Source organism: Nocardia caishijiensis NBRC 108228, assembly GCF_001612825.1.
In the GTDB taxonomy this organism is placed as follows: domain Bacteria; phylum Actinomycetota; class Actinomycetes; order Mycobacteriales; family Mycobacteriaceae; genus Nocardia; species Nocardia caishijiensis.
In genome coordinates, this window is sequence record NZ_BDBE01000034.1 from 227,845 (window position 1) to 272,675 (window position 44,831).

Genomic DNA, 44,831 nt, shown 5'->3' on the forward strand with positions numbered 1-44,831 from the left:
CTCGGCCACACCACACCGACGGTGGTGGTCGCCGACGGGAAGCGAACCGCGCGGCTTCGCGAGGCGGGCGGGGAGGTGCCCGTGCTCACCTTCGAGGCGGATCTGCCCGCGCTGATCGCGGAATACCGTGGCGCGAAGATGCCGGAAACCGAAGTGGCGGAGGATGATCCGGCCGTCATCCTGTACACCAGCGGGACGAGCGGACGCGCGAAGGGTGTGGTGCACACCCAGCGAAACCTGGTGGCGATCACCGACTATCACCGGTTCACCGATGCGATGCAGGCCGCGTTCACCGGTCGCGAGCTCGGTCACGGTCCGAGCGAGCGCCGCTATCTGGTCACCGCTCCGCTGTTCCACATCGCCAGCCTGCACAATCTGGTGATCCCGAGGCTGGCCACCGGTGCGGCGGCGGTGTTCCCGCACGGCGCGTTCGACGTGGACCGCGTGCTGAGCCTGGTCCAGCGTGAGCGGGTCACCAACTGGGCGGCGGTACCGACCATGGCGACCCGTCTGCTCGATCACGACGTGTCGGGCTACGACCTGTCGACGCTCGCGGCGCTGTCGCTGAATTCCGCGCCGTCGGCCCCGGCGCTGCTCGAGCGGTTGCGCGAACACCTCGCCGGTGTACCGCTGGCGCTGACGACCAGTTACGGCCTCACCGAGAGCGGTACCGCCGCCACCGTGGCGACGCCGCTGGATCTGCTGGCCGACGCCGGGTCCGTCGGCAGACCGATCATCGGGGTGTCGGTGGAGATCCGCGACCCCGACGGTGTCGTGTCGCCCGACGGTGTCGAGGGCGAGATCTTCATCCGCAGCCAGTATGTGATGCTCGGTTACTGGGACGACGAGGCCGCGACCGCCGAGGCCGTCGACGATCAGCGGTGGTTGCGCTCAGGGGATTTCGGGACGATGACCGACGGCAGGCTCACGGTGTCGGGTCGGCGGACCGACCTGATCCTGCGCGGCGGGGAGAATGTCTACCCGACCGAGGTCGAGAACGTCCTGTGCCAGCACCCCTCGGTCACCGACTGCGCGGTCTTCGGTGTCCCCGATCCCGATCTGGGGCACACCGTGGCCGCCGTGGTGGTCGCCGCGCCGGGCACCGTCGAGGAGGGCGAACTGCGCGACTTCCTCGCGGCCAGGCTCGCCTACTTCAAAGTGCCCGCACGCTGGCGGATCACCGCCGACGCGCTGCCGCGCAATGCGACGGGAAAGGTCACCCGCCGCGATCTCGCGCTCTAGACCGCTGTGCGTGAACCGGGTGATTTCGCGATGACACCTGCCCGGCTGTGAGATGATAAATAAGAATCTATCTCATTGAATCACGCGATCGGACCCGGTCCGATTCGGCCAGCCAGGAGAGCAAGTGTCTGATTCCGCCACGCCAACCGTCGACGCCGCCGAGATCATCGTGCGCAACCCGGCGTCCGGAGAGTCGGTCGGTACCGTCGCCGTCGCCGGCCCGGCCGAGGTCGCCGCGGCGGCGGCCGCACTGCGCGCGGCGCAGCCGAGATGGGACTCGATCACCCCGGCCGGGCGCAAGCAGTGGCTGCTGAAGTTGCAGGACTGGGTGCTCGACAATGCCGCCGTGCTGGCGGATTCGATTCAGGACGAGTCGGGAAAGCCGAGGGTCGAGGCCGAGGTGGAGGTCGCCTTCACCGTCGATCTTCTCGGTTACTACGCGCGCCACGCGGCCGAGTTCCTGGCCGACACCACCGTGAGTCCGCACAGCCCGCTGATGCGGGTCAAGAAATTGACCACCGCGTACATGCCGTACCCGGTGGTCGGCATCATCACGCCGTGGAACTTCCCGCTCGCCATGGTGGCCGCCGATGTCGTTCCGGCGCTCGCGGCGGGCGCGGCGGTCCTGCTCAAGCCGTCGGAGGTGACCCCGCTGACGCCGCTGGTCCTGGCACGCGGCTGGGCCGAGATCGGCGCGCCGCCGGTGTTCACGGTCGTCTCCGGGGCGGGCGAGACCGGTGCCGCGGTGGTCGACAACTCCGACTTCGTCCAGTTCACCGGGTCCGGTGGCACCGGGCGTCGGATCGCCGTCGCGTGCGCGGAACAGACGCGGCCCTACAGCCTCGAGATGGGCGGCAAGGACGCGGCGATCGTATTGGCCGACGCCGACCTCGACCGCGCGGTCAACGGCATCGCCTTCGGCGCGCTGACCAACGCCGGTCAGCTGTGTGTGTCGGTCGAGCGGGTGTATGTCGAGGCGCCGGTGTACGACGCGTTCGTGGACAAGCTGGTCGCCCACGTCGAGACGCTGCGGCTCGGTCGTGACGACCGCGGCGGCAATGTCGACATGGGCCCGCTCGCCAACGAAGCGCAGGTCGCGATCGTCACCCGCCACGTCGAGGAGGCGATCGCCAAGGGTGCGCGCGCACTCACCGGCGGCAAGGCGACAGGGGAGGGCAACTTCTTCGAGCCGACCGTGTTGGTCGATGTCGATCATTCGATGTCGTGCATCACCGAGGAGACCTTCGGTCCCACGATCCCGGTCATCAAGGTCGCCGACGAGAACGAAGCCGTCCGCCTGGCCAACGACTCCGAGTACGGCCTGTCGGCCTCGGTGTGGACGGGTAGCAAGTCCCGTGGGCAGGCCATCGCCCGGCGGCTGGCCGTCGGCGCGGTGAACATCAACGACGCCACCATCAACCTGTTCAATTTCGCTCTCCCGCACGGTGGTTGGGGCCAGTCCGGCACCGGCTACCGATTCGGCGGCGCGGACGGCCTGCGCAAGTACTGCCGCAAACAGGCGATCACCGCGCCCGCCTTGCCGACGCAGAAGAAGGAACTCGTCTGGTACCCGTACAGCCTGAAGAACTTCGGGATCATGCGCTCCGCGATGCGCGCGACCGGTGCGCGCGGGCGGCGCCGGTTCGGTCGGTAACCATCAGTGGGTTCCGTCGGCTTGGCGCGCCACGGCCTGCGCGTCCAGTGGACGGAACCCCGGTGCGATGTGGTCGCGGGCGAACCGGCGCGCGGCCGCCTCGTCGTCGAGGGGGATGACCGTCGGCCTGGTCAGCACCAGCGACAGCGCGGTGCGGGCCACCATCTCGGCGACGGGCAGCGGATCGTAGGCGGGCAGCTTGCCGTCCTGCTGCAGGCGGGTGATGAACTCGGCGATGAAGTCGCGCCCGAGTTCGATCACCGGCGAGCCGCCGGTCGTGAGGTAGGGCAGCACGGTGGCGGCGTCGGTGGCGAGCAGCCGGTCGAGCAGCGGGTTCTGGCGCAGACCGAGCGCGAAGACGACGAACAGTTCGATGATCTGGTCCTCGGCGCTGGCGCCGTCGTCGGCCTGCTTGCGCAGCGAGGCGTCGGCCTGGGTCAGCAGGCGGCGCACCTGCCACAGCCCGACCGCCTGGACGACATCGTCCTTCTTGCCGAACCGGCGGTACAGCGTCGCCAAGGACAGCCCGCCGCGGCGGGCCACCTCGGCCATGCTGGTGCGTTTGATCCCGAAGTCGAGGAACGCGGCGAGGGCGCCGTTCAGGATGTCGGCGTTGTCCCGTTCCACGCCGCCGTGGCCGCGGATCCGGGCCAGCAATCGGATCGGCTCAGCCATCGCCGTACCCCCTCGTCCTGAACGTGAGACCGAAAATCGGGTGTGGATCCGTCACCGGTCCACCGCCTCACCGTACTCAGACGAGCGGCCGTCCGAGTCGGTGGCGCCGCCGCATGTCCCAGAGCACCGTGGTGTACGGGAAGAGTCGAGCGCGCGCGGGCAGCCGACCGTAGACCACGCCGATGCAGCGGAACAGCAGCCGGTGCCGCCGTTCCTGCGCGTCGGTCCACGGCAGATAGAGCTGGGCGCGCATGGGTGCGGGCAGCAGGCCGATCACCGCGAAGCGGTGGAAGTTCGCCAGCCAGCGCGGACGCGGCACGTTGCGCAAGCCGATCAGCTTGCGCAGGTATTCGGCGACCACGTCGTCGATCCGCATGGTCGCCAATCCGGCGTCGAAGTAACGTTCGAACTCGTCCAGGTCGGCGGGCCACATGTCCGGCCGCATCTGCAGACCGGTGCCGAACCTGGCGCCGTACTGGACGAAGACCTCCTTGGTGTCGCGGTCCAGCGGCCCGTACAGGCGTTCGTGGATGTCGAGGACGCCCCAGCACAGGCAGACCGCGACCCACTTCTGCAGTTCGGGATCGAAGGCGTTGTACTTCACCGAGGCGCCCGGAGTCGAGCGCACGCGACGATGTACCCCGCCGACGGCCTCCCGATAGATGTCGCGGTCGGCCTCGGTGCCGAGCATCGCCACCGCGATGTAGGTGAGCGTGGTGCGCAGTCGCTTCCACGGGTGCACGTCGGCGCGGCCCGACTCGACGGTGCTCTCGACCACGCCGTAGCCGACGGGTCGGTTCGCGAGCTGCACGATCACATTCGCGCCCGCCCCGGCGAAGGCGCCGATACCGTCGAGGAATCGCTCGATCTGAAAGTCGTCGACCGTGCCGTATCGGCACCGAGGAACATCGCCGTGGTCACGCACTGTGGGCGGTGTGGGCACAGTTGAGGCGTTGCACATGGTCCCGCGTCTCCTTGGTCGGTAGCTGCTGAGGCGATGATACATTGAGAAGGTATTCATCAAATCAACTCAGGCAGTATTCGTCTACCTTCCGATCCGTCGTCGACGCGGGGCCGAGACGCTGTGACAGACTCGCCGGTGGTTGCGCGCGGACGCACCGCACAGCACCACCGAGCGAGAGGACCCGACATGTCGGAGGCGAAGCGGATCAGCTGGGGCAAGCCGCGCACACCCACCGACGCCGACCGCGCTGCCCTGCGCGCGGACCTGCTCACCCGTGCCCGCGCGGTCCGCGCCGACGGCTGGGCCAACCGCGCCGAATGGACGGCGGGCCAGGTGTCGGCCGTCGCCTACCTCCTCGGCGACAGCGATGTCCTCACCGAACTCGAGGAGTCCGAGGGGACGGTCCTGAGCCGCTACGCCGCCGAACTCTTCGGCTTCCACGGCGGCCGCAAGGACATCGAAACCGGCCTGGCCGGTACGCAGGCCTGGTTCGACACCGTCCGCGCAGCCCTCGACGCCTGATACCCGTGGGCCACGTGCCCGACGCCGCGTCGGTTCAGCGGGCGCCTTCTATCCGCTCGCGCAAGGTGGTCAGGCCGGGTCCGGTGAGATCCGCGCAGTAGGCGACGCGGCTCGCCATCGCCATGGTCAACGCGATCGTCGTGCCGCGAACCAGTGCTCCGGTGCCGTGGGTGAAGGGACCGTCGGTGGCTTCCAGGCGCAGTCCCTCGATCAGGGTGCGGCTGGGGACGGTGAAGTCGCGTTCGGCGAAGAACGTGGCGACGGCGGTGGTCGCCTCGAGCGACGGCGTCGTGGTCAGTCCGAGGGGGCGCCGGATGTCCTGGCCGTGGACCACGACTTCACCGAGCCACGCGGCGGTGTCCCCGGAGGGCGCGGTGGTGCTGTCGAGGATCGCCGTGAACTTGTCGAGTGTCTCGGCGGGCGTCGCTCCCCGGTGTTCGGCCTTGCGCCGCTCGTTGTGCTTGTCGAAGTCGAACCGCGCCCCGACGACGCTGACCAGCCAGCGCAATCGGCCGGTACTCGCACCCGCGGTGAGGTGGGTGACCACGTCTTCGACGGTCCAGGCACCGCACAGCGACGGCTGCTGCCACTGCTCGTCGTCGAGGCGGGCGAGATCGGCCGCGAGTGCGGCGCGTTCGGCATGCGTCATCGCCCAGAGCGTGGCGCGGGAATCGGGCACGAGAACCTCCGAGGCACCCTCGATCGCCGGGCGCCGTGGTGCCGGGCGACGTCCCGATCTGTAGACGACGCCGCCCCGGCGAATTGATCGGTGTCAGGAGGTTCGCAGCACGCAGCGGGTCGTGGAGTAGATGGTCGGCACGCATTCGTTGCAGTGCGTGCACAGCGACGGTGTCGCCCGGTCGACCTGCCAGCGACGGATCAGGTCGGGTTCGCGCAGCAGCGCACGGCCCATGGCGACGAAATCGAAGCCCTCGGCGCGGGCCTGCTCGGCGCCGGTCAGGTCGGTGATGCCGCCGAGCAGGATCAGCGGCATCGTCAGCTCCGCCCGGAAGCGTCGGGCCTTGTCCAGCAGATAGCCGGGTCGATACGGGTATTCGCGCAGGAACTTGCCGCCGACGAGCTGGAAACCCCAGCGCACCGGAATCGGCAAGGCGCGGGCGAAGTTCCGGCGCGGGGCGTCACCGCGGAAGATGGCCATCGGGTTGAGCAGGGAGCTGCCCGCGGTGAGTTCGATGGCGTCGACGGCGCCGTCGTCCTGGAGCCAGCGGGCCACCCGCAGCGACTCCTCGATCGAGAACCCGCCGCGCACACCGTCTTCCATGGTGAGCTTGGCGGTGACGGCCATGTCGGCGCCCGCCGCGTCGCGCACGGCGCGCACCAGCTCTCGGGCCACTCGCGCCCGGTTCACCAGCGTTCCGCCGTATTCGTCGCGGCGCCGGTTCAGCAGTGGACTCAGGAAGGCGCTGGCCAGGTAGTTGTGGCCAAGATGTACCTCGACGGCGTCGAACCCGGAGTCCCGTGCCAGCCGTGCCGCCCGCGCGTGTGCCGCGACGACCTCGGCGATGCCGAGTGCGTCGGGCACCTTGGTGAACCGCATGCCGAGCGGGTTGAACATCCGGCTCGGCGCCAGCGCGGGCGCCCCGTTCGACCGGGCGTTCGCCACCGGTCCCGCGTGCCCGAGCTGCGCACTCACCGCCGCGCCCTCGGCATGCACGGCGTCGGTGAGCCGTCGCAGCCCCGGCACCGCCTCTTGGCGCATCCAGATCTGCTGACGATCGGTGCGCCCACCCGGGGCGACCGCGCAGTAGGCGACCGTCGTCATCGCGACCCCACCGGCGGCGACCTCCCGATGGAACTCCACCAGCTCGTCGGTGACCAGCGCGTCGGGGGTGCGTCCCTCGAAGGTGGCCGCCTTGAGCACGCGGTTGCGCAGGGTGAGGGGACCGAGTCGGGCAGGCGCGAGAACATCGCTCATCCCCGAAGTGAAACACGTTTCAGTTCGGGGCGGCAACGGAACCGTCCGCTCAGTGGGCCGAAATCGACCTACCAGCGGTCAGGGGTGACCGGAGCGTCCCAGGCCTTGGCGAAGCGGGTCTTGTCCTTGGTGTCCACTTCCTTGCGCCGGTACACGATGTACGGGCGGGTGAGGTAACCGATGGGTGCGCTGAACATGTGCACCAGCCGGGTGTACGGCCAGGCCGCGACCAGCGCGAGCACCACGAGCCCGTGCAGCTGGAAGGTCCACGGCACGCCGACCATCAGCTCGGGTTCGGGGTTGATGGTGAACAGGCCGCGGAACCACGGCGACACGGTGTCGCGGTAGTTGTAGGTGCCCCACAGCAGGTTCGAGCCCCAGGTGTTGAGCAGCCCGGTGACCAGCGCCAACGTGAGCAAGGTGTACATCATGATGTCGTTGCGGCTGGTCGCTTTGCGCACGGCGGGCACGACGATCCGGCGATAGCACAGGATGGCCACGCCGGCCACCACCATCAGTCCCGCGACCGAACCGGCCCCGACCGCGACCAGGTGATAGGTGTGCTCGGAGATGCCGAGCGCCGCCGTCCACGACTGCGGAATCAACAGACCCATCACATGCCCGCCGAACACCCCGAGCATGCCGAAGTGGAACAGCGGACTACCCAGCTGCAACAGCTTGGACTCGTAGATCTGCGAGGACCGCGTGGTCCACCCGAACTGGTCGAACCGGTAGCGCCAGACATGGCCGAGCACAAAGGAAGTCGCGGCGATGTAGGGCAGGATCAGCCACAGGCCTTCGGGGAGCGGAATGGTGGCGTTCATCGGCGTCCTTCTGTGGCGTCGAAGAGGGCGGGGTCCATGGCGAAGGGTTCCAGGCCGACCTCTTCCTCGGGCGGGCCCTGGGCGGCGAGTTCGGCGATGCGGCGGCGGTCGGCGGTGGTCACCGGCGGCAGGGTCGCCAGGACCGCCGCGAGGACACCGGCGTACGTGGAGTTGTTGTCGCCCAGCGACAACCGAAGCAGTTCCAGCACCGGAACGTGCTCACCGAGCAGGCGTTCACCGCCGACCGGGTCGACGGTGGCGGCGAACTCGAGCAGCACCGGCAGGTGGTCGGGCAGTTCCTCGTCGCCGAGTTCGGCACCGGCCTGGCGGTAGGCGTGCTTGAAACGCAGCAGCGCCATGCCCCGTTTGCGGGTGTCGCCGTAGGCGTAGAACGTCAGGTGCAGGCTGGCCCGGCGGCGCATGTCGAAGGTCTCGACATAGCTCTTTGCCACCTCGATGTCCGGGGTGTCGCGCAGGTAGGCGAGCACCGGCTCGAAGTGTGCGCGCACCTCGTCGGGCAATTGTGCTGCGGCAGAGGAGATCTGGTCGAGAAGAGCGAGGGTCTGTTCGCCCGGATAGTCCAGCAGCAATGCCGCCAGGCGCCAGACCATGCGTCGCTCGTGCTCGGCCAGCGCGAGGACGGGCTCGGGTCGACGACGGATCGAGAGCAGGCTCATCGCCGGTCCTCCCGTGCTTCCTCGGTCATGCGCCGGTACGCCGCGAGCAGACCCGCGACCCCGTAATCGGTGGTCTCGGTGCCGTAGGCCACCGCCGGTGTCGCCGACCGATGTCCCGTGGCGCGAGCGTGCCTGATGTGCCCGGCCGTCCCGGTCGTGCTCATGAGGTCACCCCGCTGACAGCCGGGTCGGTGGCTTCGGCGCCGTTGCCTCCGCCACCGGTTCCGGCGCCGTTGCCGGTGTGGCCGTTGCCGTTGCCGTTGCCGGGCAGCAGGCCCGCGGTGGAGCGACCGTCCCAGTTGAGCAGGTTGATCCGCCCCGACTTCTCCTCCGGTGCGGCCTGATTCGTGTCGGCGAGGGAGAACTTCTCCACCACCTGGTCGAACGCCGTCATGCCGGGCCCGCCGTCGGTATCGAGGCTGCACCCGGTGGCCAGCGAATCCAGTTCGTGCGCACGGGACGTCGCGCCGGTGGGGATCACATAGCGGTGCTCGTACTTGGCGATGGCCAGCAGCCGGTACATCGCCTCGATCTCCTCGGGCTCGAGCCCGATCGATGGCGCGATGCCGGGCGCGGGCTCCTCACCGAGATTCACCGACCGCATGAACGCACGCATCCCCGCGAGCCGTTGCAGCGCGGCCCGCACCGGCCCGATCTCCCCGGCGGTGAACAGCTCGGCCAGGTAGCCGATCGGAATGCGCAGTGCGTCGATGGCGCCGAACAGGTTGCCCGCGTCCTCACCGTCGTGCCCGGTCTCGGTGAGCACGTCCACCACCGGCGACAGCGGCGGCACGTACCAGACCATCGGCATGGTGCGGTATTCCGGGTGCAGCGGCAGCGCGAGCTGGTAGTCGACGATCAGCTTGTACACCGGCGAATCCTGCGCGGCGGCAATCCATTCCGGCGAGATGCCCGCCTTCTCCGCCTCGGCGATCACGCGCGGGTCGTGCGGGTTGAGGAACACCCCGAGCTGAGAGGTGTACAGATCCTGCGGGTCGGTGACCTGCGCCGCCTCGAGCACCGCGTCGGCGTCGTAGAGCATCACGCCGATGTAGCGCAACCGGCCCACGCAGGTTTCCGAGCACACGGTCGGGATGCCGACCTCCACGCGCGGGTAGCAGAAGGTGCACTTCTCCGCCTTGCCCGTCTTGTGGTTGAAGTAGATCTTCTTGTACGGGCAGCCGGTGATGCACTGGCGCCAACCGCGGCATTTGTCCTGGTCGACGAGCACGATGCCGTCTTCCTCGCGCTTGTAGATCGCGCCCGACGGGCACGACGCGGCACACGAGGGATTGAGGCAGTGCTCGCAGATGCGCGGCAGGTAGAACATGAAGGTCTCTTCGAACTCCAGTTTCACCTTGTCCTCGAGCTTGCCGAGCAAGGGGTCCTTGCCGACCTGCTCGGGGCCCGAACCCAGGTCGTCGTCCCAGTTCGCGCCCCAGGTGACCTTGGTGTCCTCACCGGTGATCAGCGACTTCGGCCGCGCGACCGGAGTGGTGTCCGTCGGCGGCGACGACAGCAGGTTGTCGTAGTCGTAGCTCCACGGCTCGTAGTAGTCGTCGACCGTCGGCAGATCCGGGTTGGCGAAGATGTTCATCAACCGCTTGAACCGCGACCCCGACTTCAGGGTGAGCTTGCCGCGCTTGTTGAGCGTCCAGCCACCCTTCCACTTCTCCTGGTCCTCGTACTGGCGCGGATAGCCCTGTCCCGGACGGGTTTCCACATTGTTGAACCAGACGTACTCGGTGCCACCGCGATTGGTCCACGCCTGCTTGCAGGTGACCGAGCAGGTGTGGCAGCCGATGCACTTGTCCAGGTTCATGACCATGGCGAGCTGAGCCATTACGCGCATGACTATTCCGCCTCTCCGCGACTTTTGCGCACGGCTCGGGAGCCGTCGAGCGTCCTGCATGCGGGCGTGCGGTCGGATACCAATCCGGTTCTGGACGTGCCCGATGAGTTACCCGGACGGTTCGAAATCAGTTGTCGCCTGGGAGAACGAACAGAGTGGTCCATGTCAGTACTCGACTTCCTGGCTGCGGCGGCGGATGGTGGTGACCTCGTCGCGCTGGTTTCCGGTGGGGCCGTGGTAATTCAGCGCGAACGACTGCTGGGCGTAGCCGCCGATCAGGTGCGAGGGCTTGATCAGCACCCGGGTGAGCGCGTTGTGGATACCGCCGCGCTTGCCCTTGGCCTGCGGTGTCGTGTCCTCGGCGCCTTCGATACGCGGCACGTCGACCGCGCGGTCCTGGGCGTGGTACATGAACACCGTGCCCTCGGGCATGCGGTGCGAGACGATCGCGCGGGCAACGACCACACCGTTGCGGTTGATCGCCTCGATCCAATCGTTGTCGGCCACACCGATCTTCTTCGCGTCCACATCCGACATCCAGATCGTCTGACCACCACGCGAGAGCGTGAGCATGTGCAGGTTGTCCTGGTAGGCCGAGTGGATGGACCACTTCGAGTGTGGGGTCAGGTAGCGAACGGTGAGTCCGTTGCCGCTGACGTTGCCGATGCTCGGTTCCGCGAACAGCGCCGACATGTCCAGTGGCGGACGGAAGATCGGCAGTTGCTCACCGAGCTCGATCATCCAGTCGTGGTCGAGGTAGAAGTGCTGACGCCCGGTGAGGGTGTGCCACGGCTTGTTCCGCTCGACATTGATGGTGAACGGCGAGTACCGGCGGCCACCGCTCTCGCTGCCCGACCATTCCGGCGAGGTGATCACGGGCACCGGTCGCGCCTGGGTGTCGGCGAAGGTGATCTGCTTGCCCTCGGCCTCGGCGGCGAGGTCGGCCAGTTTCGTGCCGGTGCGCCGCTCGAGCTGGTGGAAACCCTCGACGGCGAGACGCCCGTTCGTGGTGCCCGACAGCGCGAGAATGGTCTCGGCGACGAAGGTGTCCTTCGCCAGCGACGGCCGCCCGGCCGCGATCCCGGACACCACGGTGCCGTTCTTGCCCGCGAGGTAGGCCACCTCTTTGTCCGGGTAGGTGGTGATGCCCTTGGTGGTCACCCCGAGCGTGTCGACCAGCGGACCGAGCGCCGCGAGCTTCTCGGCGATCTTGGTGTAGTCGCGTTCGATCTCGATGATCTTGGGCATGGTCTTGCCCGGAATCGGTTCGCACTCACCAGCTTTCCAGTCCAGCACTTTGCCGCCCGCCTGCGCGAGCGCATCCGGCGAGTCGTGCTGCAGCGGCACCGCGACGATGTCTTTCCTTGTGCCGAGGTGCTTTTCGGCCAGCCAGGAGAAGCCGCGCGCGATGCGGTGGAACGCCTCGAAGTCGGTCTTGGCCTCCCACGGCGGGGAGATGGCGGGGGAGAAGGCGTGCACGAAGGGGTGCATGTCGGTGGAGGACAGGTCGTGCTTCTCGTACCAGGTGGCGGCGGGCAGCACGATGTCGGCGAACAGGGTGGTGCTGGTCATGCGGAAGTCGAGGGCCAGCAGCAGATCCAGCTTGCCCTCGGCGCCTTCCTCACGCCATTCCAGCTCCTGGGGGCGCACGCCGGTGGCGTCGGTGGTCTGCAGGTTGGAGCCGCAGCCGAGCAGGTGCTTCTGGAAGTACTCGTTGCCCTTGCCCGAGGAGCCGAGCAGATTCGCGCGCCACACGGTGAGCACGCGCGGGAAGTTCTCGGGGGCGTCGGGGTCTTCGCAGGCGAAGCGCAGGTCGCCGGACTTGAGCCCGTCGACCACGTGCTCACCGGGGGTTTTACCCGCCGCCGCGGCTTCGTCGGCCAGGTCCAGTGGGTTGCGGTTGAACGTCGGGTAGCTCGGCATCCAGCCGAGACGACTCGCCAGCGCGATGTTGTCGGCGGCGGTGCGACCGGCGAACTTGCCCTTGCCCAGCGGGGAGGCGAACGAGTCCGAGGTGAACGGGTCGTAGCGCCACTGGTCGTTGGTCAGATACCAGAACACGGTGCCCTGCATCTGCCGCGGCGGGCGCTGCCAGTCGCTGGCCGAAGCCAGTGTGGCCCAACCGGTTACGGGTCGGCATTTCTCCTGGCCGACGTAGTGGGCCCAGCCGCCGCCGTTCTTGCCCTGGCAGCCGGTGAGCAGCGTGAGCGTGAAGAACGCGCGATAGATCTGGTCGGAGTGGAACCAGTGGTTGGTGCCCGCGCCCATCAGGATCATCGAACGACCACCGGAACGTTCGGCATTGTCGGCGAATTCGCGGCCGATGCGGGCGGCCTGCACGGCGGGCACACCGGTGATGGTTTCCTGCCAGGCCGGGGTGTAAGGCGACTCGGCGTCATCGTAACCCTTGGCCCACTCGCCGGGCAGGCCGTCGCGACCGAGGCCGTATTGGGCGAGCAGCAGGTCGAAAACGGTGGTGACCCGTTTGCCCGCAACGGTTTTCGTCGGCACACCTCGGATGATGGGTGCGGCGGTGTCGGTGTCGAAGCGGGGCAACGCGATGGTGGTCGGCGCCTCGTCGGAGTGACCGAGCAGGGTGAGCAGCGGGTCGACCCCTTCGAGATCGAGATTCCACTTGCCCGCGTCGGCCTCGTTGAACCGGTGTCCGAGGGAACCGTTGGGCACCACCGGGTTTCCGGCCTGATCCAGCAGCACCGGCTTGTGTTCGGCGTTCTCGTCGGTGCGGCCGAGGTCGGCCGCCGTCAGGAACTTGCCGGGCAGAGCGCCGCCCTGATCCGCCGCCTCGTCGAGACAGATCAGGTACGGCAGGTCGGTGTAGGACTTGATGTAGTCCAGGAACATCGGAGTCTGCTTCTCGAGGAAGAACTCCTTGAGCACCACGTGCCCCATCGCCATCGCCAGCGCCGCGTCGGTGCCGGGTCGCGCGGCCACCCATTCGTCGGCGAACTTGGTGTTGTCGGCGTAGTCGGGGGAGACCACCACGACCTTCTGGCCGCGATACCGCGCCTCGGTCATGTAGTGGGCGTCGGGGGTGCGGGTCACCGGGACGTTGGAACCCCACATGATGAGGTAACCCGCGTCGAACCAGTCGGCCGACTCCGGCACGTCGGTCTGGTCGCCGAACACCTGCGGTGAGGCCACCGGCAGGTCGGCGTACCAGTCGTAGAACGAGAGCATGTAACCGCCGAGCAGCGACACGAAACGCGCGCCCGTGGCATGGCTGACCATCGACATCGCCGGAATCGGCGAGAACCCGGCGACACGATCGGGACCGTACTGCTTGATCGTGTAAACGTGTGCGGCAGCGGCGATTTCGGCTGCCTCCCACCATTCGGCGCGCACGAACCCACCCTTGCCTCGGGCGTTCTTGTACGCCTTGGCCTTGGCCGGGTCCTCGACGATCGACTCCCAGGCCAGAACCGGGTCCTTCACCTCGGCCTTGGCCTTGCGGTACAGGTCGAGCAACGTGCCGCGCACATACGGGTAACGCACCCGCGCCGGGGAGTAGGTGTACCAGGAGAACGAGGCGCCACGGGGACAGCCACGCGGTTCGTACTCGGGCTTGTCCGAGCCGACCGACGGATAGTCGGTCTGCTGGGACTCCCAGGTGATCACGCCGTCCTTGACATAGATCTTCCACGAGCACGACCCGGTGCAGTTCACACCGTGGGTGGAACGCACCACCTTGTCGTGCGACCACCGGTCCCGGTAGAAGGCATCGGCATCGCGACCGCCGACCTTGAACACCGACCGTTGATCGGCGGAAACCTCACCGCGCTGAAAGTATTTTCCGAGCGTCAGCAGACTGTCACCGAGATCGGCGGGCGACGAACCATGAGTGCGCGAATTAACCACGACGCCCCCTTCGAGCTTGTGAAATCGGGCTGTTGGGCCAACTGTAAGGAGACGTTCCCGCCGGACAAAACGAACTTCTCACACCCCGGATCGACCCGCTGTGCGATGTGAGGTGGGCGAAATGTGGTGGTCACCCCCGCAACCGGCCGCCCACCTGTCGCACCTGACACCACCTGGGGGAATACCGATCGTGCGCGCCTTTCCCGGCGCTCGCGGGGCGGTTGGACGCCCAGGCGGTGATGCTTCGGAAACGACGGGTTCTCGGACGGTTTACATTTGTTTACACGCCCGCAGTGACCTGCGTCGCTCTGATCCGGGCACGACGAGGTCCCACCAGGATCTCGGTGCGTTGTCGGCGATGGAGTCGACCCGGTGGTGGCTGCTGATGGCCGGGTCGAAATGACCGGCGATCAGCGCGCGTGCGAGATCGCGACGGTCACCGCAGATCGACGTTCTTCAGCAGATTCCCATGTCGCCGAGGGTCTCGGCGGTGAGGATTCGGCAGGTCCACTCGTCGAGCCGCGTCGGGTCGGCCGACTCGATCGCTGTGCGCACGGTAGTCGGCACGTCACCGAACCGCTGCGTGAGCTGCAGGAGCAGAACCCGAGCCTGCCCTTCGACGCGGCCTTCGGCTCGGAGCATGTTCGCGGTTGTCATGAATGCCTCCTCCGCGTCAGGGCCGAGACGGCGGAACAGTGGGTGCAGGTCGGAGTCGGCGGTGTCGCCGACGTCTCGAATATACCGGAGGAAGGCGACCAGATCATCGGTGTCGATCTGGGCGAACGCTGAAAGCAAGGGCTCGAGGTCACGGTCGAGGTGTCGATTCTTCGGTGCGCGTTTGAGGAGTACACGCAGGATGAGAACAGCGGGGTGGGCAGCGTTGCGGTACAGATCGGGCAGCGGGGTCGCGGTGATGTCGTCGAGGATGAAGCACAGGCGTGGGACGAAGTCGGCGCAATGATCGGTGAGCCCTGTTGGGAGGTCCACCAGTTCGGCGACCTGGGTGGGGGCGGTCCAGGGTTTGCCGTCAGGACTGGCGCGCAAACCGCTTTCCGGCGTCAGCGTCGGTCATCGACGCCGACGCCGTGTCGCCGTAGTCCGTCGGCGATGTGTGCGGGGAACAGGGCGCTGGGCAGCATGATCGGCAGGCGGCCGTAGTAGAGGGCGCTCACCTCGGGCCGGACGGTGATCGAACCGATGGCGGTGTAGGGGACGCGCATGATCCAGGCAGGCGTGGTGAGAACGACTGCGTCGGAGCCGAATACGGCCGACAGTGCGGCGCCGGGGAACGCGCTGCGACGGTAGTGGTGAAGATATTTCCTCGGGGTGTGGGTGATGGTCCACACCCCGAGGATCACGCCGATGACCGGCGGCAGGACCGCACCCGGTGCGCCGAAGCGGTACCCACCGATGACGGCGAGTTCGAGGAACATCACCGCGAGCACCACCGCCACGGCGATACCGGCCGGGCGGAGCCAGGGCTGGCGGTGTGCGGCCTCGGCCAGCAGTTCGGCGGTGCCTGGCCCGGCGACAGTGGCGACGTGTGGCCGCGCGACGACCGGCAACGGGGGCAGTGGCGGCGGATCGTGCGGTGTCGGCTCACGCGTCGGGTCGCGCAGGTCGTCCAGCCGGGCGACGAGGTCGTCGGGCCACAGCCGCCGGGGCATGACGATCCGCATACCGTCGAACCGCAACACCGCGACCCGTCGCGACGCCGTCAACGCGGTGACCCGGTCGTAGGCGATCCGGGACAGGGCGTGGGGTTCGCACAGGTCGAGTCCGTCGGCACCGAGCCGCACGGCCGAGGTCGAGATCGGGTCCTCGTGGCGGGTGACGCTCGACAGCAATTTGCGCATGGACCGGTAGGTGCTGCCGTAGTAGATGACCACGAGCAGCCCGGTGGTCGACACGATCACCGCCGGGGCAGCGCCGAGCACCGACAGGAACAGGATGTAGAGCGGTGCCGTGAGAACCGTCCAGGCCAGGGCGGGCTTCACGCTCAGCCATCGAGCATGATGGGCGTTGAGCTCAGCGACGCTGCTCGGTGTCGAGGTGAAGGTGTTGTCCGGATTTTCGAGTCGCGGCAGATAGGAGGCCGGTTCGGCGAATGGAGCCGAGTCGGACGCGGAGATGGGGGCGGAATCGAGGGTTGGCCCCTGGTCGGTCATGCGAGCAGATTAATCAGCCGAGCTGCTGCTGTCGTGCGTGAGCAGGCGAGGTCTACGGGTCGGGCAGTTCCTCGGGGTCGACCTCCGCGAACGTGCCAACCCATGTGTGCGGTGGCCGTGGGGGATTCGGCTCGCCGGGGCGGTGCACGCCGATGACGTGCCAGCCAGCGGTGACGGCGGCGTCGAGTTCGTCCGGATGGTCGGACAGAAACAGGGTTTCGCTCGCGGCGACGCCGATGCGGGTCGTGATGGTCTGGTACGAGGCGGCCGCACGTTTCGGCCCCGCGCTCACCAGGTCGAAATGGTCGGTGATGAGGGGTGAGAGGTCACCGGAGTCGGCGTAGGCGAACCAATCTCGTTGGTTGCGTTCGGAACCCGAGGAATAGATGTAGAGGGTGTGACCGGCGGCGTGCCAGGCACGGAGTGCGGGGACGACGTCGTCGAAGAAGCGGCCGTGCAGGTCGCCCGCGCGGAACCCCTCGGCGCAGATCGCGCCCTGGGCGGCCTTGAGCGGTTCGGCCTTGACGTCGGAATGCAGCCAGCCGGTGAGGATTTCGGCGATCCGGTCGGTGCTCGCCTCGGGTTCGCCTGTGAGTTCACGGGTCTGGGAGATGACCGATTCGGCTGCCCCGGTGGCATTCTCGGCCAACCAGGTGGGCAGATGTTTCTCGGTGTAGCCGTAGAGGTCGGTGCGCACCGAATCGGTGGGACTGGTGGTGCCCTCGATGTCGAGGACGATGGCGCGGATCACGCGAGCAACTCGTCCAGGGTGGGGAAACCGGCGCTGATCTTGTCACCGGTGAAATCGCCGACCCAGCCGTCGGCCTCCTCGAAGAAGCGGATGGCGATGAAGTCGGGGCGAGCGCCCATGTCGAACCAGTGCAGGGTGCCCGCGGGGACCGAAAGCAGGTCGCCCGCCTCGCACACCGTGGCCAGCACCGCATCGTCGATGTGCAGGTAGAAGCAGCCGCGACCGGCGGCGAAGAAGCGCACCTCGTCCTCGGCGTGCCGGTGCTCGTCGAGGAACTTGGTACGCGCGCCCGCCGCCGTGGCGGGCCAGTCGGGGTTCGCGTCGTCGGGGTGGATGCGGGCGATGTCGATGTGCTGGTAGCGGCCCGAGGTGTTCAGCTCGGCGATCCGCGGCGCGTAATGGGCGAGCAGGGTGTCGGAGTCGGCGGTCGTGGCGTCGGCGAGCACCTCCCAGCGGGAGAAGGCGATGCCGTGCCTGGACAGCTCGGCGCCGATCTCGGCCGTGTCGGTGGTGCGCACCCGGACGTCGGCGGCGTTGTCGGCCGCCATCACTTGCAGCAGGGTCATCTCGGTCCGATCTCGAAGGGAGTGGCGTCGGTACGTCCGGTGCGGGCGATCAACTCGCACAGTGCTTCCAGACATTCGGCGCGATCACGCGCCTGAGCAAGAGTGTCACCCCAGGCGGTGATGCCGTGCCCGGTGATGAACAGAATCGGTGCGGCACCGGGATTTTCGCGCAGGTAGTACTCGATGTCGGCGCCGATGCGCGTGACGTCGGGCCAGTTCGCGAACACCGGGACGTCCACCGTCGACGGGTCGTCGAGCCCGAAGCCCTTGATGAGTTCGTAGCCGCTGATCCGCACCGTGTCGCCCGGCTGGGCGGTGGTCGCCAGGGCGGTGGCGAACGGCGAGTGCACGTGCACGACGGCACCGGCGGCGCGCGTGCGGTACACGGCGGTGTGAATGCTGGTCTCGGCGGACGGTTTTCGATTCTGACCCGGGTACGCGGTCGTATCGACGATGCGGACGCGCACCGCATCGTGCTCGGTCAGTTCGCCTTTCGACAACCCACTGGCGGTGATCAGCGCATCGTCTCCCGATCGCACCGAGATGTTGCCCGCCGTACCGGGCATCCAGCCGCGCTCGTAGAGCTGACGAGCGACACTGGCAAGAGCGATGCCTGCCGTGCCGTTCACGGCGCCTGCGGCCGTAGGGGTCGCAGGGCTGGCAGCGCGAGGATCCGCGGCGCGGCCGTTCTCGTCGAAATCGTCGGTGTTGCGGTAGACCACACCGTTCTCGGTGACCACCGCGGTGACCAGATCGGCAGGCGTCACATCGAAGGCCGGGTTGAACACGGCGGTCCCGGCTGGTGCGGCCTCGACTCCACCGAACCCGGTGACCTCCGCGGCGGCCCGCTGTTCGACGACGATCTGCGCGCCGGTCGCCATCGCGGTATCGCGGGTGGACTCCGGCGCGACGACGATGAACGGAATGCCGTGATGGCGCGCGGCCAGCGCGAGACCGAAGGTGCCGATCTTGTTGGCGACGTCGCCGTTGGCGGTGATCCGGTCGGCACCGACGAGCACGGCGTCGACCTGCCCCGTCGCCATCGCCCACGCGGCGGCCGAGTCGATGGTGAGCCGGTGCGGGATGCCCGCCTCGGCCAGCTCCCAGGCGGTGAGCCGCGCGCCCTGGAGCAGCGGCCGGGTCTCGTCCACGATCACATCGGTGACCACACCGCGCTCGTGCAGTACCCGCAGCGCGCCGATCGCGGTCCCCACCGCGCTGGTGGCCAGGCGTCCGGTGTTGCAGTGCGTGAGCAGGCGCAACGACCGTGCGCCGCACAGCTGCTGCACGAGGTCGGCGGCGTGGGTGGCGGCGGCACGGTTCACCCGCGCGTCCTCGGCGAGCAGGTCGAGCGTCTCGGCCAGCACCGCGTCGGCGCCCTCCGCGATCCTCGTCCGAACCCGACTCACGGCCCACGCGAGGTTCACCGCAGTCGGTCGAGCTGCCGCGATCCGATCCGCATCGGCCTGCACCGCCGCCACATCGACGACCTCGCGAGTGGAACCGAGCAGCCGATTGTCTTCCCCCGCCCTAACGGCGAGTTCGTCGTGCCGGTCGAGCGTCACTGCGTCGGTGGACGCCGTGTTCGTCGATCCGCTCTCGTCGGGGGCATCGACCGCCGCGGCTCTGATGCTGGGCCGGGCGTTCGCCGATCCGGTCTTGCCAGGCGCATCGACCGCTCCGGCTTCGACACTGGGCGGCGTGTTCGTCGGTTCGTTCTTGCCAGGCGTATCGCCTGCTCCGATCGTGGACGCCGTGTTCGTCGGCCCGGTCTCGTCGGACGCACCGACCGCTCCAGTTCCGACGCCGGACGCCGTGTTCGTCGATCCGCTCTCGTCGGGCGCGGACGTGTCCGGCTGTGCGACGGCAGGTGCGAAGGGGCGGGTGTGCGCGCGGGTGGCGATGACCACACCGAACGCACCGGCGATACCGATGGCGGGCGCGCCGCGAATGGCGAGCGTGGTGATCGCGTCGATCACCTGATCGACGGTCGTCAATCGCAGCTCACGCACCTCGTGCGGCAGCCCGCGCTGGTCGATGGTGACGAGCGCACCGTCGTCCCAGGTCAGGGAACTGTCGTCCATCGGGGTGTCCTCACTGCGAGACTGTCTATCCGCCGGTAGACGATATCCGACCAGGTCGAGGCTGTCGGGACCCGATCCTGACCTGGACAGACACGCAACCGGCCGGCCGCTCGGTGGGTGTGGCCTGGCACTACTCGGCAACGAACTCGGCCTCGCGTTCCACCGCGTCGATCGTGGCCTGGGGGACCTGGATCGGCCCGGGTGTGTAGGTGATCGCGCGGAGGGCGCCGGTGTAGCGGAATGGGCCGCGGCGTTCGCGCAGGTCCCAGGAGACGGGACCGCGGGCGTCGACGCCGACGGAGATGCCGGTCCACGGGGCCATGCCGACGAGCTGGACCTGGTCGGTGAGTTCCGCCAACGGCGTGCCGTCGGCCTCGACGACGAAGTCCCAGCGCAGGTGCGGGCGCACGGTGGCACGGACGGTGATCTCACGGGTGCCTTCGGGCAGCGGTGTGCCTATCGAGGTGTAGCGGCCGTAACTGTTCACCCCGAGCACCACCTCACCGTCGTCGATGTAGAGCAGGTACCCGCCGAGCGGGTCACCGTGGGCGACGAGCACGCCCTCGTCGCCGACCCGGTATCCGGATCGCGCCGCCCGGCCGTCGGGAGCACCTGCCTCGGCGTTCCCGGTGAGGTCGGCGGTGATGGTGAAGTCGCGGTAGGCGATGAGTCGCTGGGAGCGGTAACGCTCGAGGGTCGGCGTGCCGGGCAGCAACCGGACGGGTTCGGCGAAGCGCGCCTCCGCCGGACGCCTGCGGAACAGGTCGGCACGGGTCAGCAGGGGGAAAACGGTATTGGCCCAGGCGGATTCGTCCCAGGCGGCGGCGAGTTCGGCGGCCTTGTCGGGGTGCTGAGCCGAGATGTCGTGCAGTTCGGTCGGGTCGGCGCGCACGTCGAAGAGCTGCCAGTCGGGTGCGTCGAGGTCGGTGCCCACTTCGTGGAGCGAGAGCAGTTTCCAGCCGTCGCGGTAGTAGCCGCGGTGACCGGTCATCTCCGAGTACTGCTCGGTGTGTCGGCTCGGTGCGGCGGGGTCTCGCAACACCTCGGCGGCGGACACACCGTCGAAGTCCTTGGCCGGTAGTCCGTTGCGCACCGAGGGTCGCCGCACCCCGGCGAACTCGAGCAGGGTGGGCGCCAGGTCGGTGACATAGGCGTACTCGTGCCTGATCCCGCCGTCGGTGTCGTTGCGCGGCAACCCTTTCGGCCACGACACGATCAGCGGCACCCGCACCCCACCGGCGAAGGTCTGCCCCTTGTAGAAGCGGAACGGCGTGTTCGACGCCTGTCCCCACCCGCGCGGATAGTGCACGCCGAGTTTCGCCGTGCCGATCAGGTCCTCGTCGTGGGGGACATCGCCCACCCAGTCGGGATCGTCGATATGAGCGAACTCGGCGAAGTAGGACCGCGTGCCTTCCGGTCCGCCCTCGGCGGTGCCGCCGTTGTCGGAGGTGAACACGATGACGGTGTTGTCGAGTTCGCCCAGCTCCTCGAGCAGGTCGACGATGCGCCCCAGGCTCTGGTCGATGCTGTCGACCATGCCCGCGTACACCTCCATGTACCTGGCGTACCGGCGCTGCTCGTCGGCGGAAAGCGAATCCCATTCCGCTGCTTCGTAACCCGGCTCGGTGTTGCGTGGCTTCTGCTGGGTGCCCGGCGGGAAGAGTCCCTGCGCCACCTGCTCGGCGAACCGCTTGCGGCGCAACTCGTCCCAGCCCTCGGCGTAGCGACCGCGGTACTTCGCCTGATCCTCGGCTCTGGCTTGCAAGGGCCCGTGCATGGCGACGTGCGCGAAGTACAGGAAGAACGGTTTCGTCGCGTCGTGGGCACGCAGGTCTTTGATATAGGACAGCGCCTTGTCGGTGAGATCGTCGGTGAGGTAATAGCCGGGCGGGTACTCCTCGACATCCACCACCGAACTGTCGGAAACCAGCTGATTCGGGTAGTAGAAGGAGTTCAGGCCCTCGAGCGAGCCGTAATAGCGGTCGAATCCGCGCTGGGTCGGCCACGAATCCCGGTGCGCCGCCGGATTCATCGTGGCATCACGCACCAGATGCCATTTGCCCACCGCATAGGTCGCATATCCGTTGTCCCGCAGGATTTCCGGCAGGGTGAGTACGTCGTCGGCGAGTTCGAGCCGCAAGCCGGGATAGCCCGGGTCGGCATTGGCGACGAAACCGAATCCCGCCCGGTGCGGGTTGATGCCGGTGAGCAACGCGGCGCGCGAGGGCGAGCACAACGGCGTGGTGTGGTAATTCGACAGGCGCACCCCAGCCGCGGCGAGCCGATCCAGCGTTGGCGTGTCGATTTCGGAACCGTACGGGCCGATATCGCTGTAGCCCATATCGTCGACGAGGACGACGACGATATTCGGCGCACCGGCGGGCGCGGCGACGGGCGTTGTCCAATCCGGTGTGGAATCGGCCGAGGTGCGCCCGATCGAGCCTGCGAAAGATTCGTAACCGCGAGCGTGGGGTGGAACTGGCATTCACGCAGTGAACTGCACAAAACGGCTGGTCACCAGGATTAGGTGCAGCCTGCGCGGAATCGGTGACCCCGGTGGCGCGCATTGTTAGCGTCGCTGCCGTGTCAACGAACAACGCACCGCGTGGCGGTATCCATCGCCGTAATTTCCTGCGCACCAGCGGCATCGCCGCCGCCGCCATATTCGGTGGGGCGGCGCTGGCGGCGTGCACGTCCGCGGTCTCGGAGCAGAAGGCGGGCGGCGACGGCGCGACGCCGGTACGCGGCGGCACCCTGAAGGTCGGCATCCGTGAGGACCTGGTGCCCGCCAACCTGCTCACCAACACCGCGGCCACCCCGGTGCTCGTCGGCCTCGTGTACGAATCGCTGATCCGATACCCGAACGATTCCCTCGAGCCGCAACCGCTGCTGGCGAAATCCTGGCAGCTCGCCGACGACGGTCGTTCGGTGAGTATCGACCTGCGCGACGACGTGAAATTCCACAGCGGGCGCCCGTTCACCGCCAAGGATGTCGAATTCTCCCTGCGCACCTACGCCGACCCGAAATGGTCGGCGCAACTGCGGTCCACCGCCGCCGCCATCACAGAATTCGACATCGTCTCGCCGACCCGGATCGTCCTGCGTTTCGCCCATCACCTCAGCAACATCTTCGATCTCCTCGATACCGTGCCGATTCTGGACAGCGAAACGGCCGACAAGCTCGGTACCGGCGAAACCTATATCGGCACCGGACCTTTCACGTTCGTACAGCGAATCCCGAATTCGCAGCTGATCTTCGCGAAGAATCCCGGCTACTGGATCCCGGAGCGCCCCTACCTCGACCGGGTGGAGGTGTCGATCGTCCCCGACCCGCAGGCCCTGCTCAACGCGCTCAAGACCGGCCAGATCGCCGCGGCGCGCGACCTGGCCTTCCGTGACGCGGAAACCCTCGCCGGAAAGGGCGGGTTCACGGTGCACGACCTCGAAGGCGCCGAACTGCAGACCTATGTCGGTGTCAATGTCACCGAACCCGCACTGGCCGATGTGCGGGTGCGCCAGGCCATCGCCTACGCCCTCGACCGCGAACGCATCATCAGCGAGGTCTTTCGCGGCGCCGGTTATCCCCTCAACGTGCCGTGGCCGAAGAGTTCACCGGCATTCGACGAATCCCGCAACACCAAATACACCAGGGACGTCGAGAAGGCCAGGCAACTGCTCACCCAGACCGGCAAGCCGCCGAAGCTGCCACTGACCTTCGGGCCCGGCTACCAGGAGGTCGCCCAGATCGTGCAGGCCAACCTGGCCGAGGTCGGCATCGAGGTCGAGCTGGATCCGATCGACGCCGCCGCCTTCGTCAAACAACTCACCGGCCAGCAGTTCCGAGGGTTGTGGGTGACCGACCATTCGTGGGCGCAGTTCGTGCCGTCGACCCTCACGGTGAGCGCCTACCCGTTCAACGCCCGCCGCAACGCCTCGCGCTACGAGTCGCCCGCCTACACCGCCGCCGCCGACGCCGCATGGCAGCTGCCGCGCGGCACCGGACCCGAGGCGGTGAACGCCTACAAGGCCGTGACGGATCAGCTGCTGGACGGCCTGTTCCTCATCGAGGTCGGCGTGCGCTACCAGCAGTACTCCACCGCGAACACCGTCCACGGCTTCGCCTGGACCAAACGCCGCGAGCCCGTCTTCACCGAAACCTTCCTGTCATGACGCGCTATCTGTTGCACCGGCTGCCGTCCGCGTTGCTCGTCCTGTTCGGGGCATCGGTGCTGATCTTCGCGCTGTTGCGCCTGGTACCCGGTGACCCGGCGACGATCCTGGCCGGTAACGACGCGACGCCGCAGTCGATCGCGGCGATCCGTCAGCAGCTCGGTCTCGACCGGTCGCTCCCGGTGCAGTACCTGAGCTGGCTCGGCGACCTGGTGACGCTCGATCTCGGCCGGTCCTATCTCATCGGTGGGCAGATCAGCGACCTGGTCGGCCGTGGGCTGACCAATACCCTCGTGCTCACGGTGACCGCCCTCGTGCTCGCCGTGGTGGTGAGCCTGGTGGTGTCGCTGGCGTCGGTGCTGTGGCCGAGCCGGTGGCTGAATGCCCTTGTCGCCGCGGGCAACACGGTCGCGGTGGCCCTGCCGACCTTCGTGGTCGGTCCGCTGCTGGTATTGGTGTTCGCCGTCGCGATCCCGATCCTGCCCTCGGGCGGGGTGCCGCCGGACGGGTTCATCGCCCGGCCGGATATCGCGGTGCAGTATCTGTTGCTGCCCGCGATCTGCCTCGCCCTGCCGACGGCGGCCGCGCTGTCCCGGTTCCTCACCGAGTCGCTACGCACCGAACTCACCAAACCCTATGTGCTCACGGCCCGTTCGCTCGGCGTCGGGCACCGCGAGATCGTCACCCGTGGCGCGCTGCGCAACGCGCTGCCGACGGCGGTCACCGTGCTCGGCCTGCAGACCGGGCAGCTGCTCGGCGGTGCGGTGCTGGTGGAGGCGGCGTTCGTGTGGCCGGGGATCGGTCAGCTCATCGAACAGGGCATCAGCCGCCGTGACTACCCCGTGGTGCAGGTGCTGTTGCTGCTGGCGGTGGCGGTGTTCGTGGTGATCCAGCTGCTCACCGACCTGGCCCACGCCTGGCTCGATCCGCGCGTCCGGATCGGAGGACGAGGATGACCACAGCAACCGTCGAAACACCGGAGACCGAATCACGCGACGCCCGATCGCGAAATACCACAACGCCGTTGGGTGCGTTACTGCGTGGTCAAGGGCTGGCCGGTGTACTGCTGATCGCCGTGATCGCGCTGGCCGGGGTGTTCGCGGGCGCGCTCAACCAGTTCGATCCGCTCGCCCAGATCCCGTCCGCCAACCTGCTCGGACCGAGCGCCCGGCACTGGCTCGGCACCGACCATCTCAACCGCGACGTGGCCGCGCGGGTGCTCGCGGGCATCCGCCTCGACCTGCTGATCGTGGCGCTCGCGGTGCCGCTCGGCGCGGTGATCGGTTCGCTCGCCGGGCTTCTCGCCACGGTGAATCCCGTCGCCGACGTCACCGTGCAGCGCCTGTTCGATCTGGTGCTCGCCTTCCCGTCGCTGATCTTCGCGATCGCCCTGGCCGCGATCACCGGGCCGGGCTGGCACGCGGTGGTGATCGTCATCGTTGCCGCGCAGATCCCGATCTTCGGCCGTCAGATCCGTACCGCGGTACTGGCCGTGCGTGAGCAACCGTTCGTCGAAGCCTCGGAGGTGATCGGCGCGGGCACCTGGTGGACATTGCGAAAGCATGTGCTGCCCAATGTGATCGAACCGCTGGTCGTCCAGTTCGCGTTGTCGCTGTCGGTGGCGGTGTTCCTCGAGGGCGCGATGAGTTTCATCGGGATCGGCGTCCAACCCCCGAACCCCTCGTTGGGTTCGCTCATCGGGGAATCCATCGGCAATCTCGACGCCAATCCGTGGATGGCGGTCGGGCCGCTGGTCGTCGTCGCCGGGCTGACGCTCGGATTTCTGTTGATCGCCCAGGCATTGGGCAACGCGAGGAGATCGGGATGAGTACGAAAGAGCGCGGGCCCGATGACGTCGTGCTCGACATCGCCGATCTGGTGGTGTCCTTCGGGGACCGGACCGTTGTCGACAGGGTGAGCTTTCAGGTGCGGCGCGGGGAGGTGGTCGCGCTGGTCGGCGAATCCGGGTCGGGTAAATCGCTCACCGCACGGGCGGCGCTTGGACTGCTTCCGGTGACCGCGCGGGCACGCGGATCGGTCACCCTCGCCGCGACCGAGATCGTCGGCGCCGACGAGCCGACCCTGCGCGGACTGCGCGGTACGCGGGCCGCCATGGTGTTCCAGGAGCCGCAGACCGCGCTCAACCCGGTACAGAAGATCGGCACCCAGCTCGCCCAGGCCCTGCGCGCCCACGGCGTCACCGACAAGGCGACCGCCCGCACCCGTGCGATCGAACTGCTCACCGCCGTCGACATCCCCGAACCGGCCGAACGTCTCGACTGGTACCCGCACCAGCTCTCCGGCGGCCAGAAGCAACGAGTGGTCATCGCCCTCGCCCTGTCGGGCGAACCCGACCTGCTCATCGCCGACGAACCGACCACCGCGCTCGACGTCACCGTCCAAGCCGAGATCCTCGACCTGCTGCGCACCCTGCGCCGCGACCGAGGTACCTCGGTCCTGTTCATCACCCACAACCTCGGCGTGGTCGCCGAGATCGCCGACCGGGTGGTGGTCCTGCGGGCAGGTGAGGTGGTCGAACAGCAGCCGGTTTTCGATCTGTTCGCCGCACCGCGGGCCGAGTACACCCGCACGCTGCTCGCGTCGGTGCCGCGCCTGCCCGCGCGTCCGGCGCGCGGTGGGATAGCTGTGGTGGCCGACATCGGCGACGCCGACGGCGTGCCCGAGGTCTGGCAGGTCGAGACGGTGATCCCGGCTCGCGGCGCGAACGGGGTCGGCGTCGTCCCGGACGATTCGAGTACCGAAAGGCCCGACCCTGCGCAGTCCGATGTCGGTGCGGCCGGGGCGGCCGACCTGGTCGGTGCCGGAGCGGCCGACCAGGTGGGTGCCGCTGCGGCCGACGGTGTGGGTGCTGGGGACAGAGTTGGGGCGGCTGACCAGGTGGGTGTTGGGGCGGCTGACGGTGTGGGTGCTGAGGACGGTGTTGGTGCGGCCGATCGTGTGGGTGCCGGGGACGGCGCTGGGGTAGCCGATCGGGTGGGTACCGGAGGCGGTGTCGGTCCAGCCCTTCCCGTGGAGTCCGATGGTGTGGTCGGGGCGAATGGACTCGATTCCGGGGGTGCCGAGGCGGGCGATCCGTCGCGGCCCGCTGACGGTTCGGATGTCGTCGATTCGGGCGACCATGGTGCGGCGGGGCGCGCCGATCGGGGTGTCGAGCGGGCGCTACGGAGAGTGGTGGCGCGGAAACCGGCGGTCGTCGCCGAGAAGGGCGGGGGTGCGTCCGAGCCGGAATACCGTGATGTGCTGCGGATCGACGAGTTGTCCGTGGTCTACCCCGGTCGCCACGGTGCTGCCGCTTTCCCCGCACTGCACGACATCTCGTTGACGCTCGGCCCGCGCGAGGTGCTCGGCATCGTCGGTGAGTCCGGTTCGGGCAAGAGCACGCTCGGTCGCACCGCACTCGGACTGGTACCCGCGACGTCGGGAACCGTGGAGTTGCATGGCGTCTCGCTGACCGGATCATCGCGACGGGAACTTCGGGCCCTGCGTCGCCATGTGGCGCTGGTGCATCAGGATGTGAGCGCCTCACTCGACCCGCGACGCAGTGTCGCCGACGCCATCGGCGAACCGCTCCAGGTGCACCGGGTCGCCTCGGGGGCGTTGCTGCGGTCCAAGGTGGGCGACCTGCTCGAATCGGTGCGTTTGCCGAGGGACTACGCCCAGCGCAGGCCCGCGGAGTTGTCCGGCGGGCAGCGTCAGCGGGTGGCGTTGGCGCGGGCGCTGGCCCTGGCGCCGCGGCTGCTGGTCGCCGACGAACCGACCAGCGCGCTCGACGTCTCCGTGCAGGCGCAGGTGCTCGACCTGTTCGCCGACCTACGCGCCGAATACGGGTTCGCCAGCCTGTTCATCAGCCACGACCTGGCCGTGGTCCACCAGGTCGCCGACCGGGTCCTGGTGCTGCGGCAGGGCCGGATCGTGGAAACCGGCGAGGCGCGCGCGGTATTCGCCGCACCGGCACAGGAGTACACGCGTCGCCTGCTCGACGCGGTCCCGGCTCCCGATCCGGCGACAGCACGCCGGGAGCGTGACACCGCACTGCCGATCGGGGCCTGACGTGGACGAGCCGCCGGTAGCGCTACCGGCGGCTCGTCGACACGCGTGGATCAGTGGCTGCCGGGGCGGCGCGGCTCGCGCCGATCATCCTGGCCTGCTCGCGTCATCTGCTGCGAGTCCTGCTCCTGCCGTGTCGTCACTGCGAGATTGTCATTCCGCCGGTAGACGGTATCGGACCGGCAAATCCGCTCGCCGCACAGCGGGCAGGAAGTAGTCCTGGACTCGATCCGGTCCTGGCGCATCGATTCCGATCAGCGCGAGCGGAACAGCGACTGCCAAGTACAGATCGACCAACCACACCGCCAGTAGCCGCCAGAATCCGGGGTGCGAGCCGTCCTCGGGACGGACAACGCAGAGACCGAACACGGCCTTGCCGACTGTCGTGTGGAAGATGGCTTGGACGACGACACGGTCGATCACCGACGCCGCCGCCCAGCCCACAACGGCAACGACCGGACTGAGGCTTAGTTCTGTTCCACCGAGCCGGACAACCGGGCCGACCGCGAACTCGGGGCCGATCACCATCGCCGCTCCGATTCCGGCCACGGCGTGCACGACCCAATCGAGAAGGAAAGCCAACGTTCGGCGAATACGCTGCGGTGGGCGATGTTCACCCTCTCCGAGGAAGTCCAGTCGTGCGTCCGTCGGCGGTAGGGCTCGTGCGGGTTTCATCAACACTCGCCCGCCCACACGCGTCAACCCGTATGGTGCGTTCGTCGACCCGGGTCCGGGTTCCGGTCGGTTTGACACGGAGTCGTGGCTGCGCGACGACCACCGCGGTGCCGGGTGAGATTTCGACACGTAGGCGTACCGGACATCAGCTCCACCTGGCCGGGAGACCACTCCATATCGCATCGGATCGCCCGCGAACCAGATCTCGGTCGTCTGATGGCCGACCACTTTGCCGATATCCTTCGGCCACGTGCTCAATACCAGTGAAGACACCCGCTGTCTGTCCTGGTCGAGGAGCTCCAACCACTCGTGTCGGCCTGTCGTCATGTAATTCACGGACCAAGTCGCCCACGGGTACCGCTTCGACGCACGGCGCTTTCTCCAGTTCATCCACAGCAGGGTTCCGCCGAAGATCAGGCCGATAGTCATACCGGCAGCCGCAAAATTTCGACACAAGCCGATCAGAACCGACAGACCGGTCGGCTCGACTCCCCGGCCGCCATCGATCAGCACTATCGTGCAGACACAGCACGACAGGCCGAACACCAGCAGCCCCCATCGGGTGGCTCGACCTTTCCGCAATGCCTCTTTGGTAGCGGAAAGGTGTATCGCCGAAATCCCTGCTGGATCGCTGTTCGACATGACAACCGCCCCAGCCTAGAGATTCAATGAAGAGGTGGTTGCCGCTCGAGCGGAAGTACCGAACTCTATCGATGCCGCCACCGCAACCATCGGGAGCAGGTACTCGGAGCCATCTTCCACGAACGGCGTCGACAGTTCGACAGCGGCGATCGCGGAACCGTCGGGAGATGCGACTATGGCTTCTACTTGGTAGATTTCTTGCTCGTCGCCGTCGTAGTTGGGGATATCGGGGGCTGGCACAGCCTTGGTTCGATCCACCATGAGGATCAATCGGCCCGCAACGTCGAGGAACTCGGCGTTGTCGAACCTCTCTCCGGCACGCTGCCTCCCAGTCAAAACACTACCGAGAGTCAATCTCGGGTTCTGTTCGGCGCCATAGTCTGCCAACGTGATGGCCAGCGCGGAGGAAATTTGCCGACCATCTGCCGTGAGGTGGATGCCGAGGCCGCAATAGGCGGTACCGCACTCTGCGAGGCGGTTCAGTAGCGCATTCAGCGCTTGCAGGACTCCTGGAGCCGTCGAGCTCAACGCCCCGGTACCCAGCGACGCGAAGAGTGCCTCCGTGCGAGCAATCGCCTCGTCTATCGCATCGAGCGGAAGTTCAGCGTAACCCTGTGGTATCTCGACCGCCACCGAAATACTCTCGGAAATTTCAACTTTCGCCACCTCACTCTCCGCCCATCACGGGATCGAGCATGGCGGACACGGCTTTGCCTGAACGCGCGAAGATGTCAACAGCTTCGAGACCGGAGACCGACGCATGCGGACCGGCCGCGCCGGTGAATTGCAAGACTTTCGTCGCGGCACCATCGAGAGCCAGCGCCTCGGCGACCTTTGTGCCGCCGAGGGCGCCAGCGATCTTCGAAGACAGCAGTGGTTCACTCGTGACAGCGTTGTACGCGGCCGCGCCGAATCTTTCTCCGACTCCGACGGTCTGGGCAGCGTGAGTGCCTGCCGCGATAGCGTCACCGCCTTTGAAGAGATTCAATCCCACCTTCGCTGCGGAGATTCCGGCGCCGCCGACCGGTGCGATTCCCAGTGCATCGATGCCCACCTTCTTCCAGGCATCGAGTTCACCATTTGCCAAGCCTTGCCGAATATTCGGGTCGGACAGGTCAAGTGCCAGTAGGCCGCCGGTCGCCGCTGCCGCTACGGCGAATCCGATGATGTTGACGGGCGGAGGGGTGCAAACCGCGACGACGCTGCCGACGGCCGCGACGATCGATAGCGTTTGGTGGATTCCCTCCCGATGCTCGTCGATCCACTCGCCCAAGGCCTTTACGGCATCGGCGATTCGGTCCCATATGTTCTTGTCGGGCGGGCTCGGAGCAAAGTTCTTCCCCGCGGCGTCCAGCTCTCCGGCAATGCGGCGTGCCAGAGCATTGTGGATCGTCTCTAGTTCTCTGGCTCGGGTAATGACCGAGTCGATCTTCGCCTGCCAGTCGTTGACGGAGTTGGTGGCGGAGTTGACCTTGGCTGTCGCAGCATCCAAGCGAGTTTGAGCAGCCTGAAGACTCGCCGCGTCGCTGAAGCTCTGATTTGCGAGTGCGAGGTCTGGGTTGGACTTGGCCTGGCTCAACGCTGTGACAGCCAGCGCATGCTGCCGCCTGGCGTCTGCAGCTTCGGTTTCCAAACCTTTCGCGATGTCTTGAAAGCCGGTGAGATTGGTGTGCCATTCCTGAATCAGCGTGACAGCCTTCTCGAGCGATGCCTGCGCATACCCGAGATCTTGCGCAAGGGTGGCGTCGAAGCTCGCGCGAAACGCGTCGCCGGCATCGCCCTTCCAGGCGTCGTCGTTGCTGTCGCGGAGCCGTGTCAGCAGGGCGTTGGTCTCTTTGATGGCCTCATGCGACGAGTCGATCTTGGCTTGTAGCCCGGCGACATCGGTGACCGCGCCTGGAACCGGATTGAAACCTAGGTTCGGATACGGGTTCGTTGTCATGCCTTCGTCGGCCCTTCAAGGGACGAGTTCGCGTCTGCCAGGGCCTTGGAGAAGGCTGTGTCTGTAGTCTGGTAGGCCTCGAGGCACTTCGAGATTCCCTGGGCCGTAACCACGGCTGATTCGCCAATGCGTTCGATACCATACTTCCATCGAGTCTGGAAGCTGTCGGCTGCATTGTTGAGCTCGGCGGTTCCGATGTCTTTGTTGCTGTCGTCGGACATGGCGGTCATGGCGTCGTTCAACACTTGTTCGGCACTGTTCAGTGCCTGGACCGCCTTGGTCAGCACGTCGATGTCAACACTCAGAACACCAGCCATGGGAACCCCCACCCCGAATTGCCTTGCTCCGGACAGCAAACACTTCACGAATCCCGTGCATCGTATCAACGATCCGGCGCAGCACGCGGGGTACCTGCTGCCCGCTCATCTGGCCGCCGACCGGGGGGGTGCTGCCACGAGAGGAGCGGCTGGCCTGACGTGGGCGAGCCGCCGGTAGCGCTACCGGCGGCTCGTCGACACGCGTGGATCAGTGGCTGCCGGGGCGGCGCGGCTCGCGCCGATCATCCTGGCCTGCTCGCGTCATCTGCTGCGAGTCCTGCTCCTGCCGCTGCTCCTGCTGCTGGCGGGGCATCTGCTTGGGCATCTTTTTCGGCGTTTTCTTCGACTTCTCAGCCATCTCCACACGGTCCTTTCCGAGGGATGAATACTTCGCCTAATTCGGATGTCCGGCGTAATTCCGCCTTTTTCGAGGCGGGGTACGCCTGACTTGCTCAACGATAGGCATCGCGGGGTCGCAGCGATAGAGTTGAACGCCAAATAGCATTCCGACCAGCGGATATTCGGCGTGTCCCGGTATTTCGGCGGTAATTCCGGGGTGCGGTTTCAGCTCGGCAGGGGGAGGAATTCCACCAGGTCGCCGTCGGCGGCCGAGGGGGCGACGACGACGAGTCCGTCGCGATCGATGAGCCCGGCGAGGTGGGCCGTGCGGATATTCGGGTCGCCGATCCAGCCACCCTCGGGAGCGCAGCGCGCGGGCGTGACGCGGGTGACGGGTGCGGCGATCTCGGCGGCATTGTGCAGCGGGCCGAGGACGGTGCGTGGTGGTGCCGACTCGGTGCGGGCCGCGACGATCGCCGGGGTAAGGGCAAGCAGAACGGCGATGGCGGCGAACGGGTTGCCGGGCAGGCCGAGAACCGTTGTTCCGGTGGGTAATTCGGCGACGACGGTCGAACCGCCCGGGCGCAGTGCGAGTCTCGGCACGACGACGCGGGCACCGGTGCGCGACAGGGCGGTGCGCAACTGGTCGGCGGCGCCGCCACCGGTCGCGCCGACCACGACGAGCAGGTCGAGACCGTTTGTCGCGGTGAGCATCTCGTCGAAGCTGTGCGCGGTGTCGCGCAGGTGCACCCGGTCGATCACGCGCACACCGCAGCCGGTGAGCAGCTCCGGCAGGACGGGGCCGATCGAGTCGCGGGTCTGGCCGGTCTGCAGCGGGCCGGTGCTGCGGATCTCGTCTCCGGTCATGACGATGCGGGCCCGCACGGGTCCACGCACCGAGCCCGCCGTCACCTCCACCGACGCGGCGGCCGAGCGCAGCGCCGCCGTCACCCGGGTGCCCGCCGGGGCGACCAGGTCGCCGATCCGAAGGTCCTCGCCGCTGCGCCGCACATCGCCGCGGATCGGGGTGCCGGGGCGCCGCGCCAAGTCGTCACCGGTGACGGCGGCGAACTCGTCGCGCAGCACGGAGGTGGTGCCGTCGGGCACGTGCGCACCGGTCGCGATCCGCACCGCCTCACCGGGCAGCAGTCCGAGCGGCCGCGCGCCACCGGCGAACCCGATGTCGCGGCGCAACCGCCACGGGCCGTCACCGCACACGGCGTAACCGTCCATGGCCGAGACATCGAAGCGGGGCAGCGCGCCCGCCGCGATCACCGGTTCGGCCAGGGCGGCGCCCGGCACGTCGGCGAACGCGGTCTCGTAGGCGACCAGCGGGGTGAGCGAGGCGATGCGCTTCCTGGCCTCGGTGAGGTCGAGGCGGGCATCGTTGTCGACGGACTCGCGGGCCCGGCGCACCTCCTCCTCGGTGTCGCAGTCGGTGGTGCCCGGCAGTTCGACCAAGGCCGTCTCGGTGGGGATGATCGCCTTCATCGGCTGGTTCACCAGCGCGTCCAGACCGGCCAGCGCGGCCGTGAGCGCGGTGCGCCGCCACACACCGACCAGGTACTGCGGGCGGCCCGAGGCGTCGATGGCGAACACCGCTTCGGCAGTGGATTCGGCTGCGCGGAGCAGCAATTCGCGCACGGTGTCGCGCGTCAGAAACGGCATGTCGGCCGCGAGCACCACGACCCACGGCGCGGGCTCGGGCCCGAGCGCGGCCAGCCCGGTGCCGATCGCGGCCACCGGCCCGGACCCCGGCGGCACCTCACGAACCTGCCTGATCCGCGCGTCGAGTTCGGGGCGAGGCGGCCCGACGACCACCACCGCACCGCACTCGTCCACCGCTCCCAGCGCCGCCTCGAGCATCGACCGGCCACCGATCACGATCCCGGGCTTGTCCACCCCACCCATCCGGCTGGCTCGCCCACCCGCCAGCACGATCGCATCGGCGTCGGTCATGAGGCCAGCGAAGTAGTCGGCATGTCGGCCATGCTAACCGCGTGACCCACCCGGCTCGCCGCCGATCTTCAGAGGCGGGCGGTGCGGAGGTCGATGCGGCCGTCGGTGATGGAGACTCCTTCCTCGGCGAGGAGGCGGAGTTGGCGGGTGGCCAGGTGGGGAGAGGGGCGGCCGGAGGCGGGGACGACGCGGTGCCAGGGCAGGTCGGAGGAGTCGGTGCGCATGATCCAGCCGACCGTGCGCGGCGAGGTCAGGCCGACGGCGGCGGCGAGGTCGCCGTAGGTGGCGACGCGACCGGGTGGGATGGCGGCGACGAGAGCGCGCACCCGTTCCACCTGGTCGTCCGTGGTCGCGGGCACGGGTCTACAGCACCGACGCGACGAGCGCGGCCGTTTCGGCGGGTCGGGCCTGGGGGACCATGTGGTCGCAATCCCAGTCGTGCGCGGTGAAATCGGTGACCTCGGCGCCCAGCGCGGCCCGGAATTCGGCGGTGACATACGGCGGCTGCACCTTCGCGGCCTGAACCAGTACGGTCGGCACGTCGGCGGGCGGCAGCACGAACGGGCGTGCCAGCTGTCCCCAGTACGAGGTGATCGCGGGCTGGAAGGTGCGCCAGCGCACCCGCCCGCCCTCGGCCGGGACCAGGTGCCCGGCGAGCTCACGCTCGAGTTCGGCGGGGTCGACCTCGTCGGGTCCCCACGCGCTCACCTGCTTGTCGGAGCGGGCCTCGTCGACATCGGTGTAGTCGGGGGAGGCCAGATCGGCGGCGGCCACCTGTTCCATCAGCTTCGGGTCGAGCCCGATGGCCGGATCGAGCAACACCAGCGCGCGCACGAGTTCGCGGTTCGCCCGCGCCAGATACACCCCGACCGCGCCGCCGAACGAGTGCCCGACCACGACGACCGGGCCGTCGGTTTCCGCCCGCACGAGTGCGGCCACATCGGCGGCGAGGGTCTCGAGATCCCACGGCGGCAGCGAGGTGGAACGGCCGTGTCCGCGCAGGTCGGGCGCGATCACCCGGGCCTGCGGCAGATGCCGGGTGGCGAGGGTTTCCCACCGGTTGCCATGGCCGGTGAGGCCGTGCAGGGCGAGGACGACGGGACCGTCGGCGGGGCCGAAACGGTGTACTTGAAGCGATGACACGACAGACATTGTCGCCGGTCGCGCGCCGTCGCGCAGCGTGTCCCACGATGGGGGCGGGCGGGCGTGTCGGTGGGGTCTGTTGCAATAGCCGATGTGGTGCGATCGGATAGCTCGGTGCGACTCGTGCGCCGGACGACGCGAGCGCCCCGGCCACGGGCCTGGGGCGCGCCTGAGCGTGCGCTGTTCGCCGAACAGGCCCAGCCCGCCCCGCCGCGTCCCGGCTGGCTGCCCTGGCAGGTGCTCGGTGGTCCCGGAACCGGCAAGACCTCGCTGCTGGTCGACCTGGTCGCGGCCCGGATCGCCGACGGCGCCGATCCGTCCTCGGTGCTCGTCCTCACCCACACCAAACACGCCGCCGCCGCTCTGCGCGACGCCGTCACCCACCGGGTCGGCCCCCGCACCGGCATCCCCGGCGCCAGTCGCGAACCCATGGTGCGGACCCTGCACTCCTACGCCTTCTCGGTGCTGCGCCGCCACGCCGAACGGCACGGTAACCCCCCACCGCGCCTGCTCACCGGCGCCGAACAGGACGCGGTGCTGCGCGAGATGCTGCGCGGCGACCTCGAGGACATCGAGCAGGGTGCGGGGGGACTGTGGCCACCGCGCCTGCAACCCGCGCTCACCCTCGGCGGCTTCGCCGAACAACTGCGCGACCTGATGTTGCGCGCCACCGAACGCGGCATCGGCCCCGAGGATCTGATGCGGCTCGGCCGCGAGCACGACAACGACGCCTGGGTGGCGGCGGGCCGGTTCCTGCAGCGCTACGAAGAGGCGTCGATGCTGCGCTGGTCGGTCGGTGTGGCCGCACCGGAGGCAACCGCGCCCGCCCTCGACGCCGCCGAACTGGTCGGCGCCGCCCTCGACGCGCTCGCCGGTGACCGCACTCTCCTTGCGGGCGAACGCGATCGGATCCGCTACCTGCTCGTCGACGACGCCCAGCACCTGGACCCGCAAGCCGCGACGCTGGTGCGCGCGATCGGCAGCGGCAGCGCGAGCACGGTCGTCACCGGCGACCCCGACCAGGCCGTCTTCACCTTCCGCGGCGCCGACTCACGGTTCCTCGTCGACCTCGACACCACCCCGCAGCGCCGAATCATCCTGCGCCACAACCACCGCAGTGGTGCGCCGATCCGCCTGGCCACCGCGCGCATCGCCGCCAGGCTGCCGGGTAGTGCGCGTCATCGGGTGCTGCCGGGTCACGAGTCGGACGAGCCCGAGGTGGCGCGGGGTGACTCCCGGCTCGACAAGAGTGCCGACCGGCAGGTGGACGGTAGATCCGAGCCATTAGCGACCGATGGCGGTTCGCCGCAAGGTACAGAGGACGGTGCCGGGCCGCCCCCGGACGACGAGTCGAGTGTGCGGGTGCGCATGTTGTCGACGCCTGCCAAGGAAGCGGCACTGATCGCGGACCATCTGCGGCGCGCGCACCTCACCGACGGCGTGCCGTGGTCGGACATGGCGGTGATCGTGCGATCGGTGCCGTTGTCGCTGGCCCCGCTGCGGCGGGCGCTGCTGGCCGCAGGGGTGCCGGTGCGCAGGCCGGCCGTGGCCGAACCGCTGGCGCGCAGGCGCGGTGCGGCGTGGATGGTGCTGGCGCTGCGGGTACTGCTGGCGGGTGACCGGTCGCGGCCGGGATCGCGGCGCGCCGTCGACGCGGTGTTCTCGCCCGACGACGCCATGGACCTGCTCGCGGGCCCGCTCGGCGGGGCCGACCAGATCGCTCTGCGCAGGTTGCGTCGTGGCATCCGGCGCAGCGTGCTCGACCTCGAACGCACGGGTGCGCTGGCGGACGCCGCGCCCGAGGCGGCCGACCAGTTCCTGCTCTGGGACGAACCCCCGCCGCCGAGGGAATTGCCGGAGCCCGAACCGGATCCGATCGACGACGAGTGGTTGCCCCCACCGCCGGACCCCGACGACCCGTTGCGTCCCGAACCCGAACCGGATTGGGATGTCGCCGAACATCTTCCGGACGACATCGACATCCTCGACGCCGAAACCCTGTCGCCCACAGCCGACATCGCCCCCGCTGCGGTGCGCACCGCTCCGGCCGAGGTGCCGCTGATCGACCAGTCCTCGGCCGAGGTACTACGCGACCTGATCGTCGGCATCGGCGAGACCCGCTTGCTCGACGGGCTCACCGAGGTGGAGGCGGCCCCGCTGCACCGGGTGCTGCGCGCCGTCGACAAGGCCAGACAGACGCAGGCACGCGACAAGGGTCTCGAAGACGTGCTGTGGACCCTGTGGACCAGTTCGCGGCTCGAGCGTCGCTGGTTTCGGCAGTCCCGGCGCGGTGGCGCGGCCGGGATGCAGGCCGACCGCGACCTCGACGCCGCCGTCGAATTGTTCGACGCCGCCGCGGCGTACGTCGATCGCCTGCCCAAGGCGGGCATCGAGGGCTTCGTGGAATACCTGCTGCACCAGCAGATTCCGCAGCAGGGCAGGCCGCTGACCGCCGAAAGCGAAGCGGTCACGCTACTCAGCGCGCACGCGGCGGCGGGCCGGGAATGGGACGTGGTGGCGGTCGCCGCTGTGCAGGAAGGCATCTGGCCCAACCCACGCGCACGAGGCACGCTGCTGCACACCGAGGATCTGGTCGACCTCACCGCCGGTCTCGACCCGACGGCGAAGACGAACCGGGCGGCGCCGATCCTGGCGGAGGAACGCAGGCTGCTGCTGGTCGCGTGCAGCCGCGCCCGCCGTTCGCTGCTGGTGACCGCCGTCGAATCGGTGGCAGGAGACCAGGATCTGGTGCCCTCCCGGTTCCTTACCGAACTGCTCGGTGACGACGACACCGGCGAACCGGGCGCGCTGCCCGTCGCCGATCCCGGCCGGGCGCTGGTGATGCACGCGCTGGTCGCCGAATTACGCGGCGTGGTCTGCGATCCCGGCGCCGAGCCGCGCCGCCGCGACCGCGCGGCCCGCCAACTCGCCCGCCTCGCCGATGCCGGTGTGCCGGGCACCGACCCCGACGACTGGTACGGCACCGCGGCGCTGAGCAGCGACCGCGAACTGTGGGACGACGACGATTCGCCCATCGGGCTGTCCCCGTCGACCGTCGAACTGCTGCGGACCTGCCCGCTGCGCTGGGCGCTGGAACGCCACGGCGGCACCGACGGTGACAACCCGCACGCGGTGAAGGGCAACCTCGTGCACACCCTGGTGCAGGCGCTGGCGGGCAATGTGCCCGAACACCAGGTGCGCGCGGCCCTCGACCAGGCGTGGAAGGCGATCGACCCGGCCACCGGCTGGCACTCCCGCCAGGAACTGCGCCGCACCGAGGCCATGCTGGAGACCTTCCTCGCCTGGGTGCGCACCACCCGAGGCGAGCTCACCCAGGCCGGGGTGGAGGTGCCGGTGGACTGTGTGCTTCCGCCGCGCGCCGAGGGGGAGCGGCCCGTCCGCATCCGGGGCCGGGTCGACCGGCTCGAACGCGACGCGCAGGGTCGGTTCGTGATCGTCGACGTGAAGACGGGCAAGACGCCGATCAGCGCGAAGACCGTCGCCGACCACGCCCAACTGGCCACCTATCAGGTCGCCGCCGCCCACGGCGCGCTCGACGAGGAGGACGGCGAACCCGGTGAGCCGGGCGGCGCGCGACTGGTCTACGTCGCCAAACCGCACAACAAGACCGGAGCGACCGAACGCGCCCAGGAGCCCCTCGACGGCGAGGGACTCGAGCAGTGGCGCACCACCATTCACGACGCCGCCTCGGCCACCCGAGGCCCCGGCTACCTCGCGGTCCGCAACGACGGGTGCAGACACTGCCCGGTCGGCGGCAGCTGCCCCGTGCGCGACACCGGACGGCAGGTGACCGACGAGTGAGCGGCGTGCGCGTCACCCCGCAGCGGCTGGCCGACGCGCTCGGGTTGCCGCCACCGACCGACGAACAGGCCGCCGTCATCGCGGCCCCGCCCGGCCCGACGCTGGTGGTCGCGGGGGCGGGCGCGGGCAAGACGGAGACGATGGCCGCGCGTGTGGTGTGGATGGTCGCCAATCAGCTCGTCGCCCCCGACGAGGTGCTCGGCCTCACCTTCACCCGAAAAGCCGCGCAGCAGTTGACCTCCCGTATCCGCACCCGACTGGCCCGCCTCGCCGGGGCGCCGCTGGTTCGCGAGATCGATCCCAGTGGCGCGCTGCGCACCGTCATCGCGGGTGCCGAACCGGAGATCAGCACCTACCACTCCTACGCGGGCAGGTTGCTCACCGCGCACGGCCTGCTGCTGCCGGTGGAACCCTCGGCCGCGCTGCTCACCCAGACCCAGCTGTGGCAGCTCGCCCACGAGGTGGTCCGGTCCTGGGACGGTGACCTCGACACCGACCGCACCCCCGTCTCGGTCACCGAGGCCGTGCTGGCGCTGTCCGGGCAGCTCGCCGAACATCTGGTGGATCCGGAGGAACTCGCCGAAGCACACGCCGAACTGGAGAAGCTGGTCTACACCCTGCCCGCCGGTCCACGCCAGCGCGGCGGCCCGAGTCAGAAACTCCAGGACGTGGTCAACGCTCAGCGAGAGCGCGTGGAGCTGCTCCCGCTGGTCCGCCAACTCGCCGAAGCACTCGAACGCCGAGGCGCTCTCGACTTCGGCTCACAGATGTCCCTGGCGGCCCGCCTGGCCGTCGACCACCCCGAGGTCGCCGCCGCCGAACGCGCCCGCTTCAAACTGGTCCTGCTCGACGAATACCAGGACACCGGCCACGCCCAGCGGGTCCTGCTCTCCGCGCTGTTCGGCAATGCCCGTGCGGTACAGCAGAATCGGAGCCGCGAACCGGTGCGCGTGCGTGAAGCGGCGCCGCCGGAACACGACATGCTGTGGGGCGGCGACGCCGGGTCCGCTGGCCGGTCGAGCCAGGACGAGCGAGCGGGCGTCGACAACCATCCGGCGGGCATCCGGAGCGGCGCGCCAGGTCGTGAGCGCGCCGAAACACCGGTCGACGGCGAGTCCGGTGACCTTCGCGGTGATGTCGAGCCCGGCGATGTCATCGGTGGCCGCGCAGCTGGTACCGCGCTGGTGGGGAGTGGCTCGGAGCCCGCTCGGGAAGCGCCGGGCGGTGAGCACGGTGGTGGCGGTAGCCCGCTCGCCGTCACCGCGGTGGGCGATCCGATGCAGTCGATCTATGGGTGGCGCGGTGCGTCGGCGGCGAATCTTCCCCGGTTCGCCACGGATTTCCCGGTGGGAGAGGGTGTTCCGGCGCCGATTCTGCCGTTGCTCACCAGTTGGCGGAATCCGCCCGAGGCGCTCGCGCTGGCGAATCTCGTGGCCGACCCGTTGCGGTCGCGGGCGCGCGCGGCCGGGGGCGCGACGGTGGACGCGCTGCGCGCGAAGCCCGATGCGCATGCGGGCACCGTGGAACTCGCGCTCACCGAAACGGTCGCGCAGGAACGGGACTGGGTCGCCGAGCGGATCGCTCGCGAGTGGGCGCAGGCGCGTGAAGAGGAGCGGCGGCCGCCGCCGACCTCGGCCGTGCTGATCCGCCGCAACGCCGACGCCGCACCGCTGGCCGAGGCGTTGCGCGAACAGGGACTTCCCGTCGAAATCGTCGGTCTCGGTGGTCTTCTGGCCACGCCGGAGGTGGCCGATATCGTCGCCACACTGCGGCTCATCGCCGAGCCAGGCACCGGAAGCGCGGCGGTGCGCATCCTCACCGGTGCGCGCTGGCGCATCGGCGTCGCCGACCTGGCGGCTCTGGCCGAGCGGGCGCGGATGTTGTCGATCGGCAGCCTGTCCGGCGACGCGTCCACCGCGATCACCGACGCGTCCGGCCTGGCATCGGCGCTGCGCGAGGTAGCCCCCGAACCCACCGAGCGTGCGGGCCTGGCCGACGCCATCGCCGATCCCGGTCCGGCGGAGAACTATTCGGAGGCGGGCTACACGCGCATCCTCGCGCTCGGCGAGGAACTGGCCGCCCTGCGGGAACGCAGCGGACAGCCCCTGGTCGAGTTGGTCGCCGACGTCGAGCGGACCATCGGGGTCGGCGTGGAGACCCAGACCCGCCGCGCCATCGCGGGCGGTGGCGCGGGTCGCGAGCACCTGGACGCCTTCGCCGAGGTCGTCGCGGGCTACGCCGCCGACTCGCGTGCCTCGCTCAGCGGCCTGCTCGCCTTCTTCACCGCCGCCGAATCCGTCGAAAATGGTTTGGAGCCGGGCGAAGTGGAGGTCGCCCGTGATCGCGTCCAGGTGCTCACCGTGCACGCGGCCAAGGGTCTGGAATGGGAGGTCGTCGCGGTGCCGCACGTGAGCGCCTCGGTCTTTCCCTCGACCACCGCGCTGAGCACCTGGCTCGGCGCGCTCACCGAACTCCCCACCACCCTGCGCGGCGACCGCGCCCAACCCGACGCCGCCGAAGGCGTGCCTGTCCTCGATCTGAGCGGCGCCCGTGACCGCGCCGAACTCGAACAGGCCATCGCCGAACACCGCGAGGCGCTCAAGAGCCGCCGCCTCGACGAAGAGCGCCGCCTGTTCTACGTCGCTCTCACGAGAACCGAACGGGTGCTGCTGGTTTCGGCCTACTACTGGCCCGAGACCGGCACCTCGCAGAAGGGTCCGTCGGAGTTCCTGCTCGAACTGAAAGAAGCCGACGAGGACCCCGACAGCCCCGCGTTCGGTGTCGCGACCATCGCCCGCTGGGACGACAAACCACCGGCCGACGCCGTCAACCCCTTCGCCGACAACCCGCCGACCGCCCAGTGGCCCCGCGATCCCCTCGGCGACCGCCGCGACCCCATCGAACAGGGAGCCACCCTCGTCCGCGAAGCCCTCGACACCTTGCGCGACGCCCCGACCGAACCGGAGCCCGACGACGACGATCCCGAGGGCTGGGCCGACGACGTCGACGCCCTGCTCGCCGAGTTCACCGCCGCCGAACTCGCCGAACACCAGGTGGAACTGCCCGGCCAGCTCCCCGCCACCGCCCTGGTGGAACTCCGCGCCGACCCCACCCGCCTGGCCGCCCGATTGCGCCGCCCCCTGCCCTACCCACCGAACCCGATGGCTCGGCGCGGCACCGCCTTCCACGCCTGGGTGCAGTCCTGGTACGGCACCGACCAGCTGCTCGGCCTCGACGAACTGCCCGGTGCCGCCGACAGCGCGGGCCGCGCCGATCAGGAACTGGCGGCCATGCAGGCCGCGTTCCGCCGCTCGCCCTGGGCGCACCGCAACCCCGTCGACGTGGAGGTGCCGTTCGAGACCAGCATCGCGGGCACCGTGATCCGGGGCCGGATGGACGCGGTGTTCGCCGAACCCGGCGACCGCTGGATCGTCGTCGACTGGAAGACCGGCGCCGAACCCGGCCCCGCCGACGAACCCGCCGTCGCCATGCAGCTGGCCGTCTACCGGCTGGCCTGGGCCCGACTGATGTCCGCCCGCACCGGCGAACCCGAGGACACCGTGCTCCAACGCGTGAGCGCCGCTTTCCATTACGTCCGCTCCGGCCGCACCATCGCCCCCACCAACCTGGCGGGCCCGGACGAACTGGCCCGCCTGATCCACGACGCGGCCCCGGAAAGACAGGGCACCGAAGAGCACGACCCCCACTGAGCCGATAGGCTCCCCACGAAGAGGAAACCACGCCACCCGCGGCGTAGTCTTCCCCGCGAAGCGGAAACCACTACCGGTCTCGGCGCGTCGCCGCCTCTGGACTGACCGAAGGGTGCGACGAAGGAGTGCCCGTAGGGAAGGAAGAGGCGGCGCTTAGCGCCGACACCCGCGGCGCCAGCCGCCAAAAATACAGGAGCGCAGCGATGTTCGACAAGCGCCGCCCGCTCGGGCTGAGTAGCAGTCCCGACTACGCGCTGGTCGGTTTGTTGCGCATCCCGGTGGAGCAGATCAGCCCTTGGACCTCGCTCACCCGCCGCGTTCTGTTCGCGATCCTGCTGCTGTTCACCGCCGCGGGCGTGGTGTACCTCGGTCGTCACGGTTACCGCGACAACTCCGGTGACGAGTTGTCGTTCCTCGACGCGATGTACTACGCCACGGTGTCGTTGTCGACCACCGGGTACGGCGATATCGCCCCGATCACCCCGTCGGCGCGGCTGGTGAACATCATCGTCATCACCCCCCTGCGTGTCCTGTTCCTGATCGTGTTGGTCGGCACCACGCTCAGCGTGCTCACCGAACGGTCTCGGCAGGCGTTCAAGATTCAGCGATGGAGGCACACTGTGCGCAATCACACCGTCGTCGTCGGTTACGGCACCAAGGGACGCACCGCCATCGACGCCATGCTCGGCGACGGTGTGCAGGCCTCCGACATCGTCGTCGTCGACACCGACCCGATCGCGCTGGAAGCGGCGGCGGGTGCTGGTCTGGTCACCGTGCACGGGTCGGCGACCAAGTCCGATGTGTTGCGCCTGACCGGCGTGCAGCGGGCGTCGTCGGTGATCGTGGCGACCAATCGCGACGACACGGCGGTGCTGGTCACCCTGACCGCTCGCGAGTTGAACAAGACCGCCAAGATCTGTGTCGCCATCCGCGAGGCCGAGAACACCCACCTGGTTCGCCAGTCCGGTGCCGACTCGGTGGTGGTGTCGTCGGAGACAGCGGGCCGGTTGCTCGGCATCGCCACCACCACCCCGACGGTCGTGGAGATGATGGAGGACCTGCTCACCCCCGAGGAGGGTTTCGCGGTGGCCGAGCGCGAGGTGGAGCCGAGCGAGGTCGGTGGGTCGCCGCGTCATCTGTCCGACATCGTGCTGGGTGTGGTACGCGACGGTCAGCTGATCCGCGTGGGTGAGCCGGAGGTCGACGCCCTCGACGCGGGCGACAAGCTGCTCTACATCCGCAACGGCGGCAAATAGCGGCACCGGCTAGGCTCGGCGGGGTGTCGTTCCGGCTGAAAAACGTTCCCCTGCTGTCGCGTTCCACCATCGATCGGGCCGAGCACGTGCGGGTCGACCCCGCCGCGCTGCGCGAGGGGTGGGGCAAAGCCAAGGTGTTGCGGGTGGATCCCCGTGGGCGCGTGCGGGTCGACGGTGGCACCGTCGTCCTCGACACGTCGGTCGCGTTCGGCGAGTTCCCCGAGGACCGGGCGGTGTTCCTCGGGGTCGCCGAGGGCGCGCACCTGTGGGCGGTGCGTGAGCCGGAACTCGAGGGCACGCTGAAGGATCTGCGCACGCTCGGGGCGCTCGACGACTTCACCGCCGAACTGCTGTCCACGGCCTACGCCCTGCTCAACTGGCACGACCGTGCCGGTTTTCACGGCGGCGACGGTACGTCGACCGCCCTCTCTCGCGGCGGTTGGTCACGGTTGACCGGCACCGGGGACGAGGAATTTCCGCGTATCGACCCCGCCGTGATCGTGCTGGTCCACGACGGGGTCGACCGGGTGCTGCTCGCCCGCCAGCACAGTTGGCCACCGGCCATGTTCTCGCTGCTCGCGGGATTCGTCGAGGCGGGGGAATCGTTGGAACGGTGCGTGGAACGTGAGGTTCGCGAAGAGGTCGGTGTCGACCTGCGCGAGATCGAATACCTTGGCAGTCAGCCGTGGCCGTTTCCGCGCTCGCTGATGGTCGGGTTCGCGGCGGTCGGTGATCCTGAGCAGGAGTTGGTGTTCTCCGACGGGGAGATCGAGGAAGCGCAGTGGTTCACTCGTGACGAGGTTCGGGAGGCATTGGCTCTCGGGGACTGGTCTTCGGGTGGGACCGGGGCGCCTTTGCTCGTTCCGGGGTCCATCTCGATCGCGCGGACGATCATCGAATCCTGGGCTGAGGTCTGAGTTCGAGGGGTCGGGTGCGCGGGGGAGCGTGCCCGGCTCTTTTTGGATTGCGCCCAGAAAGGTATTGGGCTGTGTTTGTT

The 44,831-nt window shown here is 68.6% G+C and carries 34 protein-coding genes (1 of these 34 running past the window's edge); 11 read left to right on the plus strand and 23 right to left on the minus strand.

Features of this window, described 5'->3' with window-relative positions; translation table 11 throughout:
* Together casG and NC7_RS19270 are read left to right on the plus strand one after the other, a co-directional pair.
* Positions 1-1,242, plus strand: the 3' portion of a protein-coding gene (casG, locus tag NC7_RS19265) for a steroid-24-oyl-CoA synthetase (protein ID WP_067985046.1). 411 nt of this gene lie to the left of the window's left edge; the window shows 1,242 of its 1,653 coding nt (coding positions 412-1,653); its start codon lies beyond the left edge, outside the window; it ends in the stop codon at positions 1,240-1,242.
* Positions 1,243-1,366: 124 nt separating this feature from the next.
* On the plus strand, positions 1,367-2,896 hold the full coding sequence (locus NC7_RS19270; protein ID WP_067985048.1) for an aldehyde dehydrogenase family protein: 1,530 nt from the start codon (positions 1,367-1,369) through the stop codon (positions 2,894-2,896).
* Between the two features lie 3 nt (positions 2,897-2,899).
* Here NC7_RS19270 and NC7_RS19275 read toward each other — a convergent pair whose 3' ends face one another.
* The gene (locus tag NC7_RS19275; protein ID WP_067985049.1) at positions 2,900-3,571 is read right to left on the minus strand and encodes a TetR/AcrR family transcriptional regulator; all 672 of its coding nucleotides are present in this window, start codon (positions 3,569-3,571) and stop codon (positions 2,900-2,902) included.
* A gap of 76 nt (positions 3,572-3,647) precedes the next feature.
* Entirely contained in the window at positions 3,648-4,532 is an 885-nt protein-coding gene (locus NC7_RS19280) for an oxygenase MpaB family protein (RefSeq protein WP_084458606.1), read from the minus strand.
* Between the two features lie 189 nt (positions 4,533-4,721).
* Between NC7_RS19280 and NC7_RS19285 the strand changes: the two genes are divergently transcribed.
* Positions 4,722-5,057 carry a hypothetical protein gene (locus NC7_RS19285; protein WP_067985053.1) on the plus strand — a complete coding sequence of 112 codons (336 nt, stop codon included), beginning with the start codon at positions 4,722-4,724 and terminating at the stop codon, positions 5,055-5,057.
* A gap of 34 nt (positions 5,058-5,091) precedes the next feature.
* On the opposite strand, the gene NC7_RS19290 is transcribed toward NC7_RS19285, so the two are convergent.
* The 13 genes from NC7_RS19290 to NC7_RS19345 all read right to left on the minus strand — a co-directional run bounded on the left by NC7_RS19290 (position 5,092) and on the right by NC7_RS19345 (position 22,276).
* On the minus strand, positions 5,092-5,736 hold the full coding sequence (locus NC7_RS19290; RefSeq protein ID WP_307613602.1) for a maleylpyruvate isomerase family mycothiol-dependent enzyme: 645 nt from the start codon (positions 5,734-5,736) through the stop codon (positions 5,092-5,094).
* Between the two features lie 93 nt (positions 5,737-5,829).
* On the minus strand, positions 5,830-6,993 hold the full coding sequence (locus NC7_RS19295) for an NADH:flavin oxidoreductase (RefSeq protein ID WP_067985055.1): 1,164 nt from the start codon (positions 6,991-6,993) through the stop codon (positions 5,830-5,832).
* A gap of 68 nt (positions 6,994-7,061) precedes the next feature.
* On the minus strand, positions 7,062-7,817 hold the full coding sequence (gene narI, locus NC7_RS19300) for a respiratory nitrate reductase subunit gamma (protein WP_067985057.1): 756 nt from the start codon (positions 7,815-7,817) through the stop codon (positions 7,062-7,064).
* The gene (gene narJ, locus NC7_RS19305; protein ID WP_067985059.1) at positions 7,814-8,494 is read right to left on the minus strand and encodes a nitrate reductase molybdenum cofactor assembly chaperone; all 681 of its coding nucleotides are present in this window, start codon (positions 8,492-8,494) and stop codon (positions 7,814-7,816) included. Before narJ ends, narI begins: the two co-directional genes overlap by 4 nt.
* Positions 8,491-8,658, minus strand: coding sequence for a hypothetical protein (locus NC7_RS29235; protein WP_157102077.1), 168 nt, complete (start codon positions 8,656-8,658; stop codon positions 8,491-8,493). Before NC7_RS29235 ends, narJ begins: the two co-directional genes overlap by 4 nt.
* The gene (gene narH / locus NC7_RS19310; protein WP_067985061.1) at positions 8,655-10,337 is read right to left on the minus strand and encodes a nitrate reductase subunit beta; all 1,683 of its coding nucleotides are present in this window, start codon (positions 10,335-10,337) and stop codon (positions 8,655-8,657) included. Before narH ends, NC7_RS29235 begins: the two co-directional genes overlap by 4 nt.
* A 174-nt stretch (positions 10,338-10,511) precedes the next feature.
* Entirely contained in the window at positions 10,512-14,222 is a 3,711-nt protein-coding gene (locus tag NC7_RS19315; protein WP_067985063.1) for a nitrate reductase subunit alpha, read from the minus strand.
* A 456-nt stretch (positions 14,223-14,678) separates the two neighbouring features.
* Positions 14,679-15,266: an RpnC/YadD family protein gene (locus NC7_RS28615; protein ID WP_084458607.1), complete on the minus strand. Its 588-nt coding sequence runs from the start codon at positions 15,264-15,266 to the stop codon at positions 14,679-14,681.
* A 14-nt stretch (positions 15,267-15,280) separates the two neighbouring features.
* Positions 15,281-16,390 carry a hypothetical protein gene (locus NC7_RS19325; RefSeq protein ID WP_067985064.1) on the minus strand — a complete coding sequence of 370 codons (1,110 nt, stop codon included), beginning with the start codon at positions 16,388-16,390 and terminating at the stop codon, positions 15,281-15,283.
* Positions 16,391-16,442: 52 nt separating this feature from the next.
* Complete coding sequence (gene mtnC / locus NC7_RS19330; RefSeq protein ID WP_067985066.1) at positions 16,443-17,141, minus strand: acireductone synthase; 699 nt, start codon at positions 17,139-17,141, stop codon at positions 16,443-16,445.
* Entirely contained in the window at positions 17,138-17,707 is a 570-nt protein-coding gene (locus NC7_RS19335) for a 1,2-dihydroxy-3-keto-5-methylthiopentene dioxygenase (RefSeq protein ID WP_067985068.1), read from the minus strand. The genes mtnC and NC7_RS19335 overlap by 4 nt, the downstream gene beginning before the upstream one ends.
* Positions 17,704-19,791 (minus strand): S-methyl-5-thioribose-1-phosphate isomerase, encoded by a 2,088-nt coding sequence (gene mtnA / locus NC7_RS19340; protein WP_236573487.1) that lies wholly within the window; start codon positions 19,789-19,791, stop codon positions 17,704-17,706. The genes NC7_RS19335 and mtnA overlap by 4 nt, the downstream gene beginning before the upstream one ends.
* A gap of 130 nt (positions 19,792-19,921) precedes the next feature.
* The gene (locus NC7_RS19345; RefSeq protein ID WP_067985070.1) at positions 19,922-22,276 is read right to left on the minus strand and encodes an arylsulfatase; all 2,355 of its coding nucleotides are present in this window, start codon (positions 22,274-22,276) and stop codon (positions 19,922-19,924) included.
* A gap of 98 nt (positions 22,277-22,374) precedes the next feature.
* On the opposite strand from NC7_RS19345, the gene NC7_RS19350 reads away from it, so the two are divergent.
* From NC7_RS19350 to NC7_RS29595, 4 genes are read left to right on the plus strand one after another with little or no spacing between them, the layout of a single operon-like run.
* Positions 22,375-23,961 carry an ABC transporter substrate-binding protein gene (locus NC7_RS19350; protein ID WP_174550244.1) on the plus strand — a complete coding sequence of 529 codons (1,587 nt, stop codon included), beginning with the start codon at positions 22,375-22,377 and terminating at the stop codon, positions 23,959-23,961.
* Positions 23,958-24,917, plus strand: a complete 960-nt coding sequence (locus NC7_RS19355) for an ABC transporter permease (protein WP_067985073.1) — start codon at positions 23,958-23,960, stop codon at positions 24,915-24,917. The genes NC7_RS19350 and NC7_RS19355 overlap by 4 nt, the downstream gene beginning before the upstream one ends.
* Positions 24,914-25,789, plus strand: coding sequence for an ABC transporter permease (locus tag NC7_RS19360; protein ID WP_067985075.1), 876 nt, complete (start codon positions 24,914-24,916; stop codon positions 25,787-25,789). The genes NC7_RS19355 and NC7_RS19360 overlap by 4 nt, the downstream gene beginning before the upstream one ends.
* The gene (locus NC7_RS29595; protein ID WP_167352440.1) at positions 25,786-28,032 is read left to right on the plus strand and encodes a dipeptide ABC transporter ATP-binding protein; all 2,247 of its coding nucleotides are present in this window, start codon (positions 25,786-25,788) and stop codon (positions 28,030-28,032) included. Before NC7_RS19360 ends, NC7_RS29595 begins: the two co-directional genes overlap by 4 nt.
* 150 nt (positions 28,033-28,182) lie before the next feature.
* Here the strand turns inward: NC7_RS29595 and NC7_RS28625 are convergent, their stop codons facing one another.
* The 8 genes from NC7_RS28625 to NC7_RS19405 form a co-directional block, all read right to left on the minus strand.
* The gene (locus NC7_RS28625; RefSeq protein WP_084458608.1) at positions 28,183-29,346 is read right to left on the minus strand and encodes an RDD family protein; all 1,164 of its coding nucleotides are present in this window, start codon (positions 29,344-29,346) and stop codon (positions 28,183-28,185) included.
* Between the two features lie 15 nt (positions 29,347-29,361).
* The gene (locus NC7_RS19380) at positions 29,362-30,012 is read right to left on the minus strand and encodes a hypothetical protein (protein WP_067985078.1); all 651 of its coding nucleotides are present in this window, start codon (positions 30,010-30,012) and stop codon (positions 29,362-29,364) included.
* A 1-nt stretch (position 30,013) separates the two neighbouring features.
* The gene (locus NC7_RS19385; protein WP_067985080.1) at positions 30,014-31,288 is read right to left on the minus strand and encodes a hypothetical protein; all 1,275 of its coding nucleotides are present in this window, start codon (positions 31,286-31,288) and stop codon (positions 30,014-30,016) included.
* Positions 31,285-31,605 carry a hypothetical protein gene (locus NC7_RS19390; RefSeq protein ID WP_157102078.1) on the minus strand — a complete coding sequence of 107 codons (321 nt, stop codon included), beginning with the start codon at positions 31,603-31,605 and terminating at the stop codon, positions 31,285-31,287. Before NC7_RS19390 ends, NC7_RS19385 begins: the two co-directional genes overlap by 4 nt.
* 208 nt (positions 31,606-31,813) lie before the next feature.
* Positions 31,814-31,963 carry a hypothetical protein gene (locus NC7_RS29250; RefSeq protein ID WP_157102079.1) on the minus strand — a complete coding sequence of 50 codons (150 nt, stop codon included), beginning with the start codon at positions 31,961-31,963 and terminating at the stop codon, positions 31,814-31,816.
* Positions 31,964-32,169: 206 nt separating this feature from the next.
* A complete protein-coding gene (locus tag NC7_RS19395; protein WP_067985084.1) occupies positions 32,170-33,903 on the minus strand; it encodes an NTP transferase domain-containing protein in 1,734 nt (577 codons plus the stop codon).
* Between the two features lie 68 nt (positions 33,904-33,971).
* Positions 33,972-34,262: an MGMT family protein gene (locus NC7_RS19400; RefSeq protein WP_067985086.1), complete on the minus strand. Its 291-nt coding sequence runs from the start codon at positions 34,260-34,262 to the stop codon at positions 33,972-33,974.
* A gap of 4 nt (positions 34,263-34,266) precedes the next feature.
* Positions 34,267-35,055, minus strand: coding sequence for an alpha/beta hydrolase (locus NC7_RS19405; protein ID WP_067985088.1), 789 nt, complete (start codon positions 35,053-35,055; stop codon positions 34,267-34,269).
* Positions 35,056-35,169: 114 nt separating this feature from the next.
* Here NC7_RS19405 and NC7_RS19410 point away from each other — a divergent pair, with 114 nt between their 5' ends.
* From NC7_RS19410 to nudC, 4 genes are all read left to right on the plus strand, one after another.
* On the plus strand, positions 35,170-38,868 hold the full coding sequence (locus NC7_RS19410) for an ATP-dependent helicase (protein WP_084458621.1): 3,699 nt from the start codon (positions 35,170-35,172) through the stop codon (positions 38,866-38,868).
* Entirely contained in the window at positions 38,865-42,578 is a 3,714-nt protein-coding gene (locus tag NC7_RS19415) for an ATP-dependent helicase (protein WP_067985090.1), read from the plus strand. The genes NC7_RS19410 and NC7_RS19415 overlap by 4 nt, the downstream gene beginning before the upstream one ends.
* 203 nt (positions 42,579-42,781) lie before the next feature.
* On the plus strand, positions 42,782-43,834 hold the full coding sequence (locus NC7_RS19420; RefSeq protein ID WP_067491584.1) for a potassium channel family protein: 1,053 nt from the start codon (positions 42,782-42,784) through the stop codon (positions 43,832-43,834).
* Positions 43,835-43,857: 23 nt separating this feature from the next.
* Positions 43,858-44,751 carry an NAD(+) diphosphatase gene (gene nudC, locus NC7_RS19425; RefSeq protein WP_067985092.1) on the plus strand — a complete coding sequence of 298 codons (894 nt, stop codon included), beginning with the start codon at positions 43,858-43,860 and terminating at the stop codon, positions 44,749-44,751.
* The last annotated feature ends 80 nt before the right edge of the window (positions 44,752-44,831 follow it).

Coding starts and splice junctions, on each gene's coding strand:
- NC7_RS19345 (WP_067985070.1), bottom strand. CDS start 22,276: ATGCCAGTTCCACCCCACGCTCGCGGTTACGAATCTTTCGCAGGCTCG.
- NC7_RS19335 (WP_067985068.1), bottom strand. CDS start 17,707: ATGACCCTGCTGCAAGTGATGGCGGCCGACAACGCCGCCGACGTCCGG.
- narH (WP_067985061.1), bottom strand. CDS start 10,337: ATGGCTCAGCTCGCCATGGTCATGAACCTGGACAAGTGCATCGGCTGC.
- NC7_RS19295 (WP_067985055.1), bottom strand. CDS start 6,993: ATGAGCGATGTTCTCGCGCCTGCCCGACTCGGTCCCCTCACCCTGCGC.
- NC7_RS19420 (WP_067491584.1), top strand. CDS start 42,782: ATGTTCGACAAGCGCCGCCCGCTCGGGCTGAGTAGCAGTCCCGACTAC.
- NC7_RS19325 (WP_067985064.1), bottom strand. CDS start 16,390: ATGACCGACCAGGGGCCAACCCTCGATTCCGCCCCCATCTCCGCGTCC.
- NC7_RS19395 (WP_067985084.1), bottom strand. CDS start 33,903: ATGACCGACGCCGATGCGATCGTGCTGGCGGGTGGGCGAGCCAGCCGG.
- NC7_RS29250 (WP_157102079.1), bottom strand. CDS start 31,963: ATGGCTGAGAAGTCGAAGAAAACGCCGAAAAAGATGCCCAAGCAGATG.
- NC7_RS29235 (WP_157102077.1), bottom strand. CDS start 8,658: ATGAGCACGACCGGGACGGCCGGGCACATCAGGCACGCTCGCGCCACG.
- NC7_RS19280 (WP_084458606.1), bottom strand. CDS start 4,532: ATGTGCAACGCCTCAACTGTGCCCACACCGCCCACAGTGCGTGACCAC.
- NC7_RS29595 (WP_167352440.1), top strand. CDS start 25,786: ATGAGTACGAAAGAGCGCGGGCCCGATGACGTCGTGCTCGACATCGCC.
- NC7_RS19355 (WP_067985073.1), top strand. CDS start 23,958: ATGACGCGCTATCTGTTGCACCGGCTGCCGTCCGCGTTGCTCGTCCTG.
- mtnA (WP_236573487.1), bottom strand. CDS start 19,791: ATGGACGACAGTTCCCTGACCTGGGACGACGGTGCGCTCGTCACCATC.
- NC7_RS19390 (WP_157102078.1), bottom strand. CDS start 31,605: ATGGCTGGTGTTCTGAGTGTTGACATCGACGTGCTGACCAAGGCGGTC.
- narJ (WP_067985059.1), bottom strand. CDS start 8,494: ATGAGCCTGCTCTCGATCCGTCGTCGACCCGAGCCCGTCCTCGCGCTG.
- NC7_RS19275 (WP_067985049.1), bottom strand. CDS start 3,571: ATGGCTGAGCCGATCCGATTGCTGGCCCGGATCCGCGGCCACGGCGGC.
- NC7_RS19385 (WP_067985080.1), bottom strand. CDS start 31,288: ATGACAACGAACCCGTATCCGAACCTAGGTTTCAATCCGGTTCCAGGC.
- NC7_RS28625 (WP_084458608.1), bottom strand. CDS start 29,346: ATGTCGAACAGCGATCCAGCAGGGATTTCGGCGATACACCTTTCCGCT.
- NC7_RS19360 (WP_067985075.1), top strand. CDS start 24,914: ATGACCACAGCAACCGTCGAAACACCGGAGACCGAATCACGCGACGCC.
- NC7_RS19285 (WP_067985053.1), top strand. CDS start 4,722: ATGTCGGAGGCGAAGCGGATCAGCTGGGGCAAGCCGCGCACACCCACC.
- NC7_RS19405 (WP_067985088.1), bottom strand. CDS start 35,055: ATGTCTGTCGTGTCATCGCTTCAAGTACACCGTTTCGGCCCCGCCGAC.
- narI (WP_067985057.1), bottom strand. CDS start 7,817: ATGAACGCCACCATTCCGCTCCCCGAAGGCCTGTGGCTGATCCTGCCC.